The organism is Halomonas sp. YLB-10 (assembly GCF_003856855.1).
GTDB lineage: Bacteria > Pseudomonadota > Gammaproteobacteria > Pseudomonadales > Halomonadaceae > Halomonas > Halomonas litopenaei.
On record NZ_RRCU01000007.1, the window covers coordinates 115343 to 173013 of the forward strand.

Genomic DNA, 57671 nt, shown 5'->3' on the forward strand with positions numbered 1-57671 from the left:
TCGGCACCGATACAGGCTTCCGGCTCATAGGACGACACCACCATCAGACGCCCCTTCGACGCCAGCCCCTGGTACCAGTCGGCCTCGGTAACTTCGGACAGACGTCCATCGACATCGATGCGTACGCCATTGCTGGCCGTCACCGCCTCGCCATCGGCGGACAGCAGGCGCCAGGCAAACAGATCCCGACCAAAACGGTTGGCCACCCGAAGCGGCTCGAGCAGGCAGAACAGCGTCAGCATCGAAAACTTGGGCACCAGCCACACGTCCAGGGTGTGTTCGGCCTGGTCGGGCGACAACAGCGGCGGCGAGTCCGGGCGCGGATAGGGATGGCTGTCGGGCCAGCGGGCCTCGCTGTCTGCCTGGCTTTTGGCGTGGCTGTTGGCGTGGCGGTTGGCGTGGCTTTCTGTGTCACTGTGCAAGTGGTGATCAACGTCCGACATGGGGCGAATTTTATCAAGGCTATGGCGAATTTGATCAAATTGTATCCCAAATAGCACAGTAACCTGTAACCCAGACAGCGACGCCAGGTGTCGAACCGCCCTTCCTCGACCTGGTGAGCCTTTAGCAACGCCAGACCGATCGAATCCGGAGAGAGCCTCGACGATGACCCAGCAGACGCCCCCGCAACTGACCGATGACGGCCGCCAACTGGCGCTGACCCTTGGTGAAGGGCATCACCATCTTGATGCCTTGTGGCTGCGCGAACGCCTGCCCGATGCCGAAACCCTGGACCCCCAGACCGGGCAGCGTCTGATCGAGGCCGCCGAACTACCGCTGGATCTGAATCTCACCCAGGCAGAAATCCAGGATGAGCGGCTGGTCGTGGCCTTCTCCGATGGCCATCGAGGCAGCATCACGATCGACGAGCTCGAGGATGCCGTGCGCTGCCAGCGCTCGGACGACAACGCCTCACGGGTGTACTGGGACTCGACGCTCGCCACACCCCCGCAGGCCAGCTTCAAGCAAGCACTGGAAAGCGATCCGGCGCTGCTCGATCTGCTCGACCAGCTACATCGCTTCGGTTTCGTGCGCGTCACGGACGTACCGGTCAGCGAAGACGGCATGCAGCCGCTGATCGACCGTATCGGCCCGCTGCGCCGGACCAACTGGGGCGGCATCGCCGACGTCAAGTCGGTGGCCAACGCCTACGACCTGACCATGACCCAGCGCGGCCTCGAGCCCCACACCGACAACCCCTATCGCGATCCGATCCCCGGTTACATCTGGCTGCACTGTCTGACCAACGCCGCCGATGGTGGCGACAGCACCCTGGTGGACGGCTTCGAGGCCGCTCGACGCCTGCGTCAGCAGGATCCCGACGCCTTCGCCTGCCTGACCGAAGTGACCCCGCGCTTTCGCTACCACGACGAGACCACCCGTCTGGAGAGCGAAGGTCCGCTGATCGAGCTAGACGCCCGGGGCGAGGTGACGCGGGTACGCTACTCCAACCGCACCGAGCGTATCGACCTGATGGACAGCGCCCTGCTGCGCCGCTACTACGCCGCCCGCAAGGCCTTCTACCAACTGATTCGCTCGTCCGAGCTCACCCTCGAACTCAAGCTGTCCCCTGGCGAGATGCTGATCATGGACAACTACCGCCTGCTGCACGGGCGTACCGCCTTTCAGCTTGAAGGCGGCGTACGCCACCTGCGCCAGGGCTACGTGGACCGTGACAGCACCGCCAGTCGACGCCTGTTGCTGAAGGATCGGCTCAAGCCCGCACACGACTCGGAAGCCGGTACCGCCGACAACCTCGCACGAACCACCCAGGGGGCCAGCGTATGAGCACCAGCGATCTCGCACTGACCCAGGCCCGCTTCGCGCGCTTTGACCAGAGCACCGCCGAAGAGTGGCGCCTGATCGACCGCCACTTTCGTGCCTACCAGAGCGACGCCTGCCGTCGTGTGCTCGCCCACCTCGAGCGACTCAAAGGCGACACCCACGGCTATCCGGTGGACCGCTACGAGCACTGTCTGCAGACCGCCACCCGCGCGCTGCGTGACGGCGCCGATGAAGAGACCGTGGTCTGTGCCCTGCTCCACGACATCGGCGACGACCTGGCCCCGGCCAATCACGCCGAGATCGCCGCCGCCATCCTCGAGCCTTTCGTCGACCCGCTCAATGTCTGGATGATCCGTCACCACGAGCTGTTTCAGGGCTACCACTACCGCCACTTCTTCGGCCAGGATCGCCACGCCCGTGAGGCCTATCGCGACCACCCGGCCTACGCCCGCACGGTGCGCTTCTGCGACGACTGGGACCAGACCAGCTTCGACCCCGACTACGACACCCTGCCACTGGACGCCTTCCTGCCGATGATCGAAAACGTCATGGGCCGCGAACCCTTCGGTGGCCTGCCGAGCGTGGTGGAGGACAGCGACTCGAGCCCCGAGCCCCTGGCGAATGCCCAGGAGGCCTCCCGATGACCACCTGCGCCCAGCGCCTGATCGAGCTGCTCGAGGCCCAGGGAATCGACACCGTCTTCGGCATTCCCGGCGTGCACACCGTCGAGCTGTACCGGGGCCTTGAGCATTCGCGACTTCGCCACGTCACGCCACGCCACGAACAGGGCGCCGGTTTCATGGCCGACGGCTACGCCCGGGCCAGCGGGCGACCCGCCGCCTGCTTTATCATCACGGGCCCGGGCATGACCAATATCGCCACCGCCATGGGCCAGGCGTTGGCCGATTCGGTGCCGATGCTGGTGATTTCCAGCGTCAATACCGTGTCGACGCTTGGGCGCGGCCAGGGCCGTCTCCACGAGATGCCCCATCAGGGCCAGACCCTGGCCGGGGTGGCGCGCTTCAGCCATACCCTGCTCGATCCCGAGGCGCTGCCCGAAGTGCTGGCCCGCGCCTTCGCCGTGTTCCAGGGCGCACGCCCGGGGCCGGTGCATATCGAGATCCCCATCGATCTGTTCGCCGCCCCGGTCAAGGCACCGATGCCTGCGGCGATGCGCGTCTTTCCCCCGGCGCCAGCGCCCCAGGCCGTCGCGGCCGCCAGCCGACTGCTGGGCGAGGCACAGCGCCCGCTGGTACTGGTGGGAGGTGGCGCCTGCGCCGCCGCCACCAGCGTCACCTCCCTGGTCGAACACCTGGACGCCCCCACCCTGACCACCATCAATGCCCGCGGGCTGCTCGGTGCCGACCATCCGCTGGACCTGGGCGCCACCGCCAGCCTGCCGGCGACACGCCGACTGGCCCGGCTGGCCGACGTCATCCTGGCCCTTGGCACCGAACTCGGCGAAACCGACTACGACCTGGTGTTCGACGACGGTTTCAAGCTCGAGGGCAGCCTGATCCGGGTCGATCTGGACGCCGAGCAGCTGGCGCGCAGTCACATCGCCGACCTGGCCCTGGTGGCCGATATCGGGCTGACCGCCGAGGCCCTGCTGGTCGCACTGGAACGCGGCGAAGATGAAGGCCGGCCGCAACGAGAGGTCGGTCGCGAGCGCTGCGAGCGCGTGCGCAACGAGCTGGCCCTCGCCGATGACCCGGAGCTCGCGCGGTATCGGCCGCTGTTTGCCACCCTCGACGAGGTGCTGCCCGAGGCGATCATCGTCGGCGACTCCACCGGCCCGGTGTACGCCGGCAACGTGGTGGTCAGGCGCCCGGCGCCACGTCGCTGGTTCAACGCCGCCACCGGCTTCGGCACCCTGGGCTACGGCCTGCCTGCGGCCCTGGGCGCGGGGCTGGCACGACCGGATCTGCCGGTGGTGGCGCTGGTCGGCGACGGCGGCCTGCAGTTCGTGCTGGGAGAGCTAGCCACCGCCCGGGATATCGCCCTGGAGGCCGACCGCGCTCGCGCCGAGCAGGGGGCAATCGACCGTGATTCGAGCGATGCGGCCTGCGCCGACACCGCCCTGGCAAGGCCCTTGGCGATCCTGATCTGGAACAACGACGGCTACGACGAGATACGCCGTTACATGAGCGCCGACGGTGTGGCTCACGTGGGTGTCGATCTGGCGCCTCCGAACTTCGCTGCTCTCGCCCAGGCCTTCGACTGCCGCTATCGTCAGGCCGCCAGCGCCGACGACCTGGCGTCGGCGCTTTCAAGCCTGAATGATGCCGGTTCACCGCTGATCGTCGAGATCGACGCCCTGGCCTGGTGTCGCCAGCTCGAACACTGAGGCAGGACGCCGGCACCGAGCGGATCGACGGCGTCCCGACCATGCATCACTTATGCATCAGTTATGCATCCATAAAATAACGAAGGAGTTCCCCGTGACTCGATGTTTCTCGCACAAGCCCCGTTCGATCGCCCTGGCAGCCGCGCTCGGCCTTGCCGCCGCCTCCGCCCAGGCCGCTGACCGCGACGATGAGCTTAGCCTGGTAGTCCCGCCCTGGCCCGGGGTCGCCGTCAAGAGCGAGATCCTGGCGCAGCTCGTCGCGCCCCTGGGCTACCAGGTCGAACGCCAGGAGCTCAGCTCCACGGTGGGCTACAAGACCCTGACCACCGGCGACAGCGACGCCTTTCTGGCCGGCTGGCTGCCGGCCCAGCAGGAAAGCTACGACGCCGCCATGGCGGCGGACGCCATCGTCGATCTGGGCAACAACGTGACCGGCGCGCGCATGGGATTCGCCGTGCCCGGCTACGTGGCCGAGGCCGGTATCACCGACGCTTCCCAGTTGGGCGAGGCGCAGAACGCCGAGCGTTTCGAGCACACCTTCTACTCGATCGAAAGCGGCTCCACCGTGACCGACTTCATCCACGCCGCCATCGACAGCGACACCCACGGGCTCGGTGACTGGGAGGTCATGTCCTCCTCGACCCCGGGAATGCTGAGTGAGGTCAAGGCGGCGGTGAACGAACAACGCTGGATCGTCTTCTACGGCTGGACGCCTCACTGGATGATCCCCGAGTACGACGTGCACATTCTCGACGACAGCGAAGGCGTGTTCGGCCCCGACAACGGCCGCAGCGACGTCAAGACCATCGTCGCCAGCGAGTTCGCCGAGGCCAATCCCAACCTGACCCGACTGCTCGACCAGTTCGTGTTCAGCGCGCATGAGCAGAGCGAGTTCATCAAGGCCTTCAGCCTCGAGGAGCGTGACCTCGATGAGGTCGCCCGAGAGTGGCTCGAGCAGCATCCCGACAAGCGCGCTGCCTTCCTCGAAGGCGTCACCACCCGCGACGGCGATGACGCCCTGGCCGCCCTGGAGGCGAGCCTGTGAGCGAAGACAGCCGCCAGCAGCGCATCCGCCGCGACCTGGCCGCCGCCTACCGGCTGATGGCCATGGATGGCATGGATGACGGCATCTCGACCCATATCTCGGCACGAGTCGCCCCAGGGCGTTTCCTGCTCAATGCCTTCGGTCTGCGCTTCGAGGAGGTCACCGCCGACTCTCTGGTGACTGTCGACGAGCACGGCCAGGTGCTCGACGATCCCACCGGCCTCGGCATCAACCCGGCCGGCTTCACCATCCACAGCGCCATCCACGCGGCGCGACCCGACGCCCACTGTGTACTGCACTCCCACAGCGTCGCCGGGGTCGCCGTGTCCTGCCTCGAGCAGGGCCTCGCACCGCTGAACCAGTGGGCGATGCAGTTCTATCGACGCATCGGCTATCACGACTACGAGGGCATCGCCCTCGACCTGGGCGAGCGCCAACGGCTGGTACGTGACCTCGGCGAGCACATGAGCATGATCCTGCGCCAGCACGGCCTGCTGGTGGTCGGCAAAAGCGTCGGCGACGCCTTTCTGCGCATGCGCGACCTGGAGCGCTCCTGCCAGGCCCAGCTCGCGGCCCAGGCCACCGGGGCGGCGCTGGTCAGCGCCAGTCCTGAGCTTTGCGAAAAGGTCGCCCGCCAGTACGACGACTGGGCCGCGAGCCCCCAGGGCACCGAGCTTGCCTGGCGGGCGGAACTGCGCCGCCTCGGCATCGACGCTCCCGCCGCTTCCGACAACAAGGACCCTTCACCATGAAAGTCTCCGCCCTGACCCAACGCATCGCCGGCGAAGGCGCCGCCGCCTGGGACATCCATGTGCGTGCGCTGAAGCGCCAGGCCAGCGGTGAAGACATCACCGTACTGTCGGTGGGCGATCCCGACTTCACCACCCCCGCCCCGATCATCGAGGCGGCCAAGCAAAGCCTCGACCGCGGCGCGACCCACTATGCCGACGTCCAGGGCAAGGGTGAGCTGCGCGAAGCCATCAGCCGCCACTATCATCGCCATCAGGGAGTCGAGGTGTCCCCCGAGCGACTGATCGTGATGGCCGGCGCCCAGTGCGGGCTCTACGCCACCGCCCAATGCCTGCTCGACCCTGGCGACGAGGTGATCGTGCCGGAGCCGAGCTACGTCACTTACGAGGCGGTGATCCAGTCGACCGGTGCACGACTGGCCCGAGTGCCGCTGCGGCCAGAGGCCGGCTTCCGACTCGACGTGGCCGATATCGCCGCCGCGATCAACGAAAACACCCGAGCGATCCTGCTCAACAGTCCCCACAACCCCACCGGCCAGTCGATGACCCGGCAGCAGTGGGAGCAGATCGCCGAGCTGTGTCACCGCCATGACCTGTGGCTGATCTCCGACGAGGTCTACGCCGAGCTGATCTTCGAGGGCGAGCACCACAGCCCGCTGGCGCTGCCCGACATGGCCAATCGCAGCGTGGTGATCTCGAGCCTGTCCAAGTCCCACGCCATGACCGGCTGGCGGCTGGGCTGGGTGGTCGCGCCCAAGGCGCTGATCGAGCACCTGGACAATCTGGCGCTGTGCATGCTGTACGGCTGCCCGGACTTTATCCAGGACGCGGCGATCACCGCGCTCGACAGCGACCTCCCCGAGCTTGCCACCATGCACGCCGCCTACCGCGAGCGCCGCGACAGCGTCTGCCGCGCCCTCGATGGTGCCGACTCGGTCAAGGCGATCTGCCCGGACGCCGGCATGTTCGTGATGGTCGACATCCGCGCCACTGGTTTGTCATCGGCCGAGTTCGCCGATGGCCTGCTCGACGAATGCGGCATCTCGGTGCTGTCCGGTGAGGCCTTCGGCCCCTCGGCGGCTGGCTTCGTACGGCTGAGCCTGACCCAGCCCCCGGAGCGCCTGAGGCGCGCCGCAACACGGCTTCGTGAATTTGCCGATGCCTGTCTTGTCACCAGCCCCTGAGTCGCCTATGCCACCATCCGTCACCACCAGCGACGACTTGAGCCCGACCTCCCCCGTGGTCGAGGCTCGTCACCTCGTCAAGCGCTACGGGGACACCAGCGTGCTGCGCGACGTCTCCCTGAGCGTCGCCGAAGGCACCGTGACCACCATCATCGGCGCCAGTGGCTCCGGCAAGAGCACCCTGCTGCGCTGCATGAACCTGCTGGAGCGGCCCCAGCAGGGCAGCCTGTCCATCGCCGATGAACGCATCCGCTTCACCGAGCAGGGCCCCCGCAGCAGCCATACCGACATGCCGCTCAGTCGCCATCAGCTGCAACGCCTGCGCGGCAAGGTCTCCATGGTATTCCAGCAGTTCAACCTCTGGCCGCACCTGACCGTGCTCGGCAACGTCAGCGAGGCCCCGGTGCGGGTCAAGGGAATCTCACGCAGGAAGGCCAACGCCCTGGCCGCCCACTATCTGGAGCGCGTCGGCATGGCCGAGCGCGCCGACGCCTACCCGGCGTTTCTCTCCGGTGGCCAGCAGCAGCGTGTGGCCATCGCCCGAGCGCTGGCCATGGAGCCCGAGATCCTGCTGTTCGATGAGCCTACCTCGGCGCTGGACCCGGAAAGGGTCAACGAGGTGCTGGGGGTCATCCGCGGCCTGGCCGACGAGGGGCGCACCATGCTGATGGTGACCCACGAGATGGCCTTCGCCCGGGAGGTATCCGACCAGATCGTGTTTCTCGACCGCGGCGTCGTCGGCGAAGCCGGCCCCCCCGAGCGCATCTTCGAACACAGCGACAACGAACGCTGCCGGCGCTTCATCGCCCCCGCAGCTTGACTGCCAGTCACACAACAACCAGGAGTTCCCATGACCGTATCCCATCCCCTGCGCCCGTCAGCCGACCTCGCTCGTCGCCTTGCCCTGGGCGTCGCGCTCGCCACGACCCTCGGCGCCGCCACCATCGGCAGCGCCCATGCGACCGACCAGGAAGCCAACCAGGACGCTGGCGAGCCCCTCAAGATCGGCATCTCCGCCGAACCCTATCCGCCCTTCACCTACACCTCCTCCGACGGTGACTGGACCGGTTTCGAGGTGGAACTGGCATCGGCCATCTGCGACCAGATGGGCCGTCAGTGCGAGATCACCCCGACCGGCTGGAGCGGTATCATCCCCTCGCTCAAGGCCGGACGCATCGACATGATCATGAACTCCATGTCGATCACCGAGAAGCGCCTGCGAGTCATCGACTTCAGCTCGCCCTACTACTTCACGCCCGGTGCCTACGTCGCCGCCCGCTCCCTGGACATCGAGCCGCCCGAGGGCCTGGACGGCAAGGTGCTGGGGGTGCAGAGCGCCACCACCAACGCCACCTACGCCCGTCGCGCCCTGCGCGATAGCGGCGTCGACATCCGTCTGTACGACCAGGCCGAACAGGTCAATCGCGACCTGCTCTCCGGCCGCCTGGACCTGATCCTGGCCGACGAGATCGCCATGACCGAGCTGGTCGAACGCGATGAAGCCGCCGACTTCGAGATCAAGGCTACGGCGCCGCACCACGAGGCCTACGGTGAAGGCGTCGGCATCGGCCTGCGCCAGGAGGACGACGCCCTGACCGAGGACGTCAACGCCGCCATCGAGGCGGTCAATCAGCAGGGCATCTGCAGCGAGCTGTCCGAGCGCTACTTCGGCACCGACGTCTGCGTGGGCTAGGGCCTGTACGAAAATGTCTGCGCTCGTGTGAACGACGCTTCTGCCTGAGGCCGTGGCCTGGTCGAACGCCGGCAACAGCCGCCGGATGCGCACCAGGCCCGCTGCCATCGCGACTTTCACCCACGACGAGAATGCCCCATGAACAACGCTTCTCAGGAGGGGCTGGCCGACTGGGCCGGACCGATCCTCGACGGCGCCCTCACCACCCTGCAGATCGCCTGCCTGGCCTACGCCATCGGCGTGCTGCTTGGCTTTGTCGGTGCCGCCTGCCGGTTGTCTCGACACGCCTGGCTGCGCGGAATCGGCGGCGCCTACTCCACCGGCGTGCGTGCGGTGCCGGAGCTGTTGCTGATCATCCTGCTTTACTATGCCGGCTCCCAGGCGCTGACCGCCCTGACCAACGCCCTGGGCCTGCCCGGGCAGGTCGCCATCAACGGCTTCGTCACCGCCGTGGGGGTGCTGGCCTTCGTCCAGGGCGCCTACATGACAGAGGTGTTCCGCGGCGCCATCTCCGCCATCCCCAAGGGCCAGCTCGAGGCCGCCGACGCCTTCGGCTTTTCTCCCTGGGCACGCTTTCTCCACATCACCCTGCCGGCGATGCTGCCCAACGCCCTGCCAGGGATGTCGAACCTCTGGCTGATCCTGATCAAGGACACCGCCCTGATCAGCGTGATCGGCTACAGCGAACTGTTCTTCACCATCCAACAGGCCGCCGCCAGCACCCGTGCGCATTTTCTGTTCTACGCCGCCGCCGGTGTGCTCTATCTGATGATGACGCTGTCGTCCAACCTGGTCTTCGCGCTGATCGAGCGCCGGGTCAGGCGTGGACAACCCCAGAGCCAGGAGACCTGATATGCGCTGGTGTCATTTCATTGCGCCCTTTGGTCGTTCACGGCGTGTCAAACGCGGCCAGCCCCACTCTCACCTCCAGCCCCGGGAGACCTGATATGCGCTGGTGTCATTTCATTGCGCCCTTTGGTCGTTCACGGCGTGTCAAACGCGGCCAGCCCCACTCTCACCTCCAGCCCCGGGAGACCTGACATGGACTTCAGCTGGTTGAGCGACCCTTTCTATCAGGAATACCTCATCGAAGGCCTGATCAATACCCTGTGGCTGCTGCTGGTATCGGCCATCGCCGGCCTCACCCTGGCCGTCGGCATGGCCACGGCACGCATCAGGGGCCCCCGACCGCTGGCCTGGACGGCCACGGCGGTGACCTCGGTCATTCGCGGCACCCCATTGCTGGTGCAGCTGTTCTTCTTCTACTACGGCGTGGGTCGACTGCTGGAAGGCATCCCCGGCATCCAGGACAGCATCTTCTGGGGCTTGCTGCGCGACCCGTTCTTCTACGCCACCCTGACCTTCACCCTCTCGGTCGGCGCCTACAGCGGCGAGATCCTGCGCGGCGCCCTGCTCAGCGTACCGCCAGGCGAGCGCGAGGCCGGGCGGGCCTTCGGCCTCAGCCCGTTCCAGGTATTCTGGCGTCTGTGGCTACCCCGCGCGGTACAGTTGTGTCTGCCCACCCTCACCGGCGAGATGATCCTGCTGCTGAAGTCGATCCCGCTGGTCTCGACCATCGCCATGATGGATCTGCTCCAGGCGGCCAACATCATTCGCGACGAGACCTTCCTGACCTACGAACCACTGCTGCTGATCGCCGCCGTCTATCTGCTGCTGACCATCGTGCTGACGCTGTGCCTGCGTCAGGTCGAACACCACTTCCCGGGGGTACAACCGGTACGTAGCGCCTGGCGCCCCTTTGGACAACCACGTCGGGTGTAACGTCGCTTCGCCATCCGCACCGGCATCGACGCCCATGTCGATGTGACCTTCCCGCCTTTCCCTGTGCCGGCAATGGACCACCATTTGCTGGCACACCTCTGTCGATGCCCCTCTACCAGATGCTGGCTCACGGTTGTCCGCCCCGCCAACCAGGTAATCGTCTTTGCGGGCCGCCTGTGATTTGCGTTGATTTTTGGTGCCAAAGCTTACTTTATATGCTGAAAAGTTATTTTCGCATCCACTCTACCTCGAAAAAGGTAGCCGCCAGCCCTCAGGTGAAGGGCTAAGTGCCGGATCACTGTCCCCTACCATAGTCCTGCCCCCGACGTTTTGACTTGAGCATTTGCCTCCCCAATTTTCCGGCACAGAAAGAGATTCAGCGTCTATGTTTAGGGTACTGTGCAGATATGTTAGCCAAAGCGTCATCTGCCATCGATACAGTGACAACAAGGAAAGGCAGGAGTCGGTATGAAGGGAACTCGTTCACGGCTGATCGCGCTGGAGCCACGCCTGCTGTTCGATGGCGCCATGGCGGCCACCCCCGACCCCGCCAGCGATGGCGACGGTGGGCAACCCAACCAGCAGTCAACGGACGGCGACGGCCAGGCACCGGCCACCCAGGGCGACAGCGACAGCCCCCGTGGGAGCGGAGCGCCGGCTCGCCACCTGGTGGTGGTGGACACCCGCCTCTCCGACGCCCAGCGCCAGACGATCCGCGAGGGTCTTGCCGACGACGCCGAACTGCTCGAGGTCGACGCCGACGAGAACGGTATCGAGGCCATCACCGCGGCCCTGGCCGGCATGGACCAGGTCGAGAGCGTGGAGATCTTCAGCCACGGCGCCTCAGGCCAGTTTCAGCTCGGCGATACCCGGGTCGGCAACGACACTCTCACGAGCCTGACGGCGAGCCTCGGCCAGTGGCGCGAGGCACTGACGGCCGACGCCGACCTGCTGCTCTACGGCTGTCGCATCGGCGCCACCGACGCAGGGCTCGAACTGGTGGAAGGTCTCGCCAGTGCCACCGGCATGGACGTGGGCGCCTCCACCGATGATACCGGCCACAGTGGCCTGGGCGGCGACTGGGAACTGGAGCGTCAACAGGGGCAACTGGCTGACGACCGTGGCGTGGTACTCGCCGCCCTGGCACCCTTGGATGGCCTACTGGCCGACGCCGAGCCGACGGCGTCGCTCGGCGAATCCGCCACGGAGGTGCCGCTGGGCGAGGAATTTCAGTTCACCGTCAGCGTGTCCAATGCTTCCACCGCCCAGGAGGGCTACGCCCCCTTTGTCCAGCTGATCGTGCCCGCCACCGGCAAGGACGGCGCCGGCGCCGAGGTCGACGATGGCATTGTCATCAGCTCGGCCAGCTACCTGGGGGGGCAACTCGACCTCTACCAGGTGACCTTCGACGCCAACGGCGAGGCGGTGCATCCCCTGGCGAAAGACGCCAATGGCGATCCGATCACCGTGCTGGCCTCGACCTATGGCGCCCAGGCCGGCGACACCCTGGTGGTGGTGGCGCTACCTTTTGCCAGCCTCACCAGCGACCAGCCAAGCATCGACGTCACCTTTACCGGCCAGCTCAGTGAGCTGGCTGACACCGCCGAGACCAACGGCAGCCCGGACCTGGTCATCCAGGCCATGGCCGGCTTCGAGCTTGGCAACGATGCCCTGTCCAACCCGGAGCAGGACCCCAGTCTGATCGGTAGTGCGGTCGCCTTCACCATCACCCCCACGGTCATCACGGTGGAGCGGAGCCTCGACATGAGCGAGGGCGACACCACCACCGGCGAGAACTACCCCCACAGCCTGGTCACCACGGTGCGACCGGCCGGCGCCGGTGCCACCGCCCAGACCCTGACCGACGTGGTCATCACCCAGCCGGTGCCGACCAACGTTCAGGTCACCGCCATCGATCCCGGCAACGGCACCCTGACCTCCATCACCCTGGCCAGCGGCAAAACCTACACCGGTGATCTGACCATCCAGGCGCTGATTAACAGCGATGCCTTCATCACCTCCTACACGGTGACCTACGCCAACCTCACCGAGGCCCAGTCCAGCCGGGTAGACTTCTATGTGCCGGAGACCGATGCCAACGGCGACCCTGTCCTCGACCCGGTGACCGGCAACGACAAGACGATCACCTTTGGCGCGCCGACCGGCAGCGGCGTCTGGCTGCCGCTGGACGATCGCGACCGCAATCCCGACGACCCCGACGGCAAGGTCAGTTTCGAGGGGACCGGCGATGCGCTGAGCTTCGTTGCCAAGTCGATCACCCTGGAAAAGACCGCCACCCTTGCCATCGATACCGGCACCAGCGACCTGACCACGGGTGATACCCTGGAATACCAGCTGGAGATGGCACTGTCGGACTACTTCGCCTTCGGCGAGGACACCCAGCTCGACGGTCAACTTGTCGTCACCGATACCCTCGGCAATGGCCAGACCCTCACGGGTACCCCGACGCTGATCCTCTACAGCGGTAATGACGCCACCACCATCGATCTGGTGGTCACCACCAGCGTCAATGCCGATGGCACCACCACCCTTGGCTTCGATATCGCCCAGTCGATCCAGAACGCTCTGGGTGACCAGGCCTGGCTCGCCGGCGACGCTGCCTTCGATGGGGAGATCGACGCCGGCGCCACCCGTGCCGTGATCGGCTATCGCGCGGTCATCGATGACGCCTACGCGAACGTGACCGACCACTCTGCCATCAACGAAGGCGACAGCCTGGGCAATGCCGCCGAGGTCGATGCCACCCTGCTGCTCAACCCAAACAACCTGACCGGCGAGAGCGAGACCGACGACTCCAGCACAGAGCTGACGGTGCCCACCGGCCAGGTGGACATCGCCATCGAAGGAGGCGTCAGCGAACTGGCCCCCGGCGACCAGGTGACCTTCACCCTGCGCTACGAGCTGGTCACCGGCGACCACGAAAACTTCCAGTTGATCGCCTACCTGCCGCTGCCGCTGCTCGACACCTCGGGCATCAGCTGGTCGGAAGGTACTGGCCCCGGCCAGTGGTCCATGGCAGCGGACAACAGCTGGGCGGGCGATATCACCAGCGTAGCGAGCGGTCCCGGCAACGCCATCATCTTTACCCTGGCAGACCTGACCACGACAGAGGCCAGCACCATCGCCCTGAGCTTTACCATGACGGTGGGAGATCAGCCCTTCGCCGATGGCCGCTCGCTTGATGTGCTGGCCGAATCGCGCCAGACCACCACTCTCGACAAGACAGAACTGGTGACCCAGGACGTGGTCAAGGTGCAGTCGGTGGCCGAGCCGGTCGTCACCATCACCCATGGGGTGGTGTCCTCGACCAACGGCAGCGTCAGCGGCACCAGCGGCAGCTGGAATGCGCCCGGCACGGCGGGTGCGCCCTTCACCGGCAGCATTACCGACCCGGCGGCGGTGGACGGCGACGTCACCGACATCGACGCCGGCGACACCCTGCGCCTGGCCACGCTGCTCGAGAACACCGGCGGCGGTGGTGCCTTCGACGTGACGACCGAGATCGCGCTGCCCACGGACCTGGCCTTTGTCGGTGGCAGCCTGGGCGGTGCCAACCTGACCCTGACGCTCGGTGACGGCAGCGTGCTGATTGAGGGCACCGACTACAGCGTCAGTGGCAACACCATCACCCTGCTCGACGACAGCGGCCAGGCCACCCTGCAGGCCGGGCGGGATGGCAGCGCCAGCGACGCCGCCGGCACCAACATCATCGTCATCACCTACGACGTGACCGTGGCCGCGGCGGTCAGCGCCAGTCGCACCCTCGGCACCACGGCAACGCTCACCAACTACGCCAGTGTCGACGGTGGCAGCGACTTTACCCCGACGGACCTCGATGACGACGCGACCCAGCAGGTGGCGGCGCCAACCATCACCACCACCTTCGCGGGCGGCGGCGCTGCCACTGATGACGACTCAAGCGCCAGCCACACCGACGGCGCCGACCTGGTGGTCGGCGAGTCGATGCTCTACGACATCGTGGTGATCCTGCCGGAAGGCACTACCCAGAGCCTCGCGATCAATGACCTGATACCGCCGGGCATGGCGCTGGATACTTCCTACGACGGCTCCGGCTATCGGCTGATCACCCTGGCCGCCGACAGCGACAACTTAAGTGCCGACTTCGCTGGCAGCGTCTCCGTCAGCGCGCTTGCCGGCAGCGGCGGCACCCTGGGCGCTGACGGCGTCGATGCCCAGTACACCTTCAGCGCCGCCAGCGCCACCGGCGACAACGACACCGGCAACAACACCTTCGTGCTGCGGGTACGCCTGATCGCCAGCAATACCCTCGACAACCAGCAAAGTACCGAGCACGAACACAAGGCCAGCCTGACCTACCAGGACGACGACGCTGACCAGGTCAACGGCAGCACCGCCATGGATCGCGACGTCAGTCAGCCCGGTACGGGCCCGACCACCACCCTGGTGGAACCCACGGTCACCATCGAACAGGCGCTGACCACTCCTTCCGATCCGGGCCTTGGCGTCGATGCCGATGACCCCGTCAGCTACACCATCACCTTGTCCAATACCTCGGGAGTCGATGCCTTCGATCTGGACGTCAACGGCGACATCTCGCCCGAACTGGTGTCACCCACCATCAGCCAAGTGACGATCAATGGCTCCGTCATTAACGTCAGCGGCGCCGACAATCCCTTCGAGATCACTGGCAACGCCACCGACGGCTATCAAGTCAGCGTCAAGAGTGGATTCGATCTCGACCTGGCGGACGGAGACGTCGTCACCCTGACCATCGAGGGGACGGTATCGGCCAATGCCCCCAACCAGGTGACGCTGGACAATTCGACCAGCGTGCAGTGGACCAGCCTCGACGGCGACCCGGCAAGCCCAGTGGTCGAGCGCACCGGCGCCGACGGCGAGCCTGGCGTCAATGTCCTCAATGACTACCGGACCAGCGATACCCTGGCGATACCGGTGGCGAGCTATCTGGATATTTCACGCATCGGTGGCCTTGCCAGCACCGGCGATGCCAGCGACAGCCAGGCCGCCAGCAACGACGTGGCGGTGGGCGAGATCATCCGTTATAGGGTGGTAGCCCTGGCCCCCGACGGCGACAACCAGTCCTACAAGCTTGAGGTTACCCTGGATGCGGGCCTGTCCTTTGTCGACTTTGGCGATAACCGCATCAACCTGGCACTGATCTCCGACGCCGGGGGGCTGTCGAGTTCGGCACTCGACATTCGGGGCATCGGTGATGACTTCAACGAGGCCGGCGACGAGACCAGCGCCCTGGCCCAGGCACTGACCCTTGGCCAGGCGGTGTCACCCACGGCAATACAGCTGCACGCTGCCGGCATCCTGACCATCACGACCGTTGGCGGCAAGCAGGTGCTCACCTTTGACTTCCGCCGGCTCGAAAACAGCGAAACCGCCGACGCCAATCGCGAAGGCATCTCCATCGACTTCAACGTGCGCGTCGACAATGCATCGGGCAATCAGTCAGGTGACCAGCTCGCGGTGGTGGCAAGGGAACTGATTGACGCGAGCGGAGGCGGGGCCGACACGGTCCGGGGCGAGAGCGCCACCCTGATCGAACGTATCGTCGAGCCGTCCTTTACCGACATGACCAAGACGGTGGTGGGCTTCGATCCCGCCCCGGATGAGGCCACCGGCACCGCCAGCGTCACCGTAGCCTTTACCCAGAACGGTGGTATGCCCGCCTATGACGTCAAGCTGACCGACGCCTTTCCCTCGGGCAGCAATTACGTCATCGACAGTGTCACCATCGATGGTCAGAGCTATACCCCCGCCGGCCTGCCCGCCGGGGTCGTGGCCAGCGCCAGCGTCTCGGGCATCGAGGTCACCTTTGCGCAACTCGACCCGGGCAGCGAGGTCAGCGTTTCCTATCGCCTCGAGGTACCCAACAATGCGGTGGTGACGGCCACCGCCGCCGAGGCCCGCCTTGGCTGGTCCAGCCTGCCCGACGACGGCAGCTTCGATGGTTTTGGTGGCAGTGATGTCGGCACCGATGGCTCGGCAACCGGCGAGCGTACCGATGCCGACGGCAGCGGCGGGCTCAATGACTATGTGTTGACCGCCGGGGCGAGTCTCGGACTTGTCGAAGGCACGCTGTGGAATGACACTCTTTCCGCCGACGCCAGCACCGCACCCGATGGCGATGGCCTGGCCGGCGTCAGTGTGACCCTGACCTGGGCAGGCAGCGATGATACCTTCGGTAACGCCGACGACGTCAGCTACACCACGCTCACCGACGCAAACGGCAACTACGCCTTCGGTGTGCTGCCCAAGGGCAGCTATCGCATCTCGGCCAGCGAAAGCCTCACCGACGCCGGTGCCGGCGAACTAAAGGCACGTATCGACTCCGACGGTGGCACCTTCGGCGACGGCAGCCTGTCGTTGATCACCCGCAACGTCGACGGCGCCACCTACGCCGCCGATATCGGCTATGTCGAACTCAACGATGCGCCGGTCCACACCTTGCCGGCCTCGCCGGTATCCGTTGACGAAGACACCGAATTTGCCATCACCGGCATCTCGATTGCCGACCCCGACGCCCTGACACCCGGTACCAGCGGGGCCCAGAACCTGACCACGACCCTGAGCGTCAACAACGGCACCCTGAGCGCCTCCGGGGCCGGTGGCGCCACTTTGTCAGGCAGTGGCACCAGCGAGCTGATCCTCACCGGCAGCGTCACCCAGATCAATGCTGCCCTCGCCACCCTGACCTATACCGGCAACGCCAACTTCAACGGCAACGATACCCTGACCATCGTCACCAGCGACAACGGCAACTTCGGCGACCACCCGGACACCGGCAACGGTACCCCCGGCGAGAGCGCCGACGCCCTGACCGACCGCGATACCCTGGCCATCGAAGTGATCGCGGTCAACGACGACCCCATCGCGACCAACGACAACGCCATCGCCGTGGAGGCCGGGGGACGCTTCAATCTCGGCGGTATCGATCCCAACGGCCTGGTCATCCTCAATGATACCGACGCCGACCTCAATGACGCCGACCCCGACGTGCTGACGGTGGTCCGGGCGGGCACCACCGCGGGCTCACTGCAGGCGGTCAACAGCGACCCCGCCTCGCCCACCCTTATCGTCGGCACCTACGGCACCCTGGTGATCTCCTCGAGCGGCTCGGCGGAGTACCAGCTCGACAACGACAACCCCGCCGTAGAGGCCCTGAGGCTGAGCGGCAATACGCTGCCCGAGTCCTTCGTCTATGAAATCAGCGATCGCGCGGGCGTCACCTCCCAGGCCACCATCACCATCACCATCGAAGGCGCCAACGACGCCCCGGTGGGCGTCGACGACAGCAGCGTGGCCATCGAGAAAGGTGGCATCAACAACGCTACCGCCGGCCAGGACGCCAGCGGCAATGTGCTGACCAACGACACCGACGTCGACCTCAACGGCGAGAGCAAGGCGGTGTCCGGGATCCGCGTTGGCGATGAGCCTCTCGGCGTCTTTACCAACGTAAGTGGCGCCACCGACGTGTTCGGCAGCTACGGCATCCTGACCATCACCCCCGATGGCAACTACCGCTACGTCGTCGAGGACGATACCGCGACGGTCGAGGCCCTGGCGGCAGGCGAGACCCTGAGCGAGACCTTCAGCTACCGGATCACCGACGCCCTGGGACTCGATGACATCGCGGTGCTGACCATCACCATCGAAGGTGCCCAGGACAACCCCGTCGCCACCGACAACACCACCAGCGCCCAGGCACCGTCCACCGACGGTGCCACGCCAGCGGTGGACGGCACCGGCAATCTGATCGGCGATAACGACGGCGATGGCGTCGACGCCGACGTGGATACCATCGACCAGGGTGCACTCGCCGTCGGTGCCATTCGCCCCGGCAGCGAGGCGGCCGGCGGCGCCATGACCAGCCTCGGCGGTATCAGCGCCAGCGTCGATGGTCAGTACGGGCGCCTCACGGTAAACGCCGACGGCAGCTACCGCTACGTGGTCGACGGCGACAACGCCGCCGTCCAGGCACTGGCGGCAGGCGCCACCCTGAGCGAGACCTTCACCTATCGGCTGATCGACACCGCCGGCAATCCGGACCTGGCCGAGCTGGTCGTCACCGTCACCGGCGCCAACGATCCGCCAAGCCCGGTGGCCGACCAGGCCATCGCGGTGGAAGCCGGGGGTACCGCCAACGCCACCCCAGGTGACGACCCCAGTGGCAATGTCCTGACCAACGACGACGACGTGGATGGACAGACACTGAGTGTCGATCAGGTCCGCTTCAACACCACCACGGTAAACGCCGGCCAGCCGCTGGCCGGGCGCTACGGCACCCTGACCCTGAACGCCGACGGCAGCTTTTCCTATGTGGTCGATAACAGCAATCCGGCGGTGGAGGCCCTAAGAACCGCCAACGATACCCTCACCGAGGTCTTCGTCTACCGCAGCGTCGATCCCCTGGGTGCCAGCACCACGGCGCGTCTGACCGTGACCATCGAGGGACGCGACGATGCCCCGGTGGCCGCCGACAACGTCGCCCTGGCGGTGGCCGACAGCGATCAGGGCACCGGCCGTGATCCCAGCGGCAATGTGCTCGACAACGACAGTGATATCGACGCCGGTGACCAACTGGCCGTGAGTGGCGCCCGCCCCGGCACCGACGCCGCAGGCGGGGCCCTGTCCACCCCCAGCGCCGGCACGATAACCCTGACAGGCCAGTACGGCACCCTGACGCTTGCCACCGACGGCAGTTACAGCTACGCGGTCGACCAGACCAACGCCGAGATCCTCGGGCTTGGCCCGCTGGAGTTCCGCCGCGACGTCTTTACCTACGAGGCCCGTGATCTGGCGGGACTGGTGGACCTGGCCGAACTGACGGTGTTCGTGCGCGGCCAGAACCAGGCGCCGGTGCCCGGCGCCGACGATGGCCTGGCGGTGGAGGCCGGTGGCCGGGACAACGCCACGCCGGGGGCGGACGCCGTGGGTAACGTGCTCGACAACGACAGCGACGTCGATGGCGACATCAACCTCGGCGTCAACCTGCTCGGCCCCAACCTGACGGTGACCGGCGTTCGCACCGGCGATAACCCAAGTGCCGGCGGCACCGAAGGCACCCTCGGCAAGGCACTCAAGGGCCGCTACGGCAGCCTGGTGATGGAGGCCGACGGCAGCTACCGCTACCAGGTCGATGACGACAACCCGGAGGTCCAGGCGTTGCGTCAAAGCGGCCAGACCCTGGTCGACGTCTTCACCTATGCGCTGGAGGACCGCTGGGGCGGTCCCGCCAGTGCCAGCCTGACGATCACCATCGATGGGCGTAACGACGCACCGACGGCTCGCGACGACAGCGGCGACGCCGTGGACATCGGCGGAGGCGCGAGCCGCCCCGACGCCACCGGCAATGTGCTGCCCAACGACACAGACGTCGACGCCGAGCGCTACGGCGAGACCCAAAGGGTCACCCTGGTAACCCAGGATGGCGTCACCGCGGCGCCCGGCGAGCGCCTGGCGGGCCGCTACGGCACCCTGATCATCAAGGCGGACGGCAGCTACCGCTACTTTATCGACCGCACCAACAGCGAGGTGCTGCGCGCCAGCGGCCTGGGTCCGCTGTTGCAGGAGGTCTTCGTCTACACCCTGACCGACCAGGCCGGCGCCAGCGACACCGCCACCCTGACCCTGACCCTGGATATCGCCGCACCCTATATTCCGATCAGGGATGGCGCCGGCCCCCATTTCCTGCGCCCGGACGATGGGAGCCAGTCGCGCGCCACCCTTGGCGATGTCGACCCGGTGGTCTACGTCACCCCGGAAGTCGAGCGCAACAGCCGCCAGGTCTTCGACTACCTGCGCCTGTCCCACGGTGCCCAGCCCTGGCTGGTCCGGCCGCTGGAGACGCAGATCCTGTCGCTGGCCAACGGCCTGGGTGAGGTGCCGGGCCAGTACGTGCTGCGCGGCGTAGCCTTGAGTCGCCTATATGCCGAGCAGGATCAATTGCTGCTGCTGGGCCGCCACGGCCGCACCGACCTGACGGCGGATGGCCTGCTGGCCGATCCATCGGTCTACGCTCCCACCCGCGAACAATTGCTGAACAACGCCTCTGGTGCCGATGGCGAACCGAGGATTCCGACGCGAAGCTCGACGCCGGGCGACGCTCAACCTGGCACGGCCGAGGCGCCGAATCGCGACGCGACAGATGACGGCCGGCCTGAGCTGCCGCCGGGGGCCGAATGGATCGCCGATGTGGACCAGGACGATCGCCTCGCGCCAGCAGCGCTGGCCCAGGACGGCTGGCGCGGGCCAGACGAGACCTCCGGCGCCTCTCCCAGGGTCGCTGCAGGCTTTCGCGCACAACTGACGGCCATGGCCGGCTCCACCGCGCCGCTGCGAGGGGAGCACGACCTGTGAGATTCGAACGACAAGGACACCGCATGCATCGACTACCGCTCACCACGCTGGCGGTCACCGCCGGCCTGACCCTGAGTGCCTGCTCCAGCCTCGAGCCCCAGCCCTTCGACGCCACCGAGATCCGTCAGCGGGCGATCAGCGACCAGGCCCAGATGTATCGCCTGCAGGAGCCGCTCAATCAGCCGGTCACCTTCTACGAGGCCGCCGCCCGGGCACTCAAGTACAACCTCGACTATCGCCTGAAGCTGATGGAAAGCGCCCTGGCCTCGAACCTGCGTGACGTCTCGCGCCATGAACTGCTGCCACGCATCGTCGCCGAGGCCGGCTACAGCGATCGCAGCAACGACTCCGGCGGCACCTCCATCGGTATCGAGGACGGCGAGGAAAGCCTGCGTCCCTCCACCTCGGAGCAGCGCTACCGTTCCACCGCGGGCCTTGGCCTGTCCTGGAGCCTGCTCGACTTCGGCCTGGCCTACTACGAGAACCAGCAGAAGGCCGACCAGATGCTGATGGCCGAGGAACGTCGGCGCAAGGTCGCCCAGAACGTGCTGCGCGACGTGCGCAACGCCTACTGGCGGGCGCTGGCCGCCCAGCGCCTGATTCCTCGCCTCAATGTACTGCTGGCGCGCACCGAGGTGGCCCTGGACGCCGCCCGTGAGGCCCAGCGCCAGGGACTGCTGCCACGCCAGGAGGTGCTGGCCTACCAGCGCGCCCTGCTCGACTCCACCACCCTGCTGACCGCGCGCCGCCAGGATCTGGAGCTGGCCAAGACCGAGCTGGCCGCGCTGATGTCGCTGCCACCCGGTACCCGCCTGATCCTGGCCGAAGAACCGGAACCGGATCTTCCCCCGGACGTCAGCGATATCGAGCGCCTGGAACAGCTGGCGCTGCAGCACCGCCCGGAGATCATGGAGGAATGGTACCGCAAGCGGGTCAACCAGAACGACCTGGAAGCCGCCAAGCTCAGGCTGTGGCCCAACGTCACGGTCAGCGCGGGCGTCGAGTACGATTCCAACGACTACCTGTACAACAACGACTGGACCGAGACCGGCGTCAACGTGTCCTTGAACCTGTTGAAGCTGTTGTCCTATCCCGATCTGAACGAAGCCCAGGACACCCAGGGTGACGCCGACGACCTGCGCCGTACCGCCTTGTCCATGGCGGTACTGACCCAGGTTCGGGTGGGCGCCCTGCGCTACCACCTGGCCCGCGAGGAGCTCGAGTACAGCGACGAGAGCCTCGAGGTGGACGAGGACCTGCTGGCCTACGCCAAGGCCGCTGCCTCCTCTTCCATCGGCTCGGAACTTGAGGTGATTCGCGCCGAGAGCCGCTATCTGCTGTCCCAGTACCAGCGCGAGGCGGCCTACTCCCGCGCCCAGGCCGCCTGGGGTCGGTTGTTCAACTCGGTGGGCCTGGACGTGCTGCCCGAGACCGTCGCCCAGCACGATGTACAGACCCTGGCCGGCGAGATCGAGCGAATCATGACCACCCACGAGCGCCAGGGCATCATTGCGCCTCACCCGGGCCAGCCACCGGCGCCAGCCGGCGGGCCCACCCTGGAGCCGCGCCGCCCGCAGCCGGGGACAGGCGCCGATGAGGGGGGCACCGATGCCGTCTAGTCGTCTTCGCCCGCGCTCGGCCGGGATGCTCCTCGTCCTCGCACTGCCCCTGTTCGGGCTTTCGGCGCTGGCATCGGCCCAGCAGCCGATACAGGAGAACCGGAGCGAGCTGACCATGCGCGCCCTGCTGGCCCCGCAGCAGGAGGCGACCCTGTCGAGCCGCATGGAAGGCACCCTGGACGAGCTGGCCGTGTCGCTGGGGGCTACGGTGGCCGAGGGCGATGTACTGGCCCGCTTCGACTGTCGAATCGAACAGGCCCGGGTCAACGTGGCCAATACCGAACTCGGCGTGGCCCGGCTCAACAGCCAGGCCAAGGACCGCCTGCGCCGCCTGGACGCGGTGGGCGATCTCGAGGTGGCGCTGGCCCGCGCGGAGGTCGACAAGGCCCAGAGCGCCTTGAACCTTGCCGCCGTCCAGCGCGATCGCTGTACCTTGAAGGCGCCCTTCGCCGGGCGCATCGCCGCGGTTCACGTCAAGCCCTTTCAGACCATGGCCGCCGGCACGCCGATCGTCGATCTGGTCGGTGATGGCCCTCTCAAGGTCCGGCTCAATGCCCCCTCGGCGCACCTGGCCGAGCTCGGCGAAGGCCAGTCGCTCAGTCTTGACGTCAGCGAGACCGGCAAGCGCTACGCCGCCACGCTCAGCGCGGTGAGTGCCCGCATCGATGCGGTAGCCCAGACCGTCGAGCTCGAGGCACGCCTCGACCAGGCCCATGACGAGCTGATGCCGGGCATGACCGGGCGTGCCACCCTGGTGGCCGAGTCGTCCGCCACAGAGGACAGCGACGAAGGCACGCCATGAGCGCCAGCGAACACCCACGCCCGGCGTCGCTGGCGTCATTGAGCCTGGCCCTGCGAGATCGCGCGCTGGACGCCGACTCGCGCACCACCCTGGCCTTCTCCATCGCCAACGACCCCTATCCGCTGCTGCGCTTTCGTCAGGCCCTGGTGCTGGAAGGCCGTGCCCGGGGCGCGCTCAGGCTGCGCTGTGTCTCGGGGCTGGCCACACCCACCGAGCGCACCCCCTTCGTCAACTGGGTGGAAAGGCTCGGCGCCTGGCTGCTCGATCAACACGACGTCGATGGCCCCAGGCTGCTGCTGCGCGATCAACTGGAACTCCCCGATGACCTGGCCGAGGGCTGGGCCCAGTGGTGGCCAGAGGTGCTGTGGCTGGTGCCGCTGGGTCCCGGCGGCGCCGACGTCGACCGAAAGTCGACCACCGACCATGCCTGGGCGCTGTTTCTGCTCGAGCAGCCACCGCCCCAGGCGCTGCGCCAGCAGCTCGGTGGCCTGGCCGCCACCTGGCGCTACTGCTGGCAGGCCCTGGCGCCAAGCCGACGCGCCTGGCAGCTACCGCGTCGTCGGCTCGGCTGGCTGTTGCTGGTCGCGGTGATCGCCGCGATGTTCCTGCCGGTGCGCCAGTCGGCCCTGGCCCCGGCCGAGATCGTGTCGCTGGACAGCGCCGCCATCACCAGCCCGCTGGACGGTGTGGTGGCCGAGATGCTGGTAGAGCCCAACTCACGCGTCGAGGCCGGCACCCCCCTGTTTCGCCTGGATCGTAGCGAACTCGAAGGCCGCGCCGAGGTACTCAGGCGTCAGCTCGAGGTGGCCAGCGCCGAGCTCGACGCCGCCGGCAACCTGGCCTTCGACGACCGCTCACGGCTCGCCGACATAAGCCGCCTGAGGCGCCAGCAGGCACAGCGCCAGGCCGAACTGGAGGCACTGGAGGCCAGGCTCGAACGCACCCTGGTGACGGCTCCGACGGCGGGAGTCGCGGTCTACAGCGACCCCGACGACTGGGAAGGACGCCCCGTCGCCACCGGCGAGCGCATCCTGCGCCTGGCCGACCCCGATCAGCCGGCGGTGGAGATCCAGCTGGCCGCCGCCGACGCCATCACCCTGGCACCCGGGGCCGAGGTCAAGGTGTTCCTCAGCGCCCGGCCGCTGGAACCGATCGGTGCGCGCCTCACCCAGACCAGCTACGAAGCCTCGACCGACGCAGATGGCGTCGCCGCCTATCGCCTGCTGGCCGAGCTTGCGCCGACGGACGCGGAAGACAGCGCTGGACAGAGCCTCGACCAGGGGACCGATACCCAGACCGACTCGGCGGCGACCAAGGTACGCCTGGGGCTGCACGGCACCGCCAAGGTCTACGGCGAAGAGGTCAGTCTCGGCTACTACCTGCTGCGCCGGCCGCTGTCGGCCCTGCGCGCCTGGACGGGGTGGTAGCCATGGCCTCAGCTTCACCCGCAAGCCATGGCACGGGGGCTTCCCATAGTGCGGCTGGCTCACCCACGGAAGCCAACGCCAGCCCCTTTTCCGCGACGATGGACCATCACACCGCCGGCGTCGATGAACGGGCGGATCGTCCGCCGCCACCGCTGCGCGAGGACCTGGTGCTGGTGGATGCGGGTCGTGATCGCGATGGCGAGCCCCAGTGGTCGATCCAGGACCCGGTGACCAATCGCTTCTACCGGATCGGCTGGCTCGAGTTCGAGTGTCTGGCGCGCTGGGGGGCGAGTCCAGCGCGGATTCGCGACGAGATCGCCGCCCAGACGCCGATGCAGCCGTCGCTCGAACAGGTGCTCGAACTAGTGGACTTTCTCGAGCATCACCGTCTCTTGCGGGCCGGGCCCGACGCTACCGACCGATTGGCCCGCGAGGCCGCCACAGGCGCCGCCTGGCGCAAGCTGTCCTGGTGGCTGCATCACTATCTGTTCTTTCGCCTGCCGCTGGTGCGCCCGCAGCGCTTTCTCGGCGCCGTGGTGCGCGCCCTGCCCTGGCTGTTCAGCCGTGGCATGGTCACGGCGGTGCTGTTGCTCGGACTGCTCGGGCTGGTGCTGGTGGTGCGCCGCTGGGACCACTTTACCCACGCGGTGATGGACGCCTTCTCGCTGTCGGGCATGCTCAGTTTCGCCTGTGCGCTGGTGGTCGCCAAGGCCTGCCACGAGCTCGGCCATGCCCTGGTGGCGACCCGTCTGGGGGTAAGGGTGGCGCATATGGGCGTCGCCTTTATCGTGCTGTGGCCGATGCTCTACACCGACACCGGCGAGAGCTGGAAGCTCAGGCGCAGTCGATCGCGGCTGGCGATCTCGTCGGCGGGCATGCTGGTGGAGCTTGGCCTGGCAGGCCTGGCGACACTTGGCTGGGTGCTGACCGAGCCGGGCGCCGTCAACTCGGCACTTCTGTACCTGGCCACCACCAGCTGGGTGCTGAGCCTGGCGATCAACGCAAGTCCCTTCATGCGCTTCGACGGCTACTTCGTGCTGACCGATCTGCTCGACTTCCCCAACCTGCACGAGCGCGCCGGCGCCCAGGCCCGTGTGTGGCTGCGCCGTCGACTGCTGGGGCTCGACGAGGCCTGGCCCGAGCCCTTTCCCCGTCATCAGCGACGTTCGCTGGTGCTGTTCGCCTTCGCCACCTGGCTGTATCGACTGGTGCTGTTCCTCGGCATCGCCCTGGCCGTCTATCATCTGTTCTTCAAGGCGCTGGGCATCGTCCTGTTCGCCGTGGAAATAGCCTGGTTCATCCTGATGCCCGTCACCCGAGAATTGCAGCACTGGTGGTCCCATCGCCGCGCCGTCCCCCGGCGCTTTCGCCTGGCCTGGCTGTTGGCCCTCGGCCTACTGCTGTTGCTGGCCTGCCTGCCCCTGCAGACCCGCGTCAGCGGGCCTGGCGTGCTCCACGCCGAGCGCGAGCTGACCCTGTACTCGCCGTTTCCCGCACGCCTGGAGACCATCGCCGCCTCCGGGCGGGTCGAGCGAGAGGCGGCCCTGGTGCGGCTGAGCGAGCCGGATATCCGACGTCGCGAGCTGGCCCAGGAAAGCGAGCTCGACCTGCTGGAGGCCGAACTCGCGGGGCTGCTCGACGCCGACGATGGGCGTAATCGCGACAGCGCTACCCTGGCGCTACACCGCGTCAGCGAAAGTGGACGCCAGGCCGCCCGGCGGGAGCAGCAGCGACTGGTCATCAACGCCCCCTTCGCCGGCGAATGGCAGCGCTTCGATCGACAACAGACGCCGGGGCAATGGGTCGCGACCCGAGAGCCGCTGGGCGTACTGGTGGACCCCTCGACCTGGGTCATCGATGCCTACGTGCCTCAGGACGAGGTCCACCGCCTGAGTCCTGGCGCTCGGGTGCGCTTTCTGGTGGAAGGGCACACCCGACCACTGGCCGGACACGTCACCAGCATCGGTGCCACCCGCGCCGAGCACCTGAGTCACCCCCTGCTGGCGGCACGCCACGGCGGCCCGTTGTCCACCTACGAGGACCCGGAGGAGCGCGGCAAGTTGCGTCTTGAACGCGCGCTGATCGCGATCGAAGCCCGCCTGGACAGCCCCTGGACAGGCGGCAGGCAGGCCGCTGGCCAACTGCACATCGACGCCGAGCGTCAGAGCCTGGTCGGCCAGTTCACTACCTGGCTCGCTTCGGTGGTGATCCGCGAGAGCGGCTTCTGAGAAGACGGTTCCCTCTAGACTGCCTGCCCGCGAGCCCACCAGCGCTGCCACTGTGCCCCGTTGTCGCTGTGCCCCGTTGTCGCTATGCCCCGTTGTCGCTATGCCCCGTTGTCACTGTGCCCCGTTGTCACTAAGGCGCATTGTCACTATGTTGCACATTCGCTAGCATCGTCACTGCATTCGCCAGGAGCAAGTCAGTGGCCGTCCCATCTCGCAGCAACAGCAAACGCCCCAGCGTGGCCGACTACCTGGCCGAGGCCATCTTCGGCGGACGCTATCGCCCCGGCGACTTCGTGCCCAAGGAGGTCGACCTGGCCGAACAGTTTGCACTGAACCGTTCGGCGGTCAGGAGCGACCTGCGCCAGCTGGTGGACGTGGGCATCATCGAACGCATTTCCGGCCACGGCTCCAAGGTGCGCGAGGTCGAGGCCTGGAACATCCTCGACCCGTCGGTCACCGACTGGATGACCCGCTACGCGGCTCCCAACCCCGAGATCCAGCGCGAGATCCTGAGCTTCCGCCTCGACGTCGAGCCCTACGTGGCGATGACCGCAGCCCGCCGCGCGACGGCCCGCGATCTGGTCGCCATCGAGGAGGCCTTCGAGGGCATGGAAAGCGCCATGAACGCCGCCGAGGGCGACGCCAAGCGCTTGCACAGCGATCACGACATCGCCTTCCATGTGGCCATCTTCAAGGCCACCCGCAATATCGTCTGGTCCCAGCTCTCGCATATCCTGCGCCCCTCGATCTACCTGCTGATTGAGACCTCCAACGAAAGCGCCAGCGACCCCGAGGACAGCCTCGAGCGTCACCGCGAGCTGATGGAGGCGATACGCACGCGACGCCCCCAGGACGCCTTTCGCGCCGCCCAGGCGGTGCTGGCCGGTACCGCCGACGCCCTGGGCATCAAACCCGGCGACTCGGTGCTCGGCAGCGACCTGGAATTGCCACCTACCGGCTGAGTCAAGGTCCTGTGGGAGCCGCCATGCTATGCTGGCGGCCTGGCGCAGCCCACGCACCCGCCAGCCCCGTCCCCCTCGCCTAGCCCGTCAAAAAGGACCTTTGACATGGCCTCCGTGTATGATTTCAAGCCTCGTTTTCAAGCCCTGCTGCGTCCCTTGGTGGGCCGCCTTCACCAGCGTGGCGTCAGCGCCAATCAGGTCACCCTGCTGGCCGCCGTGCTGTCACTGCTGGTGGCGGCAGTGGTTGGCCTCAACGTGCAGACGCAGCTCTGGTTCGTACTGATCGCACTGTGGCCCCCCCTACGCATGGCGCTCAACGCCATCGACGGCATGCTCGCCCGTGAACACGGCCAGCAGACGGCCCTGGGCGGCTACCTCAACGAGCTGTGCGACGTGGTCTCGGACGCCGCCCTGTTCGTCCCCTTCGCGCTGCTGCCCGAGACAGGCCCCGGCGCCGTCCTTATCGCCATGGTGCTGGCGATCATCGTCGAGTACGCCGGCGTCATGGGCCCCCTTGTCGGGGCGACCCGACGCTACGACGGCCCCATGGGCAAGAGCGATCGCGCCCTGGTCATCGGCATACTCGCCCTGGTGGTGGCGGTGGGCCTGGCGGCAAGCTGGTTTATCGCAGCAGTTTTCTGGCTGATGGCGGCGCTGATGCTGGTCTCGCTGTACCATCGCGTCCAGCGTGGCATCGCCGAGGTCGCTACCCCAGGCGACCGGGATGAAAGACCATGACGCGCCCGCAGGAGGCCCTCGATTTCACCACCCACGACGGCCAGCGCCTGCACTATCGCCACTGGCCGGCGACGGCAGACAACCGCAACGGCGCCATCGTGCTGTTTCATCGTGGCCACGAGCACGGCGGCCGGATGGCCCATCTGGTCGATGAACTCGACCTGCCCGGCGTCGCCTTCTTCGCCTGGGACGCGCGTGGTCACGGCGCCTCCGACGGGGTTCGTGGCGACGCCCCGGACTTTGCTACCTATGCGCGAGACGTCCAGACCTTCTTTGACCACCTCGCCGCCCATCACCGTCAAGCCGCCGCCGATACCATCGTGGTCGCCCAGAGCGTCGGTGCCGTGATCATAGCAAGCTGGCTTCACGACTACGCCCCCGACATACGCGCCGCGGTACTGGCGGCGCCTGCCTTCAAGGTCAAGTTGTACATTCCCCTGGCGCTGCCCTGTTTGAGGCTCGCCACCCGACTGTCCGATAGAGTCTTCATCAAGAGCTACGTGCGTGCCTCGCTATTGACCCACGACCCAGAGCGCCAACGCAGCTACGCCACGGACCCGGCCATCAGTCGCCAGATATCGGCGCGCATCTTGATCGGTCTTGCCGATACCTCCCGGCGCATCGTCGATGACGCCGACACCATCGATACTCCCATCCAGTTGCTGCTGTCTGGTCGTGACCATGTGGTCGACCGACGACCTCAGCTCGACTTCTTTGCGCGACTGCCCCACCCGGACAAGGAGTGCCACCTGCTCGAGGGCTTTTTCCACGACACCCTCGGCGAGCGCGACCGTCATCTGGCCCTGGCTCCCATGCGCCGCTTTATCCTGCGCCAGCTTGAGGTGCCCGCTCTACCGCTCACTCGCCTTGCCGCCCACCTCCACGGACAGGGCTGCGCCAAGGCTGAAGCGCTGGGCCGCCCACTTGCAGCAGGCTCGCTGAAGGCTGGCTACTGGCGTCTGATGCGGGCAGCTCTCGGGGTCGGCGCGCGTCTTTCCAGCAGTCTCAAGGTAGGCATCGAACGCGGCTTTGACTCAGGAGCAATGCTCGATCAGGTCTATCGCCACCGCGCCGAGAGCTCGAGCCGCCTGGGCCGGCTGATCGACCGCGTGCACCTCGACGCCATTGGCTGGCGCGGCATTCGCCTTAGACGCCGCCACCTGGAAGAACTGATTTCCCTGGCTGCCGGATGCCTGCGTGACGAAGATCGCGACCTGCACCTGCTGGATGTTGCCGCCGGTCACGGTCGCTACGTTCTCTCTGCGGTGGCAGCCATGGACCCAGCGCCCGACAGCGTGCTATTGCGCGATTACAGCGAGCACAACGTCGCTGCCGGCAGGGCCATGATCCAACAAATGGGCCTTGCCGACCGCGTTCGCTTCAACGCCGGCGATGCCTTTGACCGCGCTAGCCTCGCCCGCATCTCTCCCGCCCCCACGCTGGCCGTAGTCTCGGGACTCTACGAGCTTTATTGCGACAATGATCGGGTCATGGACTCCCTGTGCGGTCTGGCCGACAGCATGGCCGAAGGCAGTCGCCTTATCGTCACCAACCAGCCCTGGCATCCACAGCTCACCTTTATCGCCAGGGCCCTGTCGTCTCACCGCCAGGGCGAGCCCTGGGTGATGCGCTGTCGCAGCCAGTACGAGATGCGCCAGCTCCTTCACGCCAGCGGATTCGTGGTCGAAACCCTGCGTATCGATCCCTGGGGGATCTTCTCGGTGATGCTCGCCCGCCGGCTCCCGCAATGAGCGCAAACAGCGACAACCGCTACCACGCCTGCTTCGCCCTGCGCGTCAGGGGGGCTCTCTCGCTGTTGGTGCTTGGGCTGATATTCTTTGCCAGCTACACCGCCTGCAACCACCTCAGCGCAGCGCGCGAACCGCTGCCGAGCATGATGTTTGCGTGGGAATCGGCGATCCCGCTATTGCCCTGGACCATCGTGCCCTACTGTTCCATCGACCTAATGTACGCCCTGGCGCTGCTGTGGCTGCCGCGCGATGGAGGGGAGCTGTCGCGGCTGGTCAAGCGCCTGCTGAGCGTGCAGCTGCTTTGCGTCATCGGCTTTCTGGCCTACCCACTGCGCTGCGGCCTGGTGCGACCAGAGCTGGACGGCGTCTTTGGCTCGCTCTTCGATATCCTGATGGGCTTCGACCTGCCCTACAATCAGGCGCCGTCGTTGCATATCGCGCTGCTGGTGGTGCTCTGGCACGCCTATGCCGCGCACCTTGACCGCCGCTGGCGCTGGCTGTTACATGGCTGGTGCGGCCTTATCGGCGTCTCGGTGCTGACCACCTGGCAGCACCATTTCATCGACGTGCCGAGCGGCGCCCTGGTCGGTGCACTGAGCCTCTGGCTATGGCCCTCCCAGGCTCGCTCGCCGCTGGCTCTTCTCGCGTCACGCCGGTCACTTCCCTCGGCGAACCACCAACTGGCCTGGCGCTACGCCCTGGCGGCGGCGGCCCTGTGCGGACTGGCCCTGGCCATCGGCGGCGCCGCGCTGTGGCTCGCCTGGCCAGCGCTGTCCCTGCTGCTGGTCGCGCTCAACTACGCCTGGCTCGGCCCGTCAGGCTTTCAAAAGGACGCCACAGGGCGGCTCTCACTGGCGGCGACGCTGCTCTACGCCCCCTACACACTGGCCGCCTGGCTCAACGCTCGTGTGTGGACCCGTCGACGCCCGCAACCCGACGTGGTAACCGACGGGGTCTACCTCGGGCGACTCCCCTGGCACACCATGCCCTCACCGACGATGGCCCTGGTCGATCTTTGCGCCGAGCTTCCAGCGCCGTCCGGGGCAAGAGACTATACGAGCCTTGGCGTCATGGACCTGACAGTGGCATCGCCGCAGACGCTGCGCCTTGCCGCCGAGACCATCGAACGCTATCGCCAGGAGGGCCCGGTGCTGGTGTGCTGCGCCCTCGGAGTCTCGCGCAGCACCAGCGCCGTTGCTGCCTGGCTATTGCTGACCGGGCGTGCCGGTGACGTCGAGGAAGCCATCACCCAGGTTCGCCGCGCCCGTCCCATCAGCGTGCTCAAGGCCCACCATCGTCAGGCGCTAGGAGCCCTTGCGGGGGAGCTGCCGTCAGCAAACGCCGACACCCCGACATGATCAGGCCCCGTCGAGTGAGACTCGACGGGGCCTGATCACTACTGCTCGGACCGGTCTGTGGCCTGGCGTCCTTGTACCTGGACCAGGACCTGGACGCGGACCTTATTCATAGGCCATCTGCTCAAGCTCCCGTCCACGGGTCTCCTTGACCCACTTCATCACGAACACCACTGAGCAGGCCGCGAAGAAGGCGTAGACACCGTAGGCCCCGGCAAGGCCGATTCCCGCCAGCATGATCGGGAAGGTCATGGTGATGGCGAAGTTGGCCAGCCATTGGAACAGCCCCGAGACCGCCAGTCCCGAACCGCGCACCTGATTGGGGAACATCTCACCGAGCATCACCCACATCACCGGCCCCCAGGACACATTGAAGAACAGCACATAGGCATTGGCCGCCAGCAGCGCTAGCACCCCCATGTCACCGGCCAAGGCCAGCTTTCCGTCGACCATGCTGGCGGTGGAGAAGGCGTAGGCCAACAGGCACAGGGTCAGCGCCATACCCACTGAACCTGCCCACAAGAGCGGCTTGCGACCGATCCGATCGATCAGCGCGATGGCGATCAGACAGGCGCCGATCGACACCGCACCGCTGATCACGTTGATCAGCAGGGCATCACCCTCGGAGAAGCCCACCGCCTGCCACAGCACCGCACCGTAGTAGAACACCACGTTGATCCCGACCAGCTGCTGGAACACCGCCAGCCCGATACCGACCCAGACGATGCCGTGCACCTTGCCACTGGTGGCGTTGATCAGATCCCTGAGGCTCGGCACATGGTCGGCGTTCAGCGACGCCTTGATCTCGGCGACCTTGGCCTGCCCCGCCTGCTCGCCGAGCAGGGTGACCAGCACCCGTGTCGCCTTGTCGTCGCGTCCGCGGCTGATCAGAAAACGCGGGCTCTCCGGGATACCCAGCAGTGCCAGCAGAAAGATCGCCGCCGGCAGCATCTCGATCCAGAACATCCAGCGCCAGGCGTCGAAGCCGAACCACAGACTGGCGGTGGAGGCGCCGGCGATCTTGGCCAGCACATAGTTGCTGACGAAGGCGATAAACAGCCCCGAGATGATCGCCACCTGCTGGATCGTGGCCAGCCGTCCGCGCCGCTCGGCCGGCGCCACCTCGCTGATGTAGGCCGGCGTCATCACGCTGGCCGCGCCCACCGCCATGCCGCCAAGCACCCGGTAGATCACGAACTCCAGCGAGCCGGTCGCCACCCCGGAGCCCCAGGCGCTGACCAGAAAGAACACCGCCGACACGATCAGCAGCGCACGACGGCCGTAGCGATCGGCCAGGCGGCCGGCGAAGAAGGCACCGATGGCGCAACCCAGCAGCATCGAGGCCACGTTGAAGCCGGTGCCGACGCTGTCGGAGTCGAAGGCCGTCTGCAGACCATCGACGGTGCCGTTGATCACGCCGCTGTCGAAGCCGAACAGAAAACCGCCGATGGCGGCGATACAGCAGATGGCGAACACATAGCGTTGTCGCTTGAGCGAGGCGGCGTCCGCCGGTGAGGATACGATAGGCATGCTGAACTCCTTGTTGTTGTGATATCGCAGTTGAAAAAAGGCTGGGTCACAGCCAGCCGGCGTCCACCCAGTGGTTGTGCGCGGTACAGCCGCTGGCCGCGTCGGAAGCGAGAAACACCACCATCGCCGCGACGTGATGAGGCTCGAGGCGCACCTTGAGCTTCTGCTCGGCGACGATCTGGGCCTCCTGTTCGGCGCTGTACCAGCGTGACTGGCGCGGCGTCTTGATGTTGCCGGGGATCACGCAGTTGACCCGGATGCCCTGTTCACCCAGTTCCTGGGCCAGCGCCCGGGTCAGCCCCTCGATACCAGCCTTGGCCGTCTCGTAGAGCGCCAGGCCTGCCTGGCCCAGGTGCCAGCTGATCGAGCCGAGGTTGATCACCGCTCCGCCGCCACGCCTGGCCATGCCCGGCGCCACCGCCTGGGTGGCGAACACCAGGTGGCGGAGGTTCACGGCGATGCGTTCGTCGAAATAGGCCGGGGTGATGTCCGCCAGACGATGGCGATCGTCGTTGGCCGCGTTGTTGACCAGCACATCGACATCACCGATCGCGCTCAGCACCTCGTCGAGACGCGCCAGATCGGTCAGGTCACAGTGATGGAATTGCAGCCGATCGCGGCCGGCACCCTGCTCGGTCAGACGCGCCACCAGCGCCTGTGATGGCGCCTCGGCGAGGTCGAGAAAGTGCACCTCGGCGCCCTGCTCGACAAACGCCTCCACCAGCCCCTCTCCGATTCCCGAGCCGCCACCGGTGATGACCACCCGCCTGCCCGCAAGGCCTGGGTAGAGCGCCACCGGTCCTCTGTGTTCCATCGTCATGTCAGCGTGACTCCCGTTGCTGTTGTAGGGGTTGTACCTAAGCCATCCAGGACTTGCCTGGAAGCGCCTGCGCTCGTCGACGTATCGGCTTGGCCTGTTGGAGGCGGCGTCTGTCACCGCTTTCGCCTTTCGATTGGCGAAGTCTTTCGATTGGCGAAGCCTTTCGTCTGGCGAGATCCGTTGGTTCGACGAAAGATGTTTGTTACTTCTCTTTACTAATATCTCGTTAGTTATTTGTCCTAACTAAGTGCACAGTCTTGTCGAGTCGGACGCCTTGTGCCATTGCACTTATGTCGAACAGAAGCCTCCCAGCGGAAAGGTGCTTGATGGCGCCCGGTGCTCTTCTGAAATCCAGTGCTCTTCTGAAAAGCGGCACAGGCGTCGCACGGATTCACTCAGGATCCTTGTTCGGCCGATGTAGCCGGGCGATGCAGTCGGGCGATGCAGTCGGGCGCTACTGTACGGCGCTAGGCGCTGTCCGAAAAGTCGACGAGCGAAGGTTAGACAAGGCAAAAATCGGTGAGAAAGCGCAGTTTACGGGGTGTAAATGAGCATTTTGATCCGATTTTTAACGCCGTATTACCGAGCGCAGGCACTTTTCAGACAAGCCCTAAAGTCCGGCGCTGCGGCTCGTCGCCCGCCTTGGTACACTCGACGCGACCTTCCCCATCCCTGACAGGGTCGGAGACTTTCGTTCATGACCGCCTCTTCCACCGCCGGCGACCTCGGTGCGCTCAAGTCACGCAACCGCGCCTCTCTGCTGGAGTGGCTGCGCCGCCAACCCGGGCTGACCCGTGCCGAGCTTGCCCAGCGCACCGCCCTGACCAAGGTAACCGTCGGCGCCGCCGTACAGACGCTGCTGGACCAGGGCTGGCTGGTCGAAGGCGATCTGCTGCGTGGGGGTAGCGGTCGCCCCGGACGGGCGCTGTCCCTCAATCCCGACAGCCATGCCATCCTGGGCATCGAGATCGGGGTCCATGGGCTGCACGTGCTGGCCATCAACTTTCATGGCCAGATCCTGGCCCAGCGACACCAGGCCGTGGTGCCGACCCGGCCAGACGATACCCTGGATCAGATCGTGCCCATGGTGCGCGAGCTTATCCGGACGGCGCTTTCACACAGGACACTGCTCGGTGTGGGACTGGCGGTGCCGGGGCCGACGTCGCCGGAGCAGTCGCGGCTTAGCCTGGCGCCCAACCTGGGCTGGCGAGACGTCCCGCTGCTCGAGATGCTCAGGCAGCGCCTGCCGGAACTCGACGATGATTCGAGACGATTCTGGTGCATGGACAACGAGGCCAAGGCGGCGGCCTTTGGCGAGCTCTATTGCAGCCTGTCCAGCGGCCAGGAGGCCGCGACGCCGTCGTCACTGTTGTACGTCAGCGCGGCTACCGGGATCGGCAGCGGGCTGGTGGTGCAAGGCACGCCGCCCCGGGTGATTCGCGGCGTGCATGGGCTGGCCGGCGAGATCGGCCACACACTCCTGGCGCCGGGGGGCAAGCCGTGTCACTGCGGTAACCACGGCTGCGCCGAGACCCTGGTCAGTGGCTGGGCCCTGCGTGATGCCCTGGGTATCGAGGCCGGCGCCTCCTTGAGCGAAGGCATCAAGCATCACCGCGACCCCGACCTGGTGGCCGAGACCCTCAACCAGGCAGGGGAAGCCCTGGGCCTGCTGCTGCTCAATCTCCACCTCACCCTGAATCCCGAACGCATCGTCATCGGTGGCTCGCTGGTGAAGCTGGGTCCAGCGCTGCTGGACCCGGCGCTTGCGTTCTTCACTCGTCATCAGAACCATCTGCTGCCGCAGGCGCCGCCGATCCCGGTGCGCATCCTCGACGACAGCCTGGCGACCGCCGCCCGCGGCGCTGCCGCCCAGGTACTGTGCCAGCTGCTGGCTCGCCACGACGAATTCGCCACTGACGAGTAACCCGCTGCTTCTGGCGGGTTCAGCTCACACCAAGTGAGCGACGACGTCGTGGGTCATCGAGAGATCGACGCGAAGTGGCGTGTTCAGGCGCTGCCATCATCGTCGACGAAGGCCTCGGTGGCCTGACGATGCCCCAGCATCAGGGCGTCGGCCACCTGCTGCAGCGGCGTGATGTCCATATCGCGCTGGCCAGCCTCGAGCAAGCTGTGGAAGTGCGCGTAGACCCCCTGGTATTCGCGCTCCGGCTCATCGATCAGGGTCTTGCCATCGACGATCAGGCGGGCGCCCCCCGCCTCCAGGGTCAAGCTTCCCCCATCGGTGACGAAGGTCATCTCCCAGCACGGCGGATCCTCGTGGCGGAAGTCGAAGTCACCGCTCAGCAGGACGCCATCGGCGGTACGCCATTCAAGCGTCGCCGCGATGGGTGTCTGGGCGTTGGCGGGCACCACCAGATTGGCCCGCTTCAAGAAGAACGGATCGGGCAGCAGTGCGGTAACGATGGACAGGGCGTTGATGCCCGGATCGAACACCCCCATGCCGCCGGCTTCCCACAGCCAGGCCTGGCCTGGATGCCACACCCGCACGTCCTCGTGCCAGCGAATATCGACGCTCTCTACCCGGCGTCCAGCGAGCCACTCGGCGGCCGCGGCGATGCCCGGGGCAAAGCGCGAGTGCCAGGCGGCGAACAGCGTAAGTCCCGCCTTTTCGGCCTGTGCCTTGAGGTCCTGCACCTCGGCCAGGGTGGCACCCGGCGGCTTTTCCAGCAGCACCGCCTTGCCACGGGCCAGCGCATGACTGGCGAGCCTGTGGCGCAGATGGGCAGGGGTGCAGATCGCCACGGCGTCGATATCCGGCGCGGCGTCGAGCATCTCCTCGAGACTGGCGTAGGACGCCACGCCCTCCAGGCGCGAATGAGGGTCCGCCGACGCCACCAGCTCAAGTCCTTCGGTGGCACGGATGGCGTCCAGATGCTGGTCTCGGACGATCTTGCCGGCGCCGGCCACGCCCAGTCGAAACGGCTTCGCTTTCATCTGCTCCATCTCTCCCCTCTCCTCCAACTTTTCCCCTCATCCATCTCTTCCATCTCCATCAGCGCCCCCGTCTTCTTTCCTGCCTCTCTTGGCTCTCTTTCCTCTCTTTCCTCTCCCCCCTCTCTTGCCTTCCTCCCGTCGACGCACGCCACCGTCAGGCGGGCCGACGAAAGGCCGCCAGCTTATCGCAAGAACAAGGGCAAGAGCAGGTGCCAGGGCCAGGCCAGACGGTCTGCCGCCGGACCAGGGATTTCAGCCACCCAGGAGGCCGGGGCGGTGGGCGCCGGAGCTTGACCACTGCTTGAACGCCGAGGCCACTTCTTCGGCCAGGGCGTCGACCGCAGCGGTTGCCCCTGGTGTTCGCAACAGCACCAGTTGATAGTGCCCCAGGGGCGGCAGCCCTTCGGACTCTGCCAGGGTGACCAGTGGCGGCTCCACCAGGCTGCGAGGCAAGGCGGACACCGCCAGGTCGGCGTCGAGTATCGCCAGATGGCCGGCGCAGTTCTCGCTGACGTAGGCGATGCGATAGTCGACATTGGCCCCATCCAGCGCCGACAGGGCAAGCTTTCGCCAGGCACAGCCGGCGTTGGCCACCGCCAGCGGCAGCGGTCGCCGCTGGTGCGCCGCCCCTCCTCCGCGTCCGACCCATGCCAGCGCTTCCCGGTGGACCACCTCACCCCGGGCGCCAGCCAGGCCTTGCGTGCCGGCGGTGATCAGCGCCACGTCGACCTCGCCAGCGTCCAGCCGCGCCACCAGATCCTCGCTCGGTGCCACGGTCACGTCCACCTGGACCTCGGGAAAGCTCCGCGCAAACCGCGAAAGCACCCACGGCAGTACCCGGGTCCCGACGTCGTCAGAGGTGCCCAGGCGAACGCCGCCCTGCAGCGGCGCCTGCAGAAACTGGGAGACCGTCTCGTGGTTGAGCTGCAACAGACGCCGGGCATAGCCCAAAAGCTTTTCGCCCTCGGGCGTCGGCACCACTCGACGCGCATGGCGCAGCAGCAGCCGCTGTTCGAGCGTCGCCTCGAGGGTCTTGACCTGCATGCTCAGGGCAGAGGGTGTGCGATGCACCTGTCTTGCCGCACGGGAAAAGCTGCCATGTTCCACGATGGCAACGAAGTTGCGGACGATGTCGAGATCCAGCAGCGGCAACGGACGTGCGCTCAAATGGTCGCTGTGCATGTCACTACTATTTTCAATTTATCTGAAAATAAAGTGTAGAGACTTTCGCTGGAATGAACCAGAGAGGACGACCATGCTGGCAGACATCCCGATACTGATCGGGAAAGGACGCAAGGAGGTGCGCCATGCGCTTCCTGCGAGCGCGAACAGCGACGACGTCTCACCGCCTGCCCGCGCGCCAACGTTGCGAACTGGCCACCCCGTGCAGACGGTGGTTGAACCACACTCTGGAGGTAGACCATGCGCCCTTTTGATCCTCCCCTGCACCAGCATGATCGCAGACGCAGACGTTCGACTCGGCTACCCGAGATCGTGCTGCCATGCTCTCCGCCGCTGGGCTTGATCTCGACCCTGGAGCGCTGGGTCAGGCGAGCCTTGCGCCGGCATGACGAACGAACCTGATCCGACACCCTGCCCGTCAACTTGCCCGGGCACCCACCGACAAAACAGCCCGCCCCCGTCAACGACGGGGGCGGGCTGGCTGGGGGTATCAGCACGGGTTGACGTGCGTCGTTCAGTGATTGTCCCTGGGCGGACTCTGGCGCGCCACGTCACGGTAGGCGTCGGCGCCGCGCAGGGTCATGCCGCGATCCAGTGGTTCGATCAGGGTGCGCTGGATCTCCTGCCACGGCGTCTGGTGGGCCGGATAGGGATAGCCGCCCTGGGCGTCGAGACGCTGTCGACGCTGGGTGATTTCGTCATCGTCCACCAGCAGGCGGACCTCGCAGCGTCCCAGATCCACGCGTAGTCGATCGCCGGTCTGGACCAGCGCCAGCGGCCCGCCGGTGGCGGCTTCCGGCGAGGCGTTGAGGATCGAGGGCGACCCCGAGGTCCCCGACTGGCGTCCGTCACCCAGACACGGCAGCGACTCGATCCCCTGGCGAATCAGCGCCTCCGGCGGTTGCATGTTGACCACCTCGGCGCCGCCAGGATGGCCCACCGGCCCCGCCCCACGCATGATCAGGATGGTGCTGGCGTCGATGCCGAGTTCGGGATCGTCGATGCGGGCGTGGTAGTCCTCGGAGCCGTCGAACACCACCACCCGACCCTCGAAGGCCTCCGGGTCGTCCGGGTTCTCGAGAAACCGCCGACGAAAGTCCGGCGAAATCACGCTGGTCTTCATCAGCGCCGAGTCGAACAGGTTGCCCTTGAGGTTCAGGAAGCCGGCGTGTTCGACCAGCGGATTGTCGAAGCGTCGGATGACCTCCTCGTCCAGGGTCTCGCGGCCCGCGATGCTGTCGGCCAGGCGGCGGCCGTCGACGCCGGTGACGTCGCCGTGCAGCAGACCGCGCTCGAGCAGCTCGTGCTGTACCGCCGGCACCCCGCCGGCACGATGGAACTCCTCACCCAGGTAGGCACCCGCCGGCATCACGTTGGCCAGCAACGGAATCCGGTGGCCCAGTCGCTGCCAGTCGTCGTTGTCGAGCGCAACGCCTGCATGGCGGGCGATGGCGTTGACGTGGATCGGCGCATTGGACGATCCCCCCAGCGCCGAACACACCACCACCGCGTTCTCGAACGCCTCGCGCGTCAGGATGTCGAGCGGGCGCAGGTCCTGCCATACCATCTCGACCGCGCGCTGGCCGGTGTCGTAGGCGACCATCGCGCGTTCCTTGTAGGGCCCGGGAATCATCGCCGACCCCGGCAGGCTCATGCCCAGCGCCTCGGCCATGGAGTTCATGGTGGAGGCGGTACCCATGGTGTTGCAGTGGCCCACCGAAGGCGCCGAGTCGCTGGCCCGGGCAAGAAACTCGGCGTAGTCGATGTCGCCGGCGGCCAGGCGCTTTCTCAGCTCCCAGATGATGGTGCCGGAGCCGACCCGCTCGTTGCCCCGCCAGCCATTGAGCATGGGGCCACCGGACAGCACGATGGCCGGAATGTTGACCGTCGCCGCCGCCATCAAACAGGCCGGGGTGGTCTTGTCACAGCCGGTGGTCAGCACCACGCCGTCCAGCGGGTAGCCGTGCAGCACCTCCACCAGGCCCAGGTAGGCCAGGTTGCGGTCCAGCGCCGCCGTGGGCCGGCGCACGTTCTCGTGGATCGGATGCAGGGGGAACTCGAAGGGCACCCCGCCGGCTGCGCGAATGCCATCCTTGACCCGCTTGACCAGCTCGATGTGGTGACGATTGCAGGGGGTCAGGTCGGAACCGGACTGAGCGATGCCGATGATCGGCTTGCCCGAGGTCAGCTCATCGAGGGTCACCCCGTAGTTGAGGTAACGCTCGATGCACAGCGCAGTGGTGCCCGGGTGGTCGGCATTGTCGAACCACCAGCGGGAACGCAGCTGGTCGGGAGTAAGGCGGGGGCGCTGGGTCATGGTGTTCTCCTGCGGTTGCCGCCGGCATGCGAGCGGCAACGGTCTGCCATTGGGTGCGAAGGTCGGGAGCGCTCAGTGGGAGTGTCGCGGAACGTCCGCGCCACGACAGCCCACCAGAAAGTCGAAGTCGCAGCCTTCATCGGCCTGCAGCACGTGCTCGATGTAGAGCTGACGGTAGCCACCGCTGGAGGCGATACGGCGCGACGCCTCGGTGGGATCGCTGGCGGCCAGGCGCCGCTCGAGCTCGGCCTCGTCGACGTCCAGATGCAGGCGCCCGTCGTAGGCATCCAGCTCGATCCAGTCGCCGTTCTCTACCGCCGCCAGGGGACCGCCGGCCGCCGCCTCCGGCGCCACATGCAGGACCACGGTGCCATAGGCGGTACCGCTCATGCGAGCGTCCGAGATCCGCACCATGTCGGTCACGCCCTGGGCCAGGAGCTTCGCCGGCAGGCCCATGTTGCCCACCTCGGCCATGCCGTGGTAGCCCTTGGGACCGCAGTGCTTCATCACCAGTACGCTGTCGGCGTCGACCTCCAGATCCGGGTCATTGATCCGTGCCTTGTAGTCGTCGAAGTTCTCGAACACCACCGCGCGACCACGGTGACGCATCAGCTCGGGGCTCGCCGCCGAGGGCTTGAGCACCGCTCCCTTGGGCGCCAGGTTGCCGCGCAGCACGCACATGCCACCGTCGTCCACCAGCGGGTTGTCCAGCTCACGAATCACCTGATCGTTGTAGAGCGGCGCATCCTTGACGTTGTCCCACAGGGTCTGGCCGTTGACCGTCAGCGCCTCCTTGTGGGGCAGGCGGTCTGCCTCACCGAGGCGCCGCAGCACCGCCGGAAGCCCGCCGGCGTAGTAGAACTCCTCCATCAGAAAGCGCCCCGACGGCTGCAGGTCGACGATGGTCGGGGTGCCACGCCCTACCCGGTTCCAGTCATCGAGCTCGAGCTCGACGCCCATGCGTCCGGCGATCGCCTTGAGGTGGATCACCGCATTGGTCGAGCCACCGATGGCGGCGTTGGTGCGAATGGCGTTCTCGAAGGCCTCCCGGGTCAGCACCCGAGACAACCGCAGGTCCTCCTTGACCATGTCGACGATGCGATTGCCCGACAGGTGCGCCAGCACATAGCGGCGCGAGTCCACCGCAGGAATCGCCGCATTGTGGGGCAGCGACACCCCCAGCGATTCCGCCATGCAGGCCATGGTGGAGGCCGTGCCCATGGTGTTGCAGGTGCCGGCGGAGCGTGACATGCCGGCCTCTGCGGCCATGAAGTCGTGGATCGATATCTTGCCTGCCTTGACCTCCTCGGACAGCTGCCAGACCACGGTGCCGGAGCCGATATCCCGGCCCTTGTGCTTGCCGTTGAGCATCGGCCCGCCGGTGACCACGATGGCCGGGATGTCGCAGCTGGCCGCCCCCATCAACAGCGCCGGAGTGGTCTTGTCGCAGCCGGTCAGCAACACCACGCCGTCCAGCGGATTGCCGCGAATGGCCTCCTCCACGTCCATGCTCGCCAGGTTGCGGGTGAACATGGCGGTGGGACGCAGATTGGATTCGCCGTTGGAGAACACCGGGAACTCCACCGGGTAGCCGCCCGCCTCCAGCACCCCCTTCTTGACGTGCTCGGCCAGCTTGCGGAAGTGGGCGTTGCACGGTGTGAGCTCGGAGAAGGTGTTGCAGATACCGATGATCGGGCGGCCATCGAATTCGTGGTCAGGAATCCCCTGATTCTTCATCCAGCTGCGGTACATGAAGCCGTTCTTGTCCGCACTGCCGAACCACTCGGCGCTACGAAAGCGTGCCTTCTGGGGCACTTCGGTCGCCGCTTCGTCGCTTGCTGCCTCGACACCCACGCTTGGGGAATCCTGATCACTATCGGCCATTGCCTGGCTCCTTCAACTCTGTCACGGGGTGAGCGGCAACCGGTCTGCCTGCTGTCTCGGGCCAATCGCTGGCCTTTGACGTCATGGCGAATACCGACCCGCTCGTCGGGTCCTGGGCAAGCCTACGTCGCGGGCGCCACAAAGTACACACATACGAAAGTATATGTTGAACATACTCGCAACTCGGTCAAGACTTGCCGCCACACCAATAACGATCACGCTCTCATCAGGGAGATCGACCATGCGAGCTATCCCCAGGCTTTCCCGTCTTGCCGCCTCCATCGGTGCGGCATCCATCGCCATCACTGCTGCCGCCAGTGCCCAGGCCGCTGAATACGAGTGGACCTTCCAGGCCTCCGAGACCGCCGGCGAGCCGAGCTTCAAGATCAAGCAGGAGTGGGCCGAGCGCATCGAGACCATGACCGATGGCCGTGTGGCCATCGAGGTGTTGCCGATCAACTCGGTGGTAGGTCCCACCGAAACCCTGCAGGCGGTGAGTTCCGGCATCCTGCAGGGCCATATGACCGACCCCAGCTACTTCTCCGGCCAGAACCCGGCCTTCGGCATGCTCGGCAATCTGGTGGGCGCCTGGAACGACCCCTACGACTTCCTCGAGTTCATGAACAACGCCGGCGGCGAGGATCTCTACAACGAGCTGGTGGAGCCCTACGGCGCCCATCTGGTGGCGGCGGCGACCTTCCCGCTGGAGTCGATCCCGTCCACGGTGGCCATCGAGTCGCTGGAAGACTTCGAGGGACTAAAGATTCGTGCGCCCCAGGGCATGGTCTACAACATCTTCGAGCGCATAGGCGCCACGCCGGTCAACCTGCCGGGCTCCGAGGTCTACACCGGCCTTGAGAAGGGCGTGATCGACGCCGCCGACTCCACGGTGCTGTCGAACAACGACGCCCAGGGCCTCCATGCCTTTGCGCCCTACCCGCTGTACCCGGGCTTCCACTCCATGCCGATGATCGCGGTATCGGTGAACAAGGATATCTGGGACGGCCTGCCCGAAGACCTTCAGACCACCCTCGAGACCGCCTTCGACGCCATGGCCTACGACCTGATCGCCCGACTCAAGGCCCAGGACATCGAAGCGCTTGCCCGTCTCCAGGCGGACCCGGAGGTTCACCCGTTCGACCTGCCCGACGAAGAACGCAAGGCCTTCCGTCAGGCGGCTGAACAGGAATGGCAGGAGTGGGCCGGCAAGAACGAGATGACCCAGAAGGTCTACGACGCCGCCACCGGCTTCCTGACCGCCCGCGGCCAACTGTAAGCCTCGCCAGCCGTCCTGCCCCCCGAGAGGGCCCCTGCCCCCCGGTCCAGCCTGCTGACACCGGGGGGCAGATCCGTGACGACTTGCTGACCGCACCCGTGGTCGTGACCTTCAACCTGTTGACCAACGCCGCCAGCGGCCTGGAGCAACCATGACGCCTCCCTCCTCCCACAACACCCCCGCCGGATCGCCACATGACGGCGCCGGGCGGCCGCCCGATCCTTCGCACGAGCCTTCTCGCGGCCCGAACCCCGACCCGTTGGCGGACAGGACGCCCGAGCGTGCCCCCGATGTGGTGCGCAGTCGTTTCGATCGTGGCGTGGTCCGGGTGGCCCAGTTCGCCGCCTGGCTGGTGTTCATCGCCATGGCCATCAGCGTCTATGAGGTGATCATGCGCTACGGCTTCGGCGCGCCCACCTCCTGGGTCCACGAGAGCGTGGTCATGCTGGTGGCGGTCAGCTTCTGTCTCGGCGGCCCCGCCGCGCTGGCCTCCAACCGCCATATCCGGGTCAAGGTGCTCTACGACGCCGTGGGCCCGAGGTTCCGGCTGTGGCTCGACCGCTTCAATGACCTGGTCACCTTCGGCTTCTGCCTGGGCATGACCTACGCCGCCTGGGTGATGTTCTATGGCGCCTCCCACAACCCCCTCGGCGAGTGGCAACTGGAGCGCTCCGGCACCTCCTGGAACCCGCCGTTCCCCGCCCTGGTCAAGGGCATGATCCTCGCCGCGGTGGCGATCATGTGCGTCCAGGCGCTGATTCACCTGATCCAGTCGATCAAGGGCAAGCCCGCCCCCGATGCACCCGAAGGAGGCGCTGACTGATGAGCATCGCAGACGGAACCCTGCTGCTGGTCGGCGCCATCTTCGCGCTGCTGGTCACCGGCCTGCCGCTGGCCTTTATTACCGGCCTGGTGGCGCTGGCCTTTACCTTCGGCTGGTTCGGCCCCAACGCCCTGCCGCTGGTGACCAGCCGGGTCTACGGCTTCGTCACCGAGTACTCGCTGGTGGCGGTGCCGATGTTCGTGCTGATGGCCTCGCTGCTCGACCGATCGGGCATCGCCAAGGATCTGTTCAACGCCATGCGGGTGTTCGCCGGGCGACTGCCCGGGGGTGTCGCCGTGCAGACCGTGGTGGTGGCGTTCTTCCTGGCCGCGCTGTCCGGCATCATCGGCGGCGAGATCGTGCTGCTCGGCATCCTGGCGCTGCCGCAGATGCTCCGCCTCGGCTACGACAAGCACCTGTCGATCGGCGTGGTCTGCGCCGGCGGGGCGCTCGGTACCATGATGCCGCCGTCCATCGTGCTGATCATCTACGGCCTGATCGCCAGCGTCTCCATCGCCGACCTGTTTACCGCGGCGATCACCCCGGCGGTGATCCTGATGCTGTCCTACATCGGTTATGTGCTGGTGCGCTGCCTGCGCAACCCCGCCATGGGCCCGCCGATGAGCGAGGAGGACCGCAACGCCGGCTTCGCATCCAGGGGTGCCGCGCTGCGCTCGATCATCGTGCCGGCGCTGATCGCCTTCATGGTGCTGGGCTCGATCTACGGCGGCGTGGCCTCGGTCACCGAGGCGGCGGCCATGGGCGTGTTCGGCGTGCTGCTGGCGGTGCTGGCCCGGGGCGAGTTCTCGTTCTCGATGATGCACCAGAGCCTGTCCCAGACCCTGGTGACCTGCGGCATGATCATCTGGATCGGCATCGGCGCCGCCGCCCTGGTCGGGGTCTACAACCTGATGGGCGGCAACCGCTTCATCTCCGGCATGATCATGGATCTGGACGTCTCGCCCATCGTGATCATCCTGGTGATGATGGCGATCCTGATCGTGCTCGGCATGTTCCTCGACTGGATCGGGGTGGCCATGCTGACCCTGCCGATCTTCGTGCCGATCATCGTGCAGCTGGGCTACAGCCCGATCTGGTTCGGCATCCTGTTCGCGGTGAACATGCAGGTGTCCTTCCTGTCGCCGCCGTTCGGACCCGCGGCCTTTTACCTGAAGGGCGTGGCGCCACCGGAGATCAGCCTCAAGGACATCTTCGTCTCGGTGCTGCCCTTTATCGCCCTGCAGCTATGTGTACTCGCGGCGCTGCTGGTGTGGCCCGAGATGGCCATGTGGCTGGTGCAATGACGCGGATCGGCCCCTCTCCGGGACCAGGCGCCAGGCTAGACGCCAGCAAAGCCACCTTTCCATAACGTCAACCCATACCTTTGTATGTTGACCATACACCACCCCAGGGGCGTAAGATGCCTCTGGGGCCAACCGTGAACCGGGACAAGGCGCCCACGTCACGCAAGGATATTGCCATGCATCATGACACCCCCGAGACCCTTCGCATCATCCAGTGCCGCCACCAGGGCAGCGTCAGGGCCGCCCTGGTCGAAGGACCGGACCGTGTGCGACTGACCGACGCCGACACCTATACCCTGGCACGCCGTGCGCTGGCCGAGGGCAAGGGCCTGGCGACCACGCTCAAGGAAAGCCTCGGTGACGAGACCCTCGACTACGCCGATCTGGTCGCGAGCGGTCAGCTACTGCCGCCGCTGACCCATCCGGATCCCGCGCACTGCCTGGTCACCGGCACCGGCCTGACCCATCTGGGCAGCGCCGATACCCGCAGCGCCATGCACGCCGACTCGTCCGAAGCCGACGACGCCCAGCTGACCGATTCCATGCGCATGTTCAGGCTCGGCGTCGAGGGCGGCAAGCCCGCCGAAGGCCAGGTGGGCGCCCAGCCCGAGTGGTTCTACAAGGGGGATGGTGACTGCGTGGTGGCCCCCGAGGCGCCGCTGCCCTGGCCATCCTTCGCCGAGGATGCAGGCGAAGAGCCGGAACTCGCCGGGCTCTACCTCATCGATGATCAGGGCCGCCCCCATCGCCTGGGCTTCGCCATCGGCAACGAATTCTCGGATCACATCACCGAACGCTACAACTACCTGTGGCTGGCCCACTCGAAGCTTCGCGCCTGCAGTTTCGGCCCCGAACTGCTGATCGGTGAACTACCCTCTCATCTGGAGGGTACTTCGCGTATCACCAGAGACGGCGAGACCCTGTGGGAGAAGCCGTTCTTGACCGGCGAGGACAACATGGCGCACAGCATCGCCAACCTGGAACACCACCACTTCAAGTACCCAGGTTTCCGTCGGCCCGGTGACGTCCACGTCCATTTTTTCGGCACCGCCACCCTGAGCTTCGCCGACGGTGTCAGGGTCAAACCGGGCGAGCGCTACGAGATCGAGCTACCGGCCTTCGGGCGTCCACTGCGCAATCCGCTGGCGCCGCCCACCGAGGACGAAGAACAGACCAGCGTCACGCCGATGTAATCGACCGGAGACAGGCTTCGACTGTCCCGAACAATGACGACACGAGCATTGAACGCAGGTCGAGCCGGCGTTGACACTGGTACCAGACAGCAAACCGACAACCCCATCCCCGCAAGCGAAAAGGAGCCAACATGACTCTGGAAGGAAAGCAGCTGATCGGCAGCCAGGCCGTCGAGGCCAAGGGCGAGCCCATCCACGCCGTCAATCCGGCCACCGGTGAGACCCTCGAGCCTGGCTACAAGGCAGGTTCCAGGGCCGAGGTCGAGCGCGCCTGCGAACTGGCCTGGGCGGCCTTCGATAGCTACCGCGAAACCGGCCTCGAGGCACGTGCGACCTTTCTCGAGACCATCGCCGATGAGATCGAGGCGCTCGGTGATGCCCTGATCGAGCGCGCCATGCAGGAGTCCGGCCTGCCCCAGGCACGTCTGCAGGGCGAGCGCGGCCGTACCTGCGGCCAGCTGCGCCTGTTCGCCTCGGTGGTGCGCGCCGGCGAATGGCTCGACGTGCGGCACGATCCGGCCCTGCCGGACCGCGAACCGATGCCGCGGGTCGACCTGCGCCAGCGCCATATCGCGCTGGGTCCGGTGGCGGTGTTCGGCGCTTCCAACTTCCCGCTGGCGTTCTCGGTGGCCGGCGGCGACACCGCCTCCGCCCTGGCCGCCGGCTGTCCGGTGGTGGTCAAGGCCCACTCCGCCCACCCCGGCACCTCGGAGCTGGTCGGCCGCGCGCTGCAGAAGGCGGTGGCCCGCTGTGAACTGCCGGAAGGTGTGTTCTCGCTGCTGTTCGGTTCCGGTCGCGAGGTCGGCCAGGGTCTGGTCAGCGACGCGCGGATCAAGGCGGTGGGCTTCACCGGCTCGCGCAGCGGTGGCACCGCCCTGATGAAGACCGCCCAGGCGCGTCCCGAGCCGATCCCGGTGTACGCCGAGATGAGCTCGATCAATCCGGTGTTCCTGCTGCCCGAGGCGCTCAAGGCCCGTGGCAAGGAGCTTGGCGAGGCCTTCGTCGGCTCGCTGACCATGGGGGCCGGTCAGTTCTGCACCAACCCGGGGCTGGTGATCGCGGTCAAGGGCGAGGCGCTGGATGGCTTCGTCGAGGCCGCCGCCGAAGCGGTCAAGGGCGCAGGTGCCCAGACCATGCTGACGCCGGGCATCCACGACGCCTACACCCAGGGCGTCAACACCCTGGGCGGCAGCGACAAGGCCCGTGAAGTGGCGCGCGGCCCCCAGGGCGACGGACCCAACCAGTGCCAGGCCGGCCTGTTCGTGGCCAAGGCCAGCGACTTCCTCAATGATGAGGCGCTGCAGGCCGAGGTGTTCGGTTCGACCTCGCTGGTGGTCGAGTGTGCTGACCTGGACGAGGTCAAGGCACTGGCCGAGGGGCTCGAGGGCCAGCTGACCGCGACCCTGCAGATGGACGACGGCGACATCGACGCGGCCCGTGGCCTGCTGCCGATCCTCGAGCGGCGTGCCGGACGGGTGATGGCCAACGGCTGGCCCACCGGGGTCGAGGTGTGCCACGCCATGGTCCACGGTGGCCCCTATCCGGCCACCTCTGACTCGCGCACCACCTCGGTGGGCAGCGCCGCCATCCACCGCTTCCTGCGCCCGGTGTGCTATCAGAACCTGCCGGACGCCCTGCTGCCGCAGGCGCTCAAGGATGGCAACCCGCTGAACGTCAGCCGCCTGGTGGATGGCAAGCGCGAGGCGTAAACCGCCTGGCACACGTCTTCAACCAAGGGTCTTGAACCGACGTAGTTGAAAACATCGCTAAAGACATGGCTGACGACGTGGCTGAAGACATGGCTGAACACGTAGCTGAAGCCATGGTTGAAGCGAACGGACGGAGGCGCCGATCATCGGCGCCTCCTGTCTCGCCTTCTTTTTCTTGTCTTTCTGGCCCGGTCTTTCCGTCCCGGTCTTTCTGGCCCGGCCTATCTGTCCTGGTCTTTATGGCCCCGTCTTTCTGTCATCGCCCTTCGGTCCGTATCGCCTGACAAAGACCTGCAGGTAACAATGGCCTTGGCTCATGATTCAACGACGGCTTTCAAGACGCTTACCTCGGCATTACGTCGCTTATCAAGGCACCTATCAAGACACCTATCCAGATATCCTCCCGCCACCGCCTCCTCCTGCCTTTGCAATCACATCCGATCCAAAATCGGTGACGTCTCGCGCTTATTCGGCGAATATCTTGGCCATTATTGATGGCATGATACGCCCATCGTATTGACCAAGACATCCTAGAAACATCCTTTCACGACCACGACCTTTTCTGCCCACGATATTGCTCAGGGCGCATCCTCTTCTCCGACCAGGCTGGCGACAAACTCGGTCAGCAGTTCAGGCCAGGGCTCGCCCTTGCGCGTGAGCACGCCGTAGTAGCCCAGCGGCTCACCGATGGTCAGCGGCAGTACCGCGAAACGGCCTTGAGAGAAGGTGGTCTTGACCACCGAGCTTGGCAACAGCGACAGGGTATCGGTACTCGCCACCAGCTGAAGCGAGGCCTGGGTGGAGGTGGTCTCGATGACGTTGCGCGGCGAGGCGACGCCGGCCTCGGCCAGGGCCGCCTCGAACAACCCGCGCATGGGACTCGCCATGGGGTGCAGCACCCAGGGCCAGCGCACCACCTCGGCCAACTCAGGCGTCCCCTGACACAGCGGATGATCTGGGCGCGCCACCACCGACACCGGCTCCTCCTTGAGCGGCAGAAAGTCGAACAGATGACGCTGGGACGGCTCGGTGTAGCGGCCGATGACGGCGTCGAGCAGCTTGTATTCGAGATCCACCAGCAGTCGATCGCTGGAGTTCTCGATCAACGAGATGGCGAGCCGCGGCCGGTGCGACTTCAGCTCCGCCATGGCCCTTGGCAACATCACCGGGGCGGCACCGGGTACCGAGCCAAGCGCCAGCCGACCGTGCCCACCTTCGCGCAGTGAAGCCAGTTCTTCGACCAGCCGATCGGTGTCGTTGAGCAGACGCCGTGCATAGCGCAATACCGTCACACCGGCGTCGGTCGGTTCCATCCGCCCGGGCTCACGCAGAAACAGCGGTATTCCGAGAAATCCCTCGATGTCCTTGAGCATCTTGCTGGCCGCCGGCTGGCTGATATTCAGCTGCCTTGCAGCCGCGTGCATGTTACGACTTTCGTCCAAGGCGACCAGCAATACCATATGCCTGATCCGTAGCCACGTCTTGGCGTGAATACCGCTGTCATGGGGCATGTAGCGCATCATCCCGATGATTGAAAAACACATGATAACCTGAGGTTATCAAATGGCCAAAAACTTGGATTGGCCGTTCTTTTAGCGCTCTGTTTAGACTGCCCTCACTGACAATAGAACGACGAGACAGCAGCAACAGAGGAACGGGAGAGCAACCAGAGAGGTAGGCGCTTTCCGCAAGCAGCCAACCGCTGATCGACGCCCATGATGCTTTCCCTGGCCACTCGCCGGACAACCAACAATATTCACCACAAGGCCGCCAGCATGACCACCATCACTCGGGTCGACGCCCGCGATATCCGCTTCCCCACCTCACGCCAGCTCGATGGCTCCGATGCCATGAACGAGGCACCGGACTACTCGGCCACCTACGTCATCCTGCACACCGATCAGGAAGACGAGGGCCACGGTCTGAGTTTCACCATCGGCCGCGGCAATGATCTCTGCGTCGCCGCGGTCAACGCCCTGGCACCCACCCTGGTGGGCCGCAAGCTCGAGGACATCACCGCCGACATGGGCACCTTCTGGCGCGAGCTGACCAGTGGCGATAGCCAGCTGCGCTGGCTGGGTCCGGAAAAGGGCGTGATGCACCTGGCCAGCGCCGCCCTGGTCAATGCTATCTGGGACCTGTGGGCCAAGCGTGAAGGCAAGCCGATCTGGAAGCTGCTGGTCGACATGAGCCCGGAACAGCTGGTGCGCTGCCTGGACTTCCGCTTCGTTACCGACGCCATCACCCCCGAGGAGGCCATCGCCCTGCTGCGTCGCAAGGCCGGCACCAAGGGCGAGCGCGAGGCCGAGATGAAGGCCGAGGGCTACCCCGGCTATACCACCTCCGCAGGCTGGCTTGGCTATTCCGAGGAAAAGATGCGTCGACTGTGCCGCGAAGCCCTGGCCGAGGGCTGGCAGCACTTCAAGCAGAAGGTCGGTGGCGACATCGAGGAAGATCGCCGGCGCGCGGCGATCCTGCGCGAGGAGATCGGCGAAGAACGCACCCTGATGATGGACGCCAACCAGATGTGGGATGTGGACGAGACCATCGTCAACATGCGCCGTCTGGCCGAGTTCAATCCTCACTGGATCGAGGAGCCCACCAGCCCCGACGACATCCTCGGTCACGCCGAGATCCGTCGTCGCCTCAGGGGCGGCCTGGAAGGTGGCATCGGCGTCGCCACCGGCGAGCACTGCCACAACCGGGTGATGTTCAAGCAGCTGCTGCAGGCAGGCGCCATCGACTTCTGTCAGCTCGACGCGGCGCGTCTGGGCGGGCTCAACGAGGTCATCATCGTGGTGCTGCTGGCGGCCAAGTACGGCGTGCCGATCTGCCCCCACGGCGGTGGCGTGGGCCTATGCGAATACACCCAACACATCTCCCTGTTCGACTACATCGCCGTCTCCGGTTCGCTGGAAGGTCGCCTGCTGGAGTACGTCGACCACCTGCACGAGCACTTTGTCGACCCGGTGCGTATCCGTCAGGGTCGCTACCTGGTGCCCGAGGCGCCGGGCTACAGCATCACCATGAAGCCCGAGTCCCTCGAGATGCATCGCTACCCCGAAGGCGCGGCCTGGCAAGACGCCTGAGCCGCTCCACCGGCCAGCGGCCCCGGGATGAAACGCTTCCCGGAGCCGCTGGCCAGCACGCCAAGCAAGGGCCAGAGCGTTACGCAATGGCCAGCACGCCACGCAAATTGGAGAGAAGCATGACAACAATCACAACGTCCGTCGCCCCCTTCACCCGTCGCCGCCTGGGCGCGGCCATCGCCGCCCTGACCATCGGCAGCCTGACGCTGGGTGGTGTTGCCACCGCCCAGGCCGCCAGCGAGATGCCGCCGATCCCCGAGGTCGACGGCCCCGTGGCCGAGGGTGACGGCAACGACTACACCCTCAAGTTCAGCATCGGCACCACCCAGTCCGGCGCCCAGTACCGTGGCCTCGAGTACTTCGAGGACATCGTCGAGGCACGCAGTGACGGCCATATCCAGGTCGAGCTGTTCCACAGCGCACAGCTTGGCGATGACCTCCAGGCGGTCAGCGCGCTGCAGTCCGGCACCCTGGAGATGACCGCGCCGTCCACGTCGCCGCTGGTCAACATGTTCCCGGAATTCGCGGTGTTCGACCTGCCGTTCCTGTTCCCCACCCCGGAAGTGGCCGACGAGGTGCTCGACGGCGAGATCGGTGACCGCATGCTGGAAACCGCCAGCACCAACGGCCTCAAGGCCCTCGGCTGGGCCGAGAACGGCTATCGCCAGCTGACCAACAGCCAGAACGCGGTGGCCTCGCCCGAGGATCTGGATGGCCTCAAGGTCAGGACCATGCAGAACCCGATCCACCTGGATATCTGGAAGACCCTGGGCGCCAACCCGACGCCGATGTCCTTCGCCGAGCTGTTCACCGCCCTCGAGCAGGGCGTGGTCGACGGCCAGGAGAACCCCTGGATCACCATTCAATCGTCCAAGTTCAACGAAGTGCAGGACTACGCCACCGAGTCCAACCACGTCTACACGCCCTTTATCACCCTGGTCTCCGAGCGCTTCTGGAGCCGTCTGCCCGAGGGCTATCAGGATCTGCTGTCCGACGCCGCCAAGCAGATGGGCGACTACCAGCGTGAAGTCAGTCGCACCCTCAACGACCAGATCAAGCAGGAGCTGATGGACGAGGGCATGAACATCACCGAGCTGACCCCGGAACAGGTGGCCACCTTCCAGGAGACCCTGTCGCCGGTCTATGACGAGTGGCGCGAGAAGATCGGCGGAGAGCTGATCGACGATATCCGCGCTGTTTCCCAGTAAGCCCTAGCCCGACCCCGCCGCTGTCGGCGGCGGGGTCGTCGTCACCACGGAGGTGACCCATGACCACCCTATCCTCCACTTCCACCCCGGGACTCCTGGGGTGGTTGATTACCACGCTGCGCATCGCCGTCGGATTGCTGGTGCTCGGCGTGGTGTTCTGCGTGACCGCTAACGTCTTCGGTCGCTTCGTGCTCAATACGTCCTACGCCTGGGCCGAGGAGCTATCCCGGGTGCTGTTCATCTGGCTGGTACTGCTTGGCGCCGGGCTCGGCAGCCTCGAGAAGGAACACGTGGCGGTGACCTACTTCAAGGACCTGGCCCCGGCCGGGCTGCGCCGCGTGCTGGGACTGACCGCCGTGGCGGTGATCTACCTCGTCTGCATCTGCATCCTGCTCGGCTTCAAGGAGCTGATCTCCGGCTATACCAGCGCCACCCCCATGCTCGGCATCCCCAAGACCTGGCTCTATAGCGCCATGCCGGTGATGGCAGGGCTGACCCTGATCGCCAACACCCTGGCCCTGGTGGCCCTGCTCAGGAGGTCCGAACCATGATCCTGTGGAGCATCCTTATCGGGCTTGCCATCTGCATCGTCATTGGCATGCCGATCTCGTTTGGCCTCGGCGCCATCAGTCTGTTCATCTTCTTCTATTCCGACTATTCGCTGTCGCCCATCGTCGCCCAGGCAGTCAACGGCCTGGACTCCTTTCCATTGCTGGCCATTCCGCTGTTCATCCTGGTCGGCGAGGTGATGAGCGAGGGCGGCATCGCCACCCGCCTGGTCCGACTGGCCAGCGCCATGGTCGGCTTCGTCGCCGGTGGCCTGGGTCAGGTGGCGGTGATGACCTCGATGTTCTTCGGTGGCATCAGCGGCTCCGCCGTGGCCGACGCCTCGGCGGTCGGCAGCATGATGATCGAGCCGATGAAGCAGCATCGCTACAGCGCGCCCATGGCCACCGCCATCGTGGTCGCGGCCTCGGTGGTCGGCATCATCATCCCGCCGTCGATCCCGATGATCCTGTTCGGCGTGGTCACCAACACCTCGATCTCCCAGCTGTTCCTGGCCGGCATCGTGCCCGGCATCCTGATCACCCTGGGACTGGCGGCCACCACCTACGTGCAGTCACGCAAGAACGGCAAGGGCCAGGCCTTCTCCTTCCCGGAGCTCGCCAGTGCCCTCAAGGACGCCATCCTGGCGCTGTTGCTGCCGGTGATCATCGTCGGTGGCATCCTCACCGGGGTCTTCACCCCCACCGAGAGCGCCGCCATCGCGCTGGTCTATGCCTTCGCGGTGTCCTTCTTCGTCTATCGCAGCCTGTCGCTCAAGCGCTTCTTCGAGCTGTGCGTGAGCACCGGTCGACTGACAGGTGTGGTCATGCTGCTGCTGGCCTTCGCCAGCGTGCTGGCCTGGCTTCTGACCGCCAACATGATTCCCCAGCAACTGGTGGTGAGCCTGTCGGCCATCACCGAGAACAAGCTTCTGCTGCTGCTGATCCTGTCGGCCTTCCTGCTGGTGGTGGGCTTCTTCATGGACCTGACCCCTGCCATGGTGATCCTGGCACCGCTGATGACGCCGGTGGTAGTGAAGCTTGGCATCGACCCGGTGTACTTCGGCGTGCTGATGTCCTTCATCCTGGGTATCGGCCTGATCACCCCGCCGGTGGGCACCGTGCTCTATGTCGGCTGTGGCGTCGGCAAGGTCGGGATGGAAAGCCTGGTCAAGAGCCTGCTGCCCTTCTACTTCACCCTGGTGGCACTGCTGGTGGTGTTCCTGCTGTTCCCGGGAGTGGTGCTGTGGTTCCGATAACCCCGAACTTGAACAACCTGGGCGGCCCCTGGCCGCCCGCCGAGCGGAGAAGCCCCCGATGAGCGCCAACGACGACCTGCTGACCTTTCTGCGAGAGACCCTGGGCAGCACCGGCGTGCTGACAGACGACCTCGAGCGCTATCGGGTCGACTGGGCCGGCGCCCGCGGCGGTCTGCCGTTGGCGGTGGCTCGCCCGGCGACCTCTGAGCAGGTGGCGCAGGTACTCGGCTACTGCCATCGCCACGATATTCCGGTGGTCCCCCAGGGCGGCGGCAGCGGCCTGGTCGAAGGCGCCCTGCCGGACAGCCAGACACCGGAGCTGGTCATCAGCCTGGAGCGGCTTAATAAAATTCGCTCCATCGATCCGATCAACTTCACCCTGAGCGTCGACGCCGGCTGCGTGCTGCAGACCATCAAGGACGCCGCCGAGGCCGAGGATTGCACCTTTCCGCTGGCCCTCGGCGCCCAGGGCAGCTGCCAGATCGGCGGCAACATCGCCACCAACGCCGGCGGCCTTAACGTGCTGCGCTACGGCATGATGCGCCAGCTGGTACTGGGTATCGAGGTGGCACTGCCGGACGGCCGTCTGCTCGACGACATGAAGGCACTGCACAAGAACAACACCGGCTACGACCTGAAGCAGCTGTTCATCGGCGCGGAGGGTACCCTGGGCATCGTCACCGGCGCGGTACTCAAGCTCTACCCTCGTCCCCAGGTGACACGCACGGCGCTGATCGGCTGCCCCGACGTGGCCTCGGTGCTGAAACTCTACGCCCAGGCAAGACGCAGCTGCTGCGACCTGCTGACCGCCTTCGAGCTGATTCCGCGGGCCTGCATGGAGCTTGCCCTAGAGGCCGATCCCTCACTGCCGGACCCGCTGGATGCTCCCCACCCGGTGTACGTGCTGATGGAAGTCGCCGCCAGCGGGCCTGCCGATCTCGACAGCATGATCGAGGCGCTATTCGAGCGAGGACTCGAGGACGGCCTGCTGGAGGATGGTGTGCTGGCCACAAGCGACACCCAGGCGGCCCAGCTATGGCAGCTGCGCGAGGCCATGCTGGAAGGCCAGCAGCGCCGCGGCGAGCACCTGCGTACCGACGTCTCGCTGCCGATCTCGCAGCTTACCGCCTTCCATGACCAGGCGGAGGCGGCGATCGCCGAGGCCTCACCGGACTCTCAGGTCATCGCCTACGGCCACGTCGGCGATGGCAACCTGCACTTCAATATCCTGCCGCCGGCGCACCTGGACGACGACGACAAGCGCAGTCTGCTGCATGAGCTGGAAGAGCAGCTGTTTGCCATTGTCGCCGAGTTCGACGGCAGCATCAGCGCCGAGCACGGCATCGGTCGCGTCAAGCAGCCCTACTTCCTCGAAAGCCTGTCGGCGCCGGAGCACGACATCATGCGTGGCCTGAAGCGCCTGCTGGACCCCCGCGGCCTGATGAGCCCCGGGCGTATCCTGCCGAGAATGCAGCGCTGAGCCATCGACTTCCCCTTTTCAACAGACAGAGGCCCTAACATGAGTCCCCGCCTTACCGCCCGCGACATCCTGCCCGACGACGCCGACCGCGCCCTGCTGGTCGGCCGAGTGTGGCGCGACGACCAGCAAGGCCCCGTCCTGGTAACCGTTCGCGATGGCCAGCTTATCGATCTGTCGGCCACCATCAATGTCATGGCCGACCTGCTCGAACGCGACGACGCCGCCGAGCTGATCGCCAACGCCGAGGGCGAGTCCCTGGGTAGCCTGGACAGCCTGCTGGAAAATTCCTGCCAGACATCCCAGCGCGCCCCTCACCTGCTCGCCCCCTGCGACGTCCAGGCGATCAAGGCCTGTGGAGTGACCTTCGCGGTCAGCCTGCTGGAACGCGTCATCGAGGAGCAGGCCGGTGGCGACGCCGCCCGCGCCGGCGAGCTGCGCGAGGAACTCAAGCGCGTGATCGGCGGTGACCTGTCGAAGATCCGTCCCGGCTCCGACGAGGCCATGGCGCTCAAGGCCGAGCTTCAGTCCCGTGGCGCCTGGTCCCAGTACATGGAGGTCGGCATCGGCCCCGACGCCGAGGTCTTCACCAAGTCACAGCCGCTGTCCTCGGTGGGCCAGGGCGCGGCGGTGGGGCTGCACCCGTCATCGCGCTGGAACAACCCCGAGCCCGAGATCGTGCTGGCGGTGGATGCACAAGGCAACGCCCGCGGCGCGACGCTGGGCAATGACGTCAACCTGCGCGATGTCGAAGGACGCAGTGCCCTGCTGCTGGGCAAGGCCAAGGATAACAACGCCTCCTGTGCCATCGGCCCCTTCATTCGCCTGTTCGATGACCACTTCTCAATCGACGACGTGCGCTCGGCCATGGTCAGCCTGCGCATCGAGGGCAACGACGACGACTTCCTGCTGGAAGACCAGAGCGACATGCGCGAGATCAGCCGCGACCCGCTGGACCTGGTGGGTCAGACCATCGGCGCACACCACCAGTACCCCGATGGTTTCATGCTGTTCCTCGGCACCATGTTCTCGCCGATTCAGGACCGCGACGGGCCCGGCCAGGGCTTTACCCATCACCTGGGTGATGTGGTCACCATCTCGACGCCTCGCCTGGGCGCACTGGTCAATCGCGTCGAACGCTCCGACCAGCTGCCCCCCTGGACCTACGGTATCCGCGCCTGGCTTTCCCACCAGCGCGGCTGACACCACACAAGACCCGCACGAACCGACATCTCCCTTCT

At 66.3% G+C, this 57671-nt stretch carries 39 protein-coding genes (1 of these 39 cut by a window edge); 31 read left to right on the top strand and 8 right to left on the bottom strand.

Annotation, left to right across the window (positions count from 1 at the left end; genetic code table 11):
* A protein-coding gene (locus EBB56_RS16140; RefSeq protein WP_260425383.1) for a GlxA family transcriptional regulator crosses the window boundary here: on the bottom strand, positions 1-302 show its 5' portion. It extends 751 nt beyond the left edge of the window; 302 of the gene's 1053 nt are visible here — the first part of the coding sequence; its start codon is at positions 300-302; its stop codon lies beyond the left edge, outside the window.
* 304 nt (positions 303-606) lie between these two features.
* Between EBB56_RS16140 and EBB56_RS16145 the strand changes: the two genes are divergently transcribed.
* From EBB56_RS16145 to EBB56_RS16235, 19 genes are all read left to right on the top strand, one after another.
* Positions 607-1788 (top strand): TauD/TfdA family dioxygenase, encoded by a 1182-nt coding sequence (locus EBB56_RS16145; protein ID WP_124804815.1) that lies wholly within the window; start codon positions 607-609, stop codon positions 1786-1788.
* 17 nt (positions 1789-1805) lie between these two features.
* Complete coding sequence (locus tag EBB56_RS16150; protein ID WP_185696465.1) at positions 1806-2429, top strand: HD domain-containing protein; 624 nt, start codon at positions 1806-1808, stop codon at positions 2427-2429.
* Complete coding sequence (locus tag EBB56_RS16155; RefSeq protein WP_124804817.1) at positions 2426-4132, top strand: 5-guanidino-2-oxopentanoate decarboxylase; 1707 nt, start codon at positions 2426-2428, stop codon at positions 4130-4132. Before EBB56_RS16150 ends, EBB56_RS16155 begins: the two co-directional genes overlap by 4 nt.
* Positions 4133-4226: 94 nt before the next feature.
* The gene (locus EBB56_RS16160; protein ID WP_409360215.1) at positions 4227-5177 is read left to right on the top strand and encodes an ABC transporter substrate-binding protein; all 951 of its coding nucleotides are present in this window, start codon (positions 4227-4229) and stop codon (positions 5175-5177) included.
* Positions 5174-5929 carry a class II aldolase/adducin family protein gene (locus tag EBB56_RS16165; protein ID WP_124804819.1) on the top strand — a complete coding sequence of 252 codons (756 nt, stop codon included), beginning with the start codon at positions 5174-5176 and terminating at the stop codon, positions 5927-5929. Before EBB56_RS16160 ends, EBB56_RS16165 begins: the two co-directional genes overlap by 4 nt.
* Positions 5926-7110 carry a pyridoxal phosphate-dependent aminotransferase gene (locus EBB56_RS16170; RefSeq protein WP_045994544.1) on the top strand — a complete coding sequence of 395 codons (1185 nt, stop codon included), beginning with the start codon at positions 5926-5928 and terminating at the stop codon, positions 7108-7110. The genes EBB56_RS16165 and EBB56_RS16170 overlap by 4 nt, the downstream gene beginning before the upstream one ends.
* Positions 7111-7117: 7 nt before the next feature.
* A complete protein-coding gene (locus EBB56_RS16175; RefSeq protein ID WP_108133341.1) occupies positions 7118-7930 on the top strand; it encodes an amino acid ABC transporter ATP-binding protein in 813 nt (270 codons plus the stop codon).
* A gap of 30 nt (positions 7931-7960) precedes the next feature.
* Complete coding sequence (locus EBB56_RS16180) at positions 7961-8803, top strand: transporter substrate-binding domain-containing protein (protein WP_124804820.1); 843 nt, start codon at positions 7961-7963, stop codon at positions 8801-8803.
* Positions 8804-8941: 138 nt separating this feature from the next.
* On the top strand, positions 8942-9655 hold the full coding sequence (locus tag EBB56_RS16185) for an ABC transporter permease (protein WP_045994541.1): 714 nt from the start codon (positions 8942-8944) through the stop codon (positions 9653-9655).
* A gap of 189 nt (positions 9656-9844) precedes the next feature.
* Positions 9845-10585, top strand: a complete 741-nt coding sequence (locus tag EBB56_RS16190; protein WP_124804821.1) for an ABC transporter permease — start codon at positions 9845-9847, stop codon at positions 10583-10585.
* A gap of 468 nt (positions 10586-11053) precedes the next feature.
* Positions 11054-20977, top strand: coding sequence for a VCBS domain-containing protein (locus tag EBB56_RS16195; protein ID WP_124804822.1), 9924 nt, complete (start codon positions 11054-11056; stop codon positions 20975-20977).
* Between the two features lie 23 nt (positions 20978-21000).
* On the top strand, positions 21001-22596 hold the full coding sequence (locus EBB56_RS16200) for a TolC family protein (protein ID WP_124804823.1): 1596 nt from the start codon (positions 21001-21003) through the stop codon (positions 22594-22596).
* Positions 22597-22621: 25 nt separating this feature from the next.
* Positions 22622-23398 (top strand): efflux RND transporter periplasmic adaptor subunit, encoded by a 777-nt coding sequence (locus tag EBB56_RS16205; protein WP_221621202.1) that lies wholly within the window; start codon positions 22622-22624, stop codon positions 23396-23398.
* Entirely contained in the window at positions 23395-24825 is a 1431-nt protein-coding gene (locus tag EBB56_RS16210; protein ID WP_124804825.1) for an efflux RND transporter periplasmic adaptor subunit, read from the top strand. Before EBB56_RS16205 ends, EBB56_RS16210 begins: the two co-directional genes overlap by 4 nt.
* Positions 24826-24827: 2 nt before the next feature.
* Entirely contained in the window at positions 24828-27053 is a 2226-nt protein-coding gene (locus tag EBB56_RS16215) for an HlyD family efflux transporter periplasmic adaptor subunit (protein ID WP_221621203.1), read from the top strand.
* Between the two features lie 197 nt (positions 27054-27250).
* Positions 27251-28015 carry a FadR/GntR family transcriptional regulator gene (locus EBB56_RS16220; protein ID WP_231498686.1) on the top strand — a complete coding sequence of 255 codons (765 nt, stop codon included), beginning with the start codon at positions 27251-27253 and terminating at the stop codon, positions 28013-28015.
* A 105-nt stretch (positions 28016-28120) separates the two neighbouring features.
* Entirely contained in the window at positions 28121-28753 is a 633-nt protein-coding gene (locus tag EBB56_RS16225) for a CDP-alcohol phosphatidyltransferase family protein (protein WP_124804826.1), read from the top strand.
* Positions 28750-30504, top strand: a complete 1755-nt coding sequence (locus EBB56_RS16230) for a bifunctional alpha/beta hydrolase/class I SAM-dependent methyltransferase (RefSeq protein WP_124804827.1) — start codon at positions 28750-28752, stop codon at positions 30502-30504. The genes EBB56_RS16225 and EBB56_RS16230 overlap by 4 nt, the downstream gene beginning before the upstream one ends.
* Positions 30501-31862 carry a phosphatase PAP2/dual specificity phosphatase family protein gene (locus EBB56_RS16235; RefSeq protein ID WP_124804828.1) on the top strand — a complete coding sequence of 454 codons (1362 nt, stop codon included), beginning with the start codon at positions 30501-30503 and terminating at the stop codon, positions 31860-31862. Before EBB56_RS16230 ends, EBB56_RS16235 begins: the two co-directional genes overlap by 4 nt.
* A gap of 102 nt (positions 31863-31964) precedes the next feature.
* Here the strand turns inward: EBB56_RS16235 and EBB56_RS16240 are convergent, their stop codons facing one another.
* Positions 31965-33389, bottom strand: coding sequence for a sugar porter family MFS transporter (locus tag EBB56_RS16240; protein WP_045994536.1), 1425 nt, complete (start codon positions 33387-33389; stop codon positions 31965-31967).
* Between the two features lie 46 nt (positions 33390-33435).
* Positions 33436-34209, bottom strand: a complete 774-nt coding sequence (locus EBB56_RS16245; protein ID WP_311767539.1) for an SDR family oxidoreductase — start codon at positions 34207-34209, stop codon at positions 33436-33438.
* 697 nt (positions 34210-34906) lie between these two features.
* Between EBB56_RS16245 and EBB56_RS16250 the strand changes: the two genes are divergently transcribed.
* Positions 34907-36133 carry an ROK family transcriptional regulator gene (locus tag EBB56_RS16250; protein ID WP_045994713.1) on the top strand — a complete coding sequence of 409 codons (1227 nt, stop codon included), beginning with the start codon at positions 34907-34909 and terminating at the stop codon, positions 36131-36133.
* 83 nt (positions 36134-36216) lie between these two features.
* Here the strand turns inward: EBB56_RS16250 and EBB56_RS16255 are convergent, their stop codons facing one another.
* The 4 genes from EBB56_RS16255 to EBB56_RS16270 form a co-directional block, all read right to left on the bottom strand.
* On the bottom strand, positions 36217-37173 hold the full coding sequence (locus EBB56_RS16255; protein WP_260425381.1) for a Gfo/Idh/MocA family protein: 957 nt from the start codon (positions 37171-37173) through the stop codon (positions 36217-36219).
* A gap of 243 nt (positions 37174-37416) precedes the next feature.
* A complete protein-coding gene (locus tag EBB56_RS16260) occupies positions 37417-38346 on the bottom strand; it encodes a LysR substrate-binding domain-containing protein (protein WP_124804829.1) in 930 nt (309 codons plus the stop codon).
* A 514-nt stretch (positions 38347-38860) separates the two neighbouring features.
* The gene (locus EBB56_RS16265) at positions 38861-40663 is read right to left on the bottom strand and encodes an IlvD/Edd family dehydratase (RefSeq protein WP_124804830.1); all 1803 of its coding nucleotides are present in this window, start codon (positions 40661-40663) and stop codon (positions 38861-38863) included.
* A 72-nt stretch (positions 40664-40735) separates the two neighbouring features.
* Positions 40736-42547: an IlvD/Edd family dehydratase gene (locus EBB56_RS16270; protein WP_239452616.1), complete on the bottom strand. Its 1812-nt coding sequence runs from the start codon at positions 42545-42547 to the stop codon at positions 40736-40738.
* Between the two features lie 241 nt (positions 42548-42788).
* On the opposite strand from EBB56_RS16270, the gene EBB56_RS16275 reads away from it, so the two are divergent.
* The 5 genes from EBB56_RS16275 to EBB56_RS16295 all read left to right on the top strand — a co-directional run bounded on the left by EBB56_RS16275 (position 42789) and on the right by EBB56_RS16295 (position 48852).
* The gene (locus EBB56_RS16275) at positions 42789-43823 is read left to right on the top strand and encodes a TRAP transporter substrate-binding protein (RefSeq protein WP_108133327.1); all 1035 of its coding nucleotides are present in this window, start codon (positions 42789-42791) and stop codon (positions 43821-43823) included.
* A gap of 151 nt (positions 43824-43974) precedes the next feature.
* Entirely contained in the window at positions 43975-44646 is a 672-nt protein-coding gene (locus tag EBB56_RS16280; RefSeq protein ID WP_124804831.1) for a TRAP transporter small permease subunit, read from the top strand.
* Positions 44646-45950, top strand: coding sequence for a TRAP transporter large permease subunit (locus EBB56_RS16285; protein WP_124804832.1), 1305 nt, complete (start codon positions 44646-44648; stop codon positions 45948-45950). The genes EBB56_RS16280 and EBB56_RS16285 overlap by 1 nt, the downstream gene beginning before the upstream one ends.
* Before the next feature lie 176 nt (positions 45951-46126).
* On the top strand, positions 46127-47143 hold the full coding sequence (araD1, locus tag EBB56_RS16290; protein ID WP_124804833.1) for an AraD1 family protein: 1017 nt from the start codon (positions 46127-46129) through the stop codon (positions 47141-47143).
* A gap of 131 nt (positions 47144-47274) precedes the next feature.
* Complete coding sequence (locus tag EBB56_RS16295) at positions 47275-48852, top strand: aldehyde dehydrogenase (NADP(+)) (protein ID WP_124804834.1); 1578 nt, start codon at positions 47275-47277, stop codon at positions 48850-48852.
* 578 nt (positions 48853-49430) lie between these two features.
* Here EBB56_RS16295 and EBB56_RS16300 read toward each other — a convergent pair.
* Positions 49431-50396 carry a LysR family transcriptional regulator gene (locus EBB56_RS16300; RefSeq protein ID WP_083970676.1) on the bottom strand — a complete coding sequence of 322 codons (966 nt, stop codon included), beginning with the start codon at positions 50394-50396 and terminating at the stop codon, positions 49431-49433.
* Positions 50397-50627: 231 nt separating this feature from the next.
* On the opposite strand from EBB56_RS16300, the gene EBB56_RS16305 reads away from it, so the two are divergent.
* The 6 genes from EBB56_RS16305 (at position 50628) to EBB56_RS16330 (ending at position 57633) form a co-directional block, all read left to right on the top strand.
* Positions 50628-51941 (top strand): L-fuconate dehydratase, encoded by a 1314-nt coding sequence (locus tag EBB56_RS16305; RefSeq protein ID WP_124804894.1) that lies wholly within the window; start codon positions 50628-50630, stop codon positions 51939-51941.
* Positions 51942-52060: 119 nt separating this feature from the next.
* Positions 52061-53149, top strand: coding sequence for a TRAP transporter substrate-binding protein (locus EBB56_RS16310; protein WP_124804835.1), 1089 nt, complete (start codon positions 52061-52063; stop codon positions 53147-53149).
* 59 nt (positions 53150-53208) lie between these two features.
* Positions 53209-53700, top strand: a complete 492-nt coding sequence (locus EBB56_RS16315; RefSeq protein WP_045995049.1) for a TRAP transporter small permease — start codon at positions 53209-53211, stop codon at positions 53698-53700.
* Entirely contained in the window at positions 53697-54953 is a 1257-nt protein-coding gene (locus EBB56_RS16320; RefSeq protein WP_124804836.1) for a TRAP transporter large permease, read from the top strand. Before EBB56_RS16315 ends, EBB56_RS16320 begins: the two co-directional genes overlap by 4 nt.
* A gap of 58 nt (positions 54954-55011) precedes the next feature.
* The gene (locus EBB56_RS16325) at positions 55012-56433 is read left to right on the top strand and encodes an FAD-binding oxidoreductase (RefSeq protein ID WP_124804837.1); all 1422 of its coding nucleotides are present in this window, start codon (positions 55012-55014) and stop codon (positions 56431-56433) included.
* A gap of 39 nt (positions 56434-56472) precedes the next feature.
* Positions 56473-57633 carry a fumarylacetoacetate hydrolase family protein gene (locus EBB56_RS16330; RefSeq protein WP_124804838.1) on the top strand — a complete coding sequence of 387 codons (1161 nt, stop codon included), beginning with the start codon at positions 56473-56475 and terminating at the stop codon, positions 57631-57633.
* Positions 57634-57671: the final 38 nt, after the last annotated feature.

Bases quoted from the DNA above. Each gene is read 5' to 3' on its own strand.
- EBB56_RS16245 (WP_311767539.1), bottom strand. From the start codon at position 34,209: ATGACGATGGAACACAGAGGACCGGTGGCGCTCTACCCAGGCCTTGCG.
- EBB56_RS16185 (WP_045994541.1), top strand. From the start codon at position 8,942: ATGAACAACGCTTCTCAGGAGGGGCTGGCCGACTGGGCCGGACCGATC.
- EBB56_RS16205 (WP_221621202.1), top strand. From the start codon at position 22,622: ATGCTCCTCGTCCTCGCACTGCCCCTGTTCGGGCTTTCGGCGCTGGCA.
- EBB56_RS16235 (WP_124804828.1), top strand. From the start codon at position 30,501: ATGAGCGCAAACAGCGACAACCGCTACCACGCCTGCTTCGCCCTGCGC.
- EBB56_RS16320 (WP_124804836.1), top strand. From the start codon at position 53,697: ATGATCCTGTGGAGCATCCTTATCGGGCTTGCCATCTGCATCGTCATT.
- EBB56_RS16300 (WP_083970676.1), bottom strand. From the start codon at position 50,396: ATGTGTTTTTCAATCATCGGGATGATGCGCTACATGCCCCATGACAGC.
- EBB56_RS16255 (WP_260425381.1), bottom strand. From the start codon at position 37,173: ATGGAGCAGATGAAAGCGAAGCCGTTTCGACTGGGCGTGGCCGGCGCC.
- EBB56_RS16250 (WP_045994713.1), top strand. From the start codon at position 34,907: ATGACCGCCTCTTCCACCGCCGGCGACCTCGGTGCGCTCAAGTCACGC.
- EBB56_RS16275 (WP_108133327.1), top strand. From the start codon at position 42,789: ATGCGAGCTATCCCCAGGCTTTCCCGTCTTGCCGCCTCCATCGGTGCG.
- EBB56_RS16315 (WP_045995049.1), top strand. From the start codon at position 53,209: ATGACCACCCTATCCTCCACTTCCACCCCGGGACTCCTGGGGTGGTTG.
- EBB56_RS16145 (WP_124804815.1), top strand. From the start codon at position 607: ATGACCCAGCAGACGCCCCCGCAACTGACCGATGACGGCCGCCAACTG.
- EBB56_RS16295 (WP_124804834.1), top strand. From the start codon at position 47,275: ATGACTCTGGAAGGAAAGCAGCTGATCGGCAGCCAGGCCGTCGAGGCC.
- EBB56_RS16240 (WP_045994536.1), bottom strand. From the start codon at position 33,389: ATGCCTATCGTATCCTCACCGGCGGACGCCGCCTCGCTCAAGCGACAA.
- EBB56_RS16325 (WP_124804837.1), top strand. From the start codon at position 55,012: ATGAGCGCCAACGACGACCTGCTGACCTTTCTGCGAGAGACCCTGGGC.
- EBB56_RS16170 (WP_045994544.1), top strand. From the start codon at position 5,926: ATGAAAGTCTCCGCCCTGACCCAACGCATCGCCGGCGAAGGCGCCGCC.
- EBB56_RS16230 (WP_124804827.1), top strand. From the start codon at position 28,750: ATGACGCGCCCGCAGGAGGCCCTCGATTTCACCACCCACGACGGCCAG.
- EBB56_RS16175 (WP_108133341.1), top strand. From the start codon at position 7,118: ATGCCACCATCCGTCACCACCAGCGACGACTTGAGCCCGACCTCCCCC.
- EBB56_RS16260 (WP_124804829.1), bottom strand. From the start codon at position 38,346: ATGCACAGCGACCATTTGAGCGCACGTCCGTTGCCGCTGCTGGATCTC.
- EBB56_RS16265 (WP_124804830.1), bottom strand. From the start codon at position 40,663: ATGACCCAGCGCCCCCGCCTTACTCCCGACCAGCTGCGTTCCCGCTGG.
- EBB56_RS16180 (WP_124804820.1), top strand. From the start codon at position 7,961: ATGACCGTATCCCATCCCCTGCGCCCGTCAGCCGACCTCGCTCGTCGC.
- EBB56_RS16200 (WP_124804823.1), top strand. From the start codon at position 21,001: ATGCATCGACTACCGCTCACCACGCTGGCGGTCACCGCCGGCCTGACC.
- araD1 (WP_124804833.1), top strand. From the start codon at position 46,127: ATGCATCATGACACCCCCGAGACCCTTCGCATCATCCAGTGCCGCCAC.
- EBB56_RS16195 (WP_124804822.1), top strand. From the start codon at position 11,054: ATGAAGGGAACTCGTTCACGGCTGATCGCGCTGGAGCCACGCCTGCTG.
- EBB56_RS16270 (WP_239452616.1), bottom strand. From the start codon at position 42,547: ATGGCCGATAGTGATCAGGATTCCCCAAGCGTGGGTGTCGAGGCAGCA.
- EBB56_RS16305 (WP_124804894.1), top strand. From the start codon at position 50,628: ATGACCACCATCACTCGGGTCGACGCCCGCGATATCCGCTTCCCCACC.
- EBB56_RS16225 (WP_124804826.1), top strand. From the start codon at position 28,121: ATGGCCTCCGTGTATGATTTCAAGCCTCGTTTTCAAGCCCTGCTGCGT.
- EBB56_RS16280 (WP_124804831.1), top strand. From the start codon at position 43,975: ATGACGCCTCCCTCCTCCCACAACACCCCCGCCGGATCGCCACATGAC.
- EBB56_RS16330 (WP_124804838.1), top strand. From the start codon at position 56,473: ATGAGTCCCCGCCTTACCGCCCGCGACATCCTGCCCGACGACGCCGAC.
- EBB56_RS16190 (WP_124804821.1), top strand. From the start codon at position 9,845: ATGGACTTCAGCTGGTTGAGCGACCCTTTCTATCAGGAATACCTCATC.
- EBB56_RS16310 (WP_124804835.1), top strand. From the start codon at position 52,061: ATGACAACAATCACAACGTCCGTCGCCCCCTTCACCCGTCGCCGCCTG.
- EBB56_RS16285 (WP_124804832.1), top strand. From the start codon at position 44,646: ATGAGCATCGCAGACGGAACCCTGCTGCTGGTCGGCGCCATCTTCGCG.
- EBB56_RS16210 (WP_124804825.1), top strand. From the start codon at position 23,395: ATGAGCGCCAGCGAACACCCACGCCCGGCGTCGCTGGCGTCATTGAGC.
- EBB56_RS16215 (WP_221621203.1), top strand. From the start codon at position 24,828: ATGGCCTCAGCTTCACCCGCAAGCCATGGCACGGGGGCTTCCCATAGT.
- EBB56_RS16155 (WP_124804817.1), top strand. From the start codon at position 2,426: ATGACCACCTGCGCCCAGCGCCTGATCGAGCTGCTCGAGGCCCAGGGA.